The organism is Sphingomonas gilva, from assembly GCF_003515075.1.
Taxonomy (GTDB): domain Bacteria; phylum Pseudomonadota; class Alphaproteobacteria; order Sphingomonadales; family Sphingomonadaceae; genus Sphingomonas; species Sphingomonas gilva.
In genome coordinates this window covers 1-53,666 of record NZ_QWLV01000002.1, presented here as the reverse complement: position 1 = coordinate 53,666, position 53,666 = coordinate 1, and the positions used below count along the sequence as shown (strand labels likewise).

61 protein-coding genes and 1 tRNA gene (1 of these 62 running past the window's edge) are annotated in these 53,666 nt (G+C 67.9%); 37 read left to right on the top strand and 25 right to left on the bottom strand.

The annotated features are described in order from the left end of the window. Nucleotides 1-935 carry the 5' portion of a putative O-glycosylation ligase, exosortase A system-associated gene (locus tag D1610_RS04880; protein WP_118863049.1) on the bottom strand. It extends 430 nt beyond the left edge of the window, so 935 of the gene's 1,365 nt are visible here — the first part of the coding sequence; the start codon lies at nt 933-935; its stop codon lies off the left edge, out of view. Beyond that, nucleotides 928-1,050 (bottom strand): hypothetical protein, encoded by a 123-nt coding sequence (locus tag D1610_RS17510; protein WP_281268946.1) that lies wholly within the window; start codon nt 1,048-1,050, stop codon nt 928-930. The genes D1610_RS04880 and D1610_RS17510 overlap by 8 nt, the downstream gene beginning before the upstream one ends. A 65-nt stretch (nt 1,051-1,115) precedes the next feature. On the opposite strand from D1610_RS17510, the gene D1610_RS04875 reads away from it, so the two are divergent. After that, nucleotides 1,116-2,315 (top strand): TIGR04063 family PEP-CTERM/XrtA system glycosyltransferase, encoded by a 1,200-nt coding sequence (locus tag D1610_RS04875; RefSeq protein ID WP_118863048.1) that lies wholly within the window; start codon nt 1,116-1,118, stop codon nt 2,313-2,315. Nucleotides 2,316-2,325: 10 nt separating this feature from the next. Beyond that, nucleotides 2,326-3,018 carry a hypothetical protein gene (locus D1610_RS04870; RefSeq protein ID WP_118863047.1) on the top strand — a complete coding sequence of 231 codons (693 nt, stop codon included), beginning with the start codon at nt 2,326-2,328 and terminating at the stop codon, nt 3,016-3,018. Nucleotides 3,019-3,182: 164 nt separating this feature from the next. On the opposite strand, the gene D1610_RS04865 is transcribed toward D1610_RS04870, so the two are convergent. Both D1610_RS04865 and D1610_RS04860 read right to left on the bottom strand, forming a co-directional pair. Then, on the bottom strand, nt 3,183-3,494 hold the full coding sequence (locus tag D1610_RS04865; RefSeq protein ID WP_245941988.1) for a hypothetical protein: 312 nt from the start codon (nt 3,492-3,494) through the stop codon (nt 3,183-3,185). Further along, nucleotides 3,491-3,670, bottom strand: a complete 180-nt coding sequence (locus D1610_RS04860; RefSeq protein WP_118863046.1) for a hypothetical protein — start codon at nt 3,668-3,670, stop codon at nt 3,491-3,493. The genes D1610_RS04865 and D1610_RS04860 overlap by 4 nt, the downstream gene beginning before the upstream one ends. Nucleotides 3,671-3,761: 91 nt before the next feature. Between D1610_RS04860 and D1610_RS04855 the strand changes: the two genes are divergently transcribed. Further along, a complete protein-coding gene (locus tag D1610_RS04855) occupies nt 3,762-4,385 on the top strand; it encodes a S24 family peptidase (protein WP_118863695.1) in 624 nt (207 codons plus the stop codon). 39 nt (nt 4,386-4,424) lie between these two features. On the opposite strand, the gene D1610_RS16975 is transcribed toward D1610_RS04855, so the two are convergent. After that, on the bottom strand, nt 4,425-4,601 hold the full coding sequence (locus D1610_RS16975; protein WP_182466703.1) for a hypothetical protein: 177 nt from the start codon (nt 4,599-4,601) through the stop codon (nt 4,425-4,427). A gap of 136 nt (nt 4,602-4,737) precedes the next feature. Here D1610_RS16975 and D1610_RS04850 point away from each other — a divergent pair, with 136 nt between their 5' ends. Genes D1610_RS04850 through D1610_RS04835 form a run of 4 tightly spaced genes read left to right on the top strand, consistent with a single transcriptional unit; the run spans nt 4,738 to nt 11,540 of the window. Next, nucleotides 4,738-4,950, top strand: coding sequence for a hypothetical protein (locus D1610_RS04850; protein WP_118863045.1), 213 nt, complete (start codon nt 4,738-4,740; stop codon nt 4,948-4,950). Nucleotides 4,951-5,005: 55 nt separating this feature from the next. Then, nucleotides 5,006-6,991 (top strand): autotransporter assembly complex protein TamA, encoded by a 1,986-nt coding sequence (locus D1610_RS04845; protein ID WP_118863044.1) that lies wholly within the window; start codon nt 5,006-5,008, stop codon nt 6,989-6,991. Beyond that, nucleotides 6,991-11,166, top strand: coding sequence for a translocation/assembly module TamB domain-containing protein (locus D1610_RS04840; RefSeq protein WP_118863043.1), 4,176 nt, complete (start codon nt 6,991-6,993; stop codon nt 11,164-11,166). Before D1610_RS04845 ends, D1610_RS04840 begins: the two co-directional genes overlap by 1 nt. Nucleotides 11,167-11,225: 59 nt before the next feature. Then, a complete protein-coding gene (locus tag D1610_RS04835; RefSeq protein ID WP_118863042.1) occupies nt 11,226-11,540 on the top strand; it encodes a TFIIB-type zinc ribbon-containing protein in 315 nt (104 codons plus the stop codon). A gap of 97 nt (nt 11,541-11,637) precedes the next feature. Here the strand turns inward: D1610_RS04835 and D1610_RS04830 are convergent, their stop codons facing one another. Continuing rightward, a complete protein-coding gene (locus D1610_RS04830) occupies nt 11,638-13,062 on the bottom strand; it encodes an aldehyde dehydrogenase family protein (protein WP_118863041.1) in 1,425 nt (474 codons plus the stop codon). An 85-nt stretch (nt 13,063-13,147) separates the two neighbouring features. Between D1610_RS04830 and D1610_RS04825 the strand changes: the two genes are divergently transcribed. The 3 genes from D1610_RS04825 to D1610_RS04815 all read left to right on the top strand — a co-directional run bounded on the left by D1610_RS04825 (nt 13,148) and on the right by D1610_RS04815 (nt 15,597). Next, nucleotides 13,148-14,122, top strand: a complete 975-nt coding sequence (locus D1610_RS04825; protein WP_118863040.1) for a quinone oxidoreductase family protein — start codon at nt 13,148-13,150, stop codon at nt 14,120-14,122. A 72-nt stretch (nt 14,123-14,194) separates the two neighbouring features. Next, nucleotides 14,195-15,067 carry an N-acetylmuramidase family protein gene (locus D1610_RS04820; RefSeq protein ID WP_118863039.1) on the top strand — a complete coding sequence of 291 codons (873 nt, stop codon included), beginning with the start codon at nt 14,195-14,197 and terminating at the stop codon, nt 15,065-15,067. A gap of 191 nt (nt 15,068-15,258) precedes the next feature. Beyond that, nucleotides 15,259-15,597, top strand: coding sequence for a hypothetical protein (locus D1610_RS04815; protein WP_118863038.1), 339 nt, complete (start codon nt 15,259-15,261; stop codon nt 15,595-15,597). On the opposite strand, the gene D1610_RS04810 is transcribed toward D1610_RS04815, so the two are convergent. Then, entirely contained in the window at nt 15,598-16,206 is a 609-nt protein-coding gene (locus D1610_RS04810; protein ID WP_118863037.1) for a flavodoxin family protein, read from the bottom strand. 25 nt (nt 16,207-16,231) lie between these two features. Beyond that, entirely contained in the window at nt 16,232-16,804 is a 573-nt protein-coding gene (locus tag D1610_RS04805; protein WP_118863036.1) for a hypothetical protein, read from the bottom strand. A gap of 147 nt (nt 16,805-16,951) precedes the next feature. Between D1610_RS04805 and D1610_RS04800 the strand changes: the two genes are divergently transcribed. After that, nucleotides 16,952-17,164, top strand: coding sequence for a helix-turn-helix transcriptional regulator (locus D1610_RS04800; protein ID WP_118863035.1), 213 nt, complete (start codon nt 16,952-16,954; stop codon nt 17,162-17,164). Then, nucleotides 17,161-17,799 carry a hypothetical protein gene (locus tag D1610_RS04795; protein ID WP_118863034.1) on the top strand — a complete coding sequence of 213 codons (639 nt, stop codon included), beginning with the start codon at nt 17,161-17,163 and terminating at the stop codon, nt 17,797-17,799. Before D1610_RS04800 ends, D1610_RS04795 begins: the two co-directional genes overlap by 4 nt. A gap of 68 nt (nt 17,800-17,867) precedes the next feature. Here the strand turns inward: D1610_RS04795 and D1610_RS04790 are convergent, their stop codons facing one another. From D1610_RS04790 to D1610_RS04770, 4 genes are all read right to left on the bottom strand, one after another. After that, nucleotides 17,868-18,455, bottom strand: coding sequence for a hypothetical protein (locus D1610_RS04790; protein ID WP_182466702.1), 588 nt, complete (start codon nt 18,453-18,455; stop codon nt 17,868-17,870). After that, nucleotides 18,425-18,940 (bottom strand): T6SS effector amidase Tae4 family protein, encoded by a 516-nt coding sequence (locus tag D1610_RS04785; protein WP_118863032.1) that lies wholly within the window; start codon nt 18,938-18,940, stop codon nt 18,425-18,427. Before D1610_RS04785 ends, D1610_RS04790 begins: the two co-directional genes overlap by 31 nt. A 226-nt stretch (nt 18,941-19,166) precedes the next feature. After that, nucleotides 19,167-20,579 carry a type I glutamate--ammonia ligase gene (glnA, locus tag D1610_RS04780; protein ID WP_118863031.1) on the bottom strand — a complete coding sequence of 471 codons (1,413 nt, stop codon included), beginning with the start codon at nt 20,577-20,579 and terminating at the stop codon, nt 19,167-19,169. Nucleotides 20,580-20,685: 106 nt separating this feature from the next. After that, complete coding sequence (locus D1610_RS04770; protein WP_118863029.1) at nt 20,686-21,024, bottom strand: P-II family nitrogen regulator; 339 nt, start codon at nt 21,022-21,024, stop codon at nt 20,686-20,688. A gap of 188 nt (nt 21,025-21,212) precedes the next feature. Between D1610_RS04770 and D1610_RS04765 the strand changes: the two genes are divergently transcribed. Continuing rightward, nucleotides 21,213-21,911 carry an endonuclease V gene (locus D1610_RS04765; RefSeq protein ID WP_118863028.1) on the top strand — a complete coding sequence of 233 codons (699 nt, stop codon included), beginning with the start codon at nt 21,213-21,215 and terminating at the stop codon, nt 21,909-21,911. On the opposite strand, the gene map is transcribed toward D1610_RS04765, so the two are convergent. Then, on the bottom strand, nt 21,905-22,729 hold the full coding sequence (map, locus tag D1610_RS04760) for a type I methionyl aminopeptidase (protein ID WP_118863027.1): 825 nt from the start codon (nt 22,727-22,729) through the stop codon (nt 21,905-21,907). The two genes, D1610_RS04765 and map, sit on opposite strands and share 7 nt — an antisense overlap. A 66-nt stretch (nt 22,730-22,795) precedes the next feature. Between map and D1610_RS04755 the strand changes: the two genes are divergently transcribed. Beyond that, nucleotides 22,796-23,554: a competence/damage-inducible protein A gene (locus tag D1610_RS04755; RefSeq protein ID WP_118863694.1), complete on the top strand. Its 759-nt coding sequence runs from the start codon at nt 22,796-22,798 to the stop codon at nt 23,552-23,554. A gap of 102 nt (nt 23,555-23,656) precedes the next feature. Here the strand turns inward: D1610_RS04755 and D1610_RS04750 are convergent. Continuing rightward, nucleotides 23,657-23,730, bottom strand: a tRNA-Gly gene (locus D1610_RS04750). Between the two features lie 91 nt (nt 23,731-23,821). Between D1610_RS04750 and D1610_RS04745 the strand changes: the two genes are divergently transcribed. From D1610_RS04745 to D1610_RS16800, 6 genes are all read left to right on the top strand, one after another. Further along, a complete protein-coding gene (locus D1610_RS04745) occupies nt 23,822-24,091 on the top strand; it encodes a hypothetical protein (RefSeq protein ID WP_245941987.1) in 270 nt (89 codons plus the stop codon). A gap of 154 nt (nt 24,092-24,245) precedes the next feature. Next, the gene (locus D1610_RS04740) at nt 24,246-25,661 is read left to right on the top strand and encodes a coniferyl aldehyde dehydrogenase (protein ID WP_118863026.1); all 1,416 of its coding nucleotides are present in this window, start codon (nt 24,246-24,248) and stop codon (nt 25,659-25,661) included. Between the two features lie 173 nt (nt 25,662-25,834). Next, nucleotides 25,835-27,037, top strand: coding sequence for an acetyl-CoA C-acetyltransferase (locus D1610_RS04735; RefSeq protein ID WP_118863025.1), 1,203 nt, complete (start codon nt 25,835-25,837; stop codon nt 27,035-27,037). A 110-nt stretch (nt 27,038-27,147) separates the two neighbouring features. Further along, nucleotides 27,148-27,930, top strand: a complete 783-nt coding sequence (locus D1610_RS04730; RefSeq protein ID WP_118863024.1) for an SDR family NAD(P)-dependent oxidoreductase — start codon at nt 27,148-27,150, stop codon at nt 27,928-27,930. 127 nt (nt 27,931-28,057) lie between these two features. After that, nucleotides 28,058-28,582 (top strand): gamma carbonic anhydrase family protein, encoded by a 525-nt coding sequence (locus D1610_RS04725; protein ID WP_118863023.1) that lies wholly within the window; start codon nt 28,058-28,060, stop codon nt 28,580-28,582. 29 nt (nt 28,583-28,611) lie between these two features. After that, nucleotides 28,612-29,097 (top strand): hypothetical protein, encoded by a 486-nt coding sequence (locus D1610_RS16800; RefSeq protein ID WP_147414263.1) that lies wholly within the window; start codon nt 28,612-28,614, stop codon nt 29,095-29,097. A 13-nt stretch (nt 29,098-29,110) separates the two neighbouring features. On the opposite strand, the gene D1610_RS04720 is transcribed toward D1610_RS16800, so the two are convergent. Beyond that, nucleotides 29,111-29,599 (bottom strand): flavin reductase family protein, encoded by a 489-nt coding sequence (locus D1610_RS04720; RefSeq protein ID WP_182466701.1) that lies wholly within the window; start codon nt 29,597-29,599, stop codon nt 29,111-29,113. Nucleotides 29,600-29,681: 82 nt separating this feature from the next. On the opposite strand from D1610_RS04720, the gene D1610_RS04715 reads away from it, so the two are divergent. From D1610_RS04715 to D1610_RS04690, 6 genes are all read left to right on the top strand, one after another. Then, on the top strand, nt 29,682-30,794 hold the full coding sequence (locus tag D1610_RS04715; RefSeq protein ID WP_118863021.1) for an S-(hydroxymethyl)glutathione dehydrogenase/class III alcohol dehydrogenase: 1,113 nt from the start codon (nt 29,682-29,684) through the stop codon (nt 30,792-30,794). A gap of 22 nt (nt 30,795-30,816) precedes the next feature. Next, nucleotides 30,817-31,197, top strand: a complete 381-nt coding sequence (locus D1610_RS04710) for a VOC family protein (protein ID WP_118863020.1) — start codon at nt 30,817-30,819, stop codon at nt 31,195-31,197. Beyond that, the gene (gene purU, locus D1610_RS04705; protein ID WP_118863019.1) at nt 31,197-32,036 is read left to right on the top strand and encodes a formyltetrahydrofolate deformylase; all 840 of its coding nucleotides are present in this window, start codon (nt 31,197-31,199) and stop codon (nt 32,034-32,036) included. Before D1610_RS04710 ends, purU begins: the two co-directional genes overlap by 1 nt. Continuing rightward, nucleotides 32,033-32,875 carry an S-formylglutathione hydrolase gene (fghA, locus tag D1610_RS04700; RefSeq protein ID WP_118863018.1) on the top strand — a complete coding sequence of 281 codons (843 nt, stop codon included), beginning with the start codon at nt 32,033-32,035 and terminating at the stop codon, nt 32,873-32,875. Before purU ends, fghA begins: the two co-directional genes overlap by 4 nt. Before the next feature lie 10 nt (nt 32,876-32,885). Further along, nucleotides 32,886-33,671, top strand: a complete 786-nt coding sequence (locus tag D1610_RS04695; protein WP_222926938.1) for a 3-keto-disaccharide hydrolase — start codon at nt 32,886-32,888, stop codon at nt 33,669-33,671. 186 nt (nt 33,672-33,857) lie between these two features. Continuing rightward, the gene (locus D1610_RS04690) at nt 33,858-35,528 is read left to right on the top strand and encodes a chloride channel protein (protein ID WP_118863691.1); all 1,671 of its coding nucleotides are present in this window, start codon (nt 33,858-33,860) and stop codon (nt 35,526-35,528) included. A 137-nt stretch (nt 35,529-35,665) separates the two neighbouring features. Here the strand turns inward: D1610_RS04690 and D1610_RS04685 are convergent, their stop codons facing one another. Next, nucleotides 35,666-37,768: a malate synthase G gene (locus D1610_RS04685; protein ID WP_118863017.1), complete on the bottom strand. Its 2,103-nt coding sequence runs from the start codon at nt 37,766-37,768 to the stop codon at nt 35,666-35,668. A 57-nt stretch (nt 37,769-37,825) separates the two neighbouring features. Continuing rightward, complete coding sequence (locus D1610_RS04680) at nt 37,826-38,290, bottom strand: MarR family winged helix-turn-helix transcriptional regulator (protein WP_182466700.1); 465 nt, start codon at nt 38,288-38,290, stop codon at nt 37,826-37,828. Nucleotides 38,291-38,367: 77 nt separating this feature from the next. Between D1610_RS04680 and hppD the strand changes: the two genes are divergently transcribed. The 3 genes from hppD (at nt 38,368) to D1610_RS04665 (ending at nt 41,889) form a co-directional block, all read left to right on the top strand. Next, a complete protein-coding gene (gene hppD, locus D1610_RS04675) occupies nt 38,368-39,450 on the top strand; it encodes a 4-hydroxyphenylpyruvate dioxygenase (RefSeq protein ID WP_118863016.1) in 1,083 nt (360 codons plus the stop codon). Between the two features lie 132 nt (nt 39,451-39,582). Continuing rightward, nucleotides 39,583-40,866: a homogentisate 1,2-dioxygenase gene (gene hmgA, locus D1610_RS04670; protein ID WP_118863015.1), complete on the top strand. Its 1,284-nt coding sequence runs from the start codon at nt 39,583-39,585 to the stop codon at nt 40,864-40,866. Nucleotides 40,867-40,887: 21 nt separating this feature from the next. Beyond that, nucleotides 40,888-41,889, top strand: coding sequence for a fumarylacetoacetate hydrolase family protein (locus tag D1610_RS04665; protein WP_118863014.1), 1,002 nt, complete (start codon nt 40,888-40,890; stop codon nt 41,887-41,889). Between the two features lie 97 nt (nt 41,890-41,986). On the opposite strand, the gene D1610_RS04660 is transcribed toward D1610_RS04665, so the two are convergent. Beyond that, nucleotides 41,987-42,319 (bottom strand): tetratricopeptide repeat protein, encoded by a 333-nt coding sequence (locus tag D1610_RS04660; RefSeq protein ID WP_118863013.1) that lies wholly within the window; start codon nt 42,317-42,319, stop codon nt 41,987-41,989. 106 nt (nt 42,320-42,425) lie between these two features. On the opposite strand from D1610_RS04660, the gene D1610_RS04655 reads away from it, so the two are divergent. Beyond that, nucleotides 42,426-43,211, top strand: a complete 786-nt coding sequence (locus tag D1610_RS04655) for a metallophosphoesterase family protein (RefSeq protein ID WP_118863689.1) — start codon at nt 42,426-42,428, stop codon at nt 43,209-43,211. A 299-nt stretch (nt 43,212-43,510) separates the two neighbouring features. Here the strand turns inward: D1610_RS04655 and rpsI are convergent, their stop codons facing one another. From rpsI to D1610_RS04635, 4 genes are all read right to left on the bottom strand, one after another. Beyond that, nucleotides 43,511-44,074, bottom strand: a complete 564-nt coding sequence (gene rpsI / locus D1610_RS04650; protein WP_118863012.1) for a 30S ribosomal protein S9 — start codon at nt 44,072-44,074, stop codon at nt 43,511-43,513. Then, entirely contained in the window at nt 44,074-44,553 is a 480-nt protein-coding gene (rplM, locus tag D1610_RS04645; RefSeq protein WP_118863011.1) for a 50S ribosomal protein L13, read from the bottom strand. Before rplM ends, rpsI begins: the two co-directional genes overlap by 1 nt. Nucleotides 44,554-44,672: 119 nt before the next feature. Continuing rightward, complete coding sequence (gene cutA, locus D1610_RS04640; protein ID WP_118863688.1) at nt 44,673-45,014, bottom strand: divalent-cation tolerance protein CutA; 342 nt, start codon at nt 45,012-45,014, stop codon at nt 44,673-44,675. Further along, nucleotides 45,011-46,030, bottom strand: coding sequence for a COX15/CtaA family protein (locus tag D1610_RS04635; RefSeq protein ID WP_118863010.1), 1,020 nt, complete (start codon nt 46,028-46,030; stop codon nt 45,011-45,013). The genes cutA and D1610_RS04635 overlap by 4 nt, the downstream gene beginning before the upstream one ends. 113 nt (nt 46,031-46,143) lie before the next feature. Between D1610_RS04635 and D1610_RS04630 the strand changes: the two genes are divergently transcribed. The 3 genes from D1610_RS04630 (at nt 46,144) to dxs (ending at nt 49,352) form a co-directional block, all read left to right on the top strand. Then, nucleotides 46,144-46,512, top strand: coding sequence for a MerC domain-containing protein (locus D1610_RS04630; RefSeq protein ID WP_118863009.1), 369 nt, complete (start codon nt 46,144-46,146; stop codon nt 46,510-46,512). Nucleotides 46,513-46,553: 41 nt separating this feature from the next. Then, nucleotides 46,554-47,036, top strand: coding sequence for a Fur family transcriptional regulator (locus tag D1610_RS04625; RefSeq protein WP_118863008.1), 483 nt, complete (start codon nt 46,554-46,556; stop codon nt 47,034-47,036). A gap of 393 nt (nt 47,037-47,429) precedes the next feature. Next, nucleotides 47,430-49,352, top strand: coding sequence for a 1-deoxy-D-xylulose-5-phosphate synthase (gene dxs / locus D1610_RS04620; RefSeq protein ID WP_118863007.1), 1,923 nt, complete (start codon nt 47,430-47,432; stop codon nt 49,350-49,352). Between the two features lie 6 nt (nt 49,353-49,358). Here dxs and D1610_RS04615 read toward each other — a convergent pair whose 3' ends face one another. Genes D1610_RS04615 through D1610_RS04605 form a run of 3 tightly spaced genes read right to left on the bottom strand, consistent with a single transcriptional unit; the run spans nt 49,359 to nt 50,615 of the window. After that, nucleotides 49,359-49,685, bottom strand: a complete 327-nt coding sequence (locus D1610_RS04615; RefSeq protein WP_118863006.1) for a type II toxin-antitoxin system PemK/MazF family toxin — start codon at nt 49,683-49,685, stop codon at nt 49,359-49,361. Next, nucleotides 49,682-49,909 (bottom strand): antitoxin MazE-like protein, encoded by a 228-nt coding sequence (locus tag D1610_RS04610; protein WP_118863005.1) that lies wholly within the window; start codon nt 49,907-49,909, stop codon nt 49,682-49,684. Before D1610_RS04610 ends, D1610_RS04615 begins: the two co-directional genes overlap by 4 nt. A 37-nt stretch (nt 49,910-49,946) precedes the next feature. Beyond that, nucleotides 49,947-50,615 carry an RBBP9/YdeN family alpha/beta hydrolase gene (locus D1610_RS04605; protein ID WP_118863004.1) on the bottom strand — a complete coding sequence of 223 codons (669 nt, stop codon included), beginning with the start codon at nt 50,613-50,615 and terminating at the stop codon, nt 49,947-49,949. Between the two features lie 216 nt (nt 50,616-50,831). On the opposite strand from D1610_RS04605, the gene D1610_RS04600 reads away from it, so the two are divergent. The 4 genes from D1610_RS04600 to D1610_RS04585 are packed head-to-tail and all read left to right on the top strand — an operon-like array spanning nt 50,832 to nt 53,310. After that, the gene (locus tag D1610_RS04600; protein WP_118863003.1) at nt 50,832-51,065 is read left to right on the top strand and encodes an AbrB/MazE/SpoVT family DNA-binding domain-containing protein; all 234 of its coding nucleotides are present in this window, start codon (nt 50,832-50,834) and stop codon (nt 51,063-51,065) included. After that, on the top strand, nt 51,062-51,466 hold the full coding sequence (locus tag D1610_RS04595) for a PIN domain-containing protein (RefSeq protein ID WP_118863002.1): 405 nt from the start codon (nt 51,062-51,064) through the stop codon (nt 51,464-51,466). The genes D1610_RS04600 and D1610_RS04595 overlap by 4 nt, the downstream gene beginning before the upstream one ends. Beyond that, the gene (locus D1610_RS04590; RefSeq protein WP_118863001.1) at nt 51,459-52,202 is read left to right on the top strand and encodes a TlyA family RNA methyltransferase; all 744 of its coding nucleotides are present in this window, start codon (nt 51,459-51,461) and stop codon (nt 52,200-52,202) included. Before D1610_RS04595 ends, D1610_RS04590 begins: the two co-directional genes overlap by 8 nt. 46 nt (nt 52,203-52,248) lie before the next feature. After that, nucleotides 52,249-53,310, top strand: a complete 1,062-nt coding sequence (locus tag D1610_RS04585; RefSeq protein WP_118863000.1) for an efflux RND transporter periplasmic adaptor subunit — start codon at nt 52,249-52,251, stop codon at nt 53,308-53,310. Nucleotides 53,311-53,666: the final 356 nt, after the last annotated feature.

The window sequence follows — 53,666 nt, the reverse complement described above, 5'->3', positions numbered from 1 at the left end:
CGGATATAATTCTGGCGATACGCCTCGAACCCGCCGCCCAGCGGATGCGTCTTGACGTAGTCCCACGTCCATTTCCACACCTCGATCCGTGTCGAGGCTGAGGCGTCCGCCTTGTATTCGCCGATCGTGTCCATCCGCTGGGTGAAGCTCTGCGGCAGGAATGGGATGGCCGCGAGGCCGAGCAGACCTGCGCCGACCAAATAGAGCATCCGCCGCTTGACGTCGCGCAGCATCAGCACGGCGAGCAGGCCGATACAGAGCAGACCGGTGCGCGCCTGCGTCCCGACCGGCAACAGCAGGCAGGCGAAGGTCAGCGCGTAGCCGAACAGCTTCACCCGCCAATCGGGCGGAAAGATCGTGCCGCTATGCGTGAACCACAGGATGATCGGGATCATCGCGATGCCGACGGTCGAGATGATGGAGCCTTCGTACAGGCCCGAATTCTCCGCGACGAGCAATTGCAGCGATCCGTATCCGCCGCCGCCGGCCAGCGTCTTGATCCCCCCGGTGATGGCGATCGCGGCGATCGACAGCGTCATGAACAGGAGCAGCGCCTCGATCCGGAGGCGCGTACGCAGGGTGAGGGGGAGGAAGATGGCGAAGGCCAGCGCCTTCCATACCCATTCCCACTTGGTCAGCGCCTCGATCGGGAAATCGGCGTTCCGCGTCGTGTACCAGCACCAACCCAGCAGCAGCGCGATGAGCCCCTGGCGGACATTCACCCGCATATCGCGCTTGTCGTCCGCGATCATCCAGGCGATCACCGCCATGCCCACTGCGATCGCGGAGATCGGCATCACCGTCATGAAGCCGTAGGTCAGCCGCTGAGGCGCCACGATGTCGATATAGACATAGAGCAGCACGAACAGGAACGGCCGCTTCAGCCCCGCGCCCATGATCGCGAGGATGAAGGCGAGGAAGATGAGGTCACGCATCGGGGTCGCGCCGTTCGACCGGCGGCTCGACATCCAGATCGTCACGGCCGAGCAGCAGCCAGATCGCGAGCGCGATCAGGGCGTGCGCGACCGCAAGCGAGAAATTGTCGACCATGAAAGGCGCCTTACCTCCGCGCGGTTGACGCGCCGTTAAGGGCGACGTGGCAGGAGGTTCCCGCCATGCGCGTGCTTCATGTCCTCGATCATTCGCTGCCGCTCCACAGCGGCTACACCTTCCGCACGCGCGCGATCATGACCGCGCAGGCCGCCCGCGCCTGGCGGGTGGCGGGCGTCACCGGCGTGCGGCAGGGGCGGACCACCAGCGCGGTCGAGACGGTCGACGGGCTGACCTTCTACCGGGCCGGCGACGCCCGCGCCTTGCCTGCGCCGTTTCGCGAGCTGGCCGAGATATCGGCGCTGGCGAAACGCGTCGAGGCGGTCGCACGGATGTTCCAGCCCGACATCCTCCACGCCCATTCGCCGGTGCTGAACGCGATGGCCGCACGGCGCGCGGCGAGGCGGCTGGGCCTTCCGCTGATCTATGAGATCCGCGCCTTCTGGGAGGACGCGGCGGTCGGCAACGGCACTGGGCGCGAGGGTTCCCTCAAGTACCGCGCGACCCGCGCGCTGGAGACCCGGGCGGCATGGCAGGCGGACGGTGTTGCGGTGATCTGCGAGGGATTGCGCGGTGACCTGATCGCGCGCGGCGTCGATCCGGCGAAGATCTTCGTTGTGCCCAACGGGGTCGATATGGGCCTGTTCGGCGATCCGCCTCCGCGCGACGAGGCGTTCGCCGCCGATCTTGGTCTGGCGGATGCCGAGGTGATCGGCTTCATCGGCAGCTTCTACGATTATGAGGGGCTGGACGACCTCATCGCCGCGATGCCGGCGCTGGTCGCGCTCCGGCCGCGGGCGCACCTGCTGCTCGTCGGCGGCGGGCCGATGGCGGACGGCCTCACCGCGCAGGCGGCCGCCTCACCGGTCGCGGAGCGCATCCATTTCGCCGGCCGCGTGCCGCATGGAGAGGTCGAGCGCTATTACGCGCTGACCGATATCCTCGCCTATCCGCGCAAGGCGATGCGGCTGACCGACCTGGTGACGCCGCTGAAGCCGCTCGAGGCGATGGCGCAGGGCCGGCTGGTCGCCGCGTCGGACGTCGGCGGGCACCGTGAGCTGATCGAGGATGGCGTGACCGGCACGCTGTTCCCCGCCGGCGATCCCGCGGGCATCGCCGCTGCGCTTGCCGGACTGCTCGCCGCCCGGTCGAGCTGGGATGCCCGCCGCGCCGCCGCCCGCGCCTATGTCGCCCGCGAACGCGACTGGGCGCGGAATATCAGCCGTTACGAACCCGTTTACCAAGAGTTAGCGCATCGGTCCTAGGATCGCGCCCATGGACATGCTCACGCGCCCGCAAGGCATCTCGCTTCCGCTCGCGCCGGCACTCGCCGGATCGATCGGCTTCGGCATCGCGATCGTCGTCGGCACGCTGCCCGCGCCGCTGTTCGAAGGCCTGGTGATGGGGAGCGGCCTGCCCGCCCTGATCTCCGCCGCCGAGCCGCCCTTGGGGCTGACCGCGCGCGCGCTGGTGACGGTATCGTTGGCGCTGCTGATCGCGGCGGTCGTTCAGGTCCCGCTGTCCTATGCCTATGGCCGGCGGCGCCTGCGCGTGCGGACGCCGCGTCCGCGGATCCACAAGGTCAGGCTCGACGGGCTGGTCCCGCAGCTGGCGGAGAAGCAGGCGAAGCCGCGCCCGATCGCCGCGCACGAGGAACTCGGCGCGCCTTTCCTGTCGGTCTCCGCGGATGCGCCATCCAGGAAGCCCGCGCCAGCCGCCCAGCCCGAGCGGGTGACCGACATGGTCGAGCTGGTCGGCGGGGTCTATATCCCCGATCGCCGCCGCCGCCCGCGCGGCCCCCGTGCGCGCGATCCGATCTTCGATGCAGAGCCGACGGTGCCCAACCTGCTCAAACGGCTGGAGGCGGCGATCGCCAGCGAGCAATTGGGGCCGCTCGGCCGCCGCCCGCTCGATCCCGGCTTCTGCGAAGCGGTCGAGCGGCTGAACGGATTGCGCCGCGCGGGCTGAAGCCCGTCGCCCCTGGGCAGGCAGGGGCCTCCAGGTCTTGCGGCACACCGGTCGCGGCGCTTGCCGACAGAGGCCAGCGTCGGGTCGGATTGCCTCCCAGGCAATTCTTGCGCACGCGGGGCGTGCACAACCCGACACTCCTTCGCCGGGGCGACGGGAATCGGTCAATCGTTCGCCACCGTCAGCGCCTCGATCACCACATCCGCGTTCGCGCTCCGAACCACCGCGATGTCGGCGACGATGTGGTGCGCCATCGCAAAGGGATGTTCGGGCAAGGCCGCCAGCCATCCTTCGATGGTCGCGACGTCGCCCGCAACCCCGACCGACAGGACGTGCCGCGCGCCGTGGAAGGTGGCGCTGGCCCAGGGGCGCTCGCGCGCCTCGGTGATGGTGAGCGTGATCTGCGCCGCCAGCGCGGCCGCGGTCAGCGCGGCGATCAGCGCGCGCGCCGCATCGCGTTCGTCATACCCCTTCATCGTCCGCCCTCCGCCGCGATGAAGGCGCGCACGCGCGCGGACAGCCGCGCGCCGGGTTCGCGGCCCCTTTTCAGGTCGGTCACCAGCCGCGGATCGTTCACCGCGGCGCGGCCGAACACCGTCGGTTTCATGCCCGTCGATCGTATATATCCCTGGATTTCGCGCAGCAGCGCCATGTCCTGTCTCCGTTCGAGTCGCTGTAGGAAATATCCTATCAGACTCGATTTCCTACTTGTCTAGGAAAAATCCTATCGCTATGAGATGCGCATGGACGGGACCGAACAGCGCGCCGCCTTGCAGGCGCTGATCGATGCGGGCGGGCATGATTATGCCGGGCTGTCGCGGCTGCTCGACTGCAATCCCGCCTATATCCAGCAATATATGAAGCGCGGATCGCCGCGCCTCTTGCCCGAGCAATATCGCCGGCGGCTGGCGCGCTTCTTCGGCGTCGCCGATTCGGCGCTGGGCGGCGAGGGCGGTATTGCCGCCGAAACCATCGCCGTGCCGCACCTCGCGGTGGCGGCGTCGGCGGGCCCCGGCGCCTTCGTCGAGGGTGAGGCCGCGCGCGGCATCACCCATCTCGCGCGGCAGGAGGTGCCGGGCATCGCACCCGAGCATCTGAGCTACATCCGCGTCACCGGCGATTCGATGTCCCCGACCCTGTTCGACGGCGACGAGATCCTGGTCGACGCCACCCCGCCGATCCGGGTGCGTGAGGGGCTATGGGTGATGACGGTCGACGACACGCTGATGGTCAAGCGGCTGAAGCGCCAGGGGCGCGGCTGGACGGTGGCGAGCGACAATCCCGACGAGCCCGATCCCGGCGCGTTCGACGCAGCGCGCATGGAGCTGAAGGGCAGGGTGGTGCGGTCGGTGCGGCGGTTCAGGTAGCACCAATACCTCCCCGTTCCGGGGAGGTGTAGGCCCCACCTACCGCCCCCGATCGATCACCCAGAACGCCGCCAGCAGTCCCACGCCGATCGCCGCGCCCACAAGGAAGCCTATCGTCGGCTGGCCCAGGATCGATCCGATCACCACGCCGCCCAATATGGCTATCGCCATCAGGCCGCCGGCGGCGCGCGGTTCGCGGGGGGAGGGGGTGGTCATCTGCCGCCCTTGCCACGGGACGGCGCCGGGCGCCAGCCGGCGGCGCGATGGTCAACCGCTCGTCAACCTTGCCCGTGCGCGCCGTCGTAACCCCCGCGCGCTATCGATCGCCTCCTTCCCCGATACAGGAGCGCCCATGCCGCCGATGCCCTATCTCGACGATCGCAGCGCCGTGGCCGACGCCGTGGCGCTGATCCGCGATCATGGCGAAGCGGCGGCGGCGCAGGCGGCGAAGCGCGCGCATCGCAGCCGGGGCCTGGGCAATCACATCCATTTCTGCCGCTGGCGGCAGGTCGCGCGGCTGATCGATCTGATGGCGGAACGGCGCGCGCCCGGCACAATCCACTGAATGGCCGCCCGAAAGGGCTGTCGCATCACAGGACAAGGGTTTAGACCGGCGCGCTATGTCGGTTCCTGTGCTGCCGCGCGGCGCGTATCTGTTCATGGCCGCCGGAATGATGCTGGCGGCATCCGAAGCCGCGCGTGCGCAGGACGCCGGCGCGCAGCCACCGGCGGCGCAGACGCCGCAAACGCCGCCCCCTGCTCTTGACCCCTCCGATCCGCTCGCGCCGCTGCCCGATCTCGGCGTCGCCTGGCCCGACCTGGAGGACCGGTCGGACGAGCTCATTGATGGCCAGCTGCCCGCCGAGACCGTTTCGGCTGGCCCCGCCGAGCGCCGATATTCGGTGCGGATCGACGGTATCGAGGAAGTCAGGAGCGACCTGCTCCGCAGCCGCTTCGACGAACTGTCGGTGCTCAAGCAGAATGACGGAGAGCCCGCCAACGGCGCGCAGATCGATCGCCGCGCGCGAGAGGACGCCGAATTGCTCGTCGAGCTGCTGCGCGCCGAAGGCTATTATGACGCTCGCGTCCGCCCCGATGTCGAGCCCGAGGGTGAGCGCCTGGTCGTCACGCTACGCGTGCGGCTCGGCGAGATCTACCAGCTGACCGATGTCGATCTCGCCGGCGTGGCGCAGGCCGGCGACCGCACCGACGAGCTGGTCGAGGCGTTCGGCGTCGAGAAGCAGGATCCCGCCAATGCCGACAAGATCGTGGCCGGCGAAGAGGCGCTGCGTGCCGAGGTCGGCCGCCAGGGCTTCCCCTTCGCCAAGGTCGGCGAGCCCGAGCTGGTGGTCGATCACGAGAACCGCACCGCGCGGCTGAACGTCGCGGTCGATCCGGGCACGCAGCGGCGCTACGGCGCGATCCGCATGGCCAATACGCAAGTGTTCGACGGCGATCACGTCATGGACATTGCGCGCTTCGAACGCGGCGAGCTGTACAATTCGGACGACGTGACCGATCTTGGGCGCGCGCTGATCGCGACCGGCCTCGTCTCCTCCGCCGATGTGGAGCCCGTGCCGGGCGCCACGCCCGACACGGTCGACATCGCGGTCGATCTCGATCCCGCACCGCCGCGCACCATCGCCGGCGAGCTCGGCTACGGCACCGGCGAGGGGTTCCGCGCCGAGGTGAGCTGGACGCACCGCAACCTGTTCAAGCCGGAAGGCGCGCTCACCCTGCGCGGCGTTGCCGGTACCGAGGAGCAGCTCGCCTCGGTAAGCTTCCGCCGCAATAACTTCCACGCGCGCGACCGGGTGCTGACCGCCCAGGTTTCCGCCGCCAACATCAACCGCAACGCTTTCGATGCGAAGACGCTGTCGCTTTCGGGCGGGCTGGAGCTCCAGTCCAATCTCATCTTCCAGAAACCCTGGACCTGGTCGATCGGCGCCGAGCTGCTGGCGAGCGACGAGCGCGACACGATCGTCACCACCGGCGAGGAGCGGCGGCGCACCTTCTTCATCGCGGCGCTGCCCGGCAGCCTCTATTATGACGGCACAGACGATCTGCTGAACCCCACGCGCGGCTTCCGCCTGGGCGGGCGGCTGTCGCCCGAATTGTCGCTTCAGGACGATGTCTTCGGCTATGCCCGCACCCAGGTCGACGGCAGCGTCTATATTCCCTTCGGCGAGCGCGTCGTGCTCGCCGGCCGCACGCGGCTGGGCACCATCGCCGGCGCCTCGCGCGATTCGATCGCGCCGTCGCGGCGCTTCTATGCCGGCGGCGGCGGATCGGTGCGCGGCTATTCCTATCAGGCGATCGGCCCGCGCGACGCCGACAACAATCCGATCGGCGGCAAGAGCCTGGCCGAGTTCAGCCTGGAGGCGCGCGTGCGCTTCGGCACTTTCGGCGTGGTGCCGTTCGTCGACGCCGGCAACATCTCCGAAGGATCGCTGCCCGGCTTCGACAATCTGCGCATCGGTGCCGGCATCGGCGCGCGCTACTACAGCAATTTCGGGCCGATCCGCATCGATGTCGGCACCCCGATCAATCCGGCGCCCGGCGATCCCCGCATCGCCGTCTATGTCTCGCTGGGCCAGGCCTTCTGATGGCGGAGGAGGGGGCATCGCCGGCTGAACGCCCGCGCGCCGGCATCTGGGGGCGCATCGCCAAATGGGCGCTCGGCTTCCTGCTCGCGCTCGCCGCGATCATCGTCGCCGCGCTCTATGTGCTCGATACCGGGGTCGGCCACCGTTTCATTGCCAATCGCATCGCGGCGCTCGCGCCGGCTTCGGGCCTCAGGATCAAGATCGGCCGGATCGACGGATCGATCTATTCGGTCGCGCGCATCCGCGACCTGCGCATCAGCGACAACAAGGGGCTGATCTTCTCCTCGCCCGACATCTTGCTGGACTGGACGCCGCTCGCCTGGCTCGACAACCGCCTGTCCATCGACCGGCTGATCGCGCCGCGCGCGACGCTGCACAAGCTGCCCGAACTGGTGCCGTCGGGTGAAGAGGGGCCGATCCTTCCCGGCTTCGACATCCGCATCGGCGAGCTGCGCATCGACCGGCTGACCGTCGCGCCGGCGGTGACGGGCAACGGCGTCGCGCGGCAGGGGCGCATCGCCGGGCGCGCCGATATCCGCTCGGGCCGGGCGATGGTCTCGCTCGATGCGCTCGTCCAGGGCAGCGACAGTGTGATGCTCAGGCTCGACGCCGAGCCTGATGGCGACCGCTTCGACCTCGCCGCCCGCGTGCGCGGCACGGCGGACGGCGTGGTGGCGAAGCTTGCCGGCCTGAACCGCTCCATCTCGCTCGACATCGCGGGCGACGGCCGCTGGTCCGCCTGGGAGGGGACCGCGATCGCCGACATTGCGGGCCAGCGCTTCGCCGATCTGCGGCTGGGGGTGGATCAGGGGCGCTACACGCTTTCGGGCGCGATCCAGCCGGGCGACATCGCCGGCGCGCGCATCCGCCAACTCGCCTCGCCGCGCATCGCGATCAACGGCGCCGCGACGTTCGCCGACCGCCGGCTCGATGGCACGCTGTCGCTGCGCTCGGCGGCGCTGGCGATCGAGGCGGAGGGCATCGTCGATCTCGGCCGCAACGCCTTCGACAACATGCAGGTCACCGCGCGCCTGCTGCGCCCGGGCGATCTCCTCGCCGACATGACCGGGCGGGACATCGAGCTGCGCCTGCTGCTCGACGGCGCCTTCGACACGGCCCAATTCGACTATCGCCTGCTCGCCCCACGCGTTGCCTTCGGCCAAACCGGGCTGATCAACGCGCGCGCCGCCGGACGCGGGCGGCTGTCGGACAGTCCCGTCTCCGTGCCGCTGCGCTTCACCGCGCAGGCGGTCACCGGCGTGGGCGAGGTCGCTGGCGGTATCCTCCGCAACCTCTCGGTCGAGGGTGTCCTCCGCGTCAGCGCGACGACCATCATCGGCGACGATCTGCGGCTGCGCTCGGACAAGCTGACCAGCCGCATCGGCCTGATGGTCAATCTGGAGACCGGCGACTATTCGATCAGCCTCAACGGCCAGCTCGGCCGCTATCTGATCCCCGGCCTCGGCATAGTCGACGTCAGGACCGAGCTGCGCGTCATTCCCGGCCCCGGCGGACGCGGCATCCGCGTCGTCGGGCGCGGCGAGGCGATCGTCCGCCGGCTCGACAACGGCTTCCTGAGGAGCCTTGCGGGCGGGCTGCCGCGCATCACCACCGCGCTCGAACGCGGGCCTGACGGCGTCCTCTATCTCCGCGGCGTCCGCATCACCGCGCCCGCGATCACCGCGACAGGCAATGGCTACCGCCGGCGCGACGGCACCTTCTATTTCGAAGGCGAGGGCCGGCAGGCGCAATACGGCCCGTTCCAGCTCAAGCTCGACGGCCGGATCGACCGGCCCAAGCTCGACATCCTGCTCGCCAGCCCGCTCCCCGCCTTGGGGCTGAAGGACGTGCGTGTCCTGCTCGACCCGACCGAGGCGGGGTTCGATTACCAGGCCCAGGGCACATCCACGCTCGGTCCCTTCACATCGAACGGCGCGATCCTGCTGCCGCGCGGCGGCAATGCCACCATAGCCGTCGCCGACCTGCAGGTTTCGGGCTTCCGCGCCAACGGCGATCTGCGCGTCGTCACCGGCGGCTTCGACGGGCAGATCGCGCTCGCCGGCGGCGGCGTTTCGGGCACGCTCACCTTCGAACCGCGCGGCGAAAACCAGGCGATTATCGCCGCGTTGCGGTTGGAACGCGCGCAACTGGGCGGCGTAGCCAACCTCTTCGTGCGGCGGGGCACGGTCGACGGCACCATCGTGCTCGATCCCGACGGCCAGACGATCGATGCGAAGATCGACGCGCGCGGGCTCAGGCGCGGAGGCTTGCGCTTCTCCCGCCTCGAAGCCACCGCCCAGCTGCGTAACGGCAGCGGCACGGTGCGCGCTTCCGTGGAGGGCAGCCGGCGGCAGTCCTTCGAGTTGCAGGGCGTCGCACAGATCGCGCCGGGCCGCATCGCCATCGAGGCGTCGGGCGAGCTCGATGACCGGCCGATCGCCCTCAGCTCTCCCGCCGTGCTGACGCGCGAGGATGGCGGCTGGCGGCTTGCTCCCGCGACGCTCGAATATGCCGGCGGGCGCCTTGCCCTGAGTGGCCTGTTCGGCGCCGAATCGACCAGCGTCAACGCGCAGCTCCAGCGGATGCCGCTGTCGATCCTCGACATCGCCTATGACGGGCTGGGGCTCGGCGGCGCCGCGTCGGGCCGCCTGACCTACAACCAGATCGCCGGCGCCGCGCCGACCGGAAGCGCCAACATCACCGTCCGCGGCCTCACCCGTTCGGGCCTCGTCCTCACCTCGCAACCGATCGACCTCGGCGTCGCGGCGGTGCTGCGCGCGGACAGCGCCGCGATGCGCGCGGTGGCGGCAAGCGGCGGCAGGACGATCGGCCGCGCCCAGGCGCGCCTGTCGCCGCTCGGCGGCGGCGATCTCGCCACCCGGCTCGCCAACGCGCCGCTGTTCGCGCAGCTGCGCTACAACGGCCCGGCCAACACGCTGTGGCGGCTGACCGGCATCGAGATATTCGATCTCGGCGGCGATCTCGCGGTCGGCGCGGACGCCACCGGCCGCCTCGCCGATCCGCAGATCCGCGGTACGCTCCGCACGCAGAACATGCGGCTCGAAAGCACCCTGACCGGCACCGTGCTGACCGAGATGAAGGCAGAGGGCCGCTTCGGCGGGTCGCGACTGGTGATCGATCAGTTCACCGCGCGCGCCGGGCCGGGCAACGTCTCGGGGCGCGGCGTGTTCGACCTCGCCGCCGCGCGCGGCTTCGGCATGGACCTGCAGATCCAGGCCGACAATGCCGAGCTGATGGACCTCGACACTTTGGGCGCGACCGTCACCGGACCCTTGCGCATCCGCTCGGACGGATCGGGCGGGCTGATCTCGGGCGAGGTGGTGATGAACCGCAGCCGCTTCACCCTCGGCCGCGCCACCGCCGCCTCGGTGCTCCCCAGGATCAACGTGCGCGAGATCAATCGCCGCGGCGAGGAGATCGAGCAGGAGCTGGTCACCCAGCCATGGCGGCTCGATCTCAAGGCGCGCGCGCCCAACCGGCTGCAGGTCTCGGGCCTCGGCCTCGAAAGCGAATGGAGCGCCGATCTCGATATCGGCGGCACCGTCACCGCGCCCCAGATCAGGGGACGGGCGGACCTGGTGCGCGGCGAGTATGAGTTTGCCGGCCGCACCTTCGAGCTCGAACGCGGCTCGATCCGCTTCAGCGGGCAGGTTCCGGCCGATCCGACGCTCGACATCGCGGCCAACGCCAACGCGCAGGGGATCAACGCGACGATCCGCGTCACCGGCACCGGCCAGCGACCGATCATCGGCTTCACCAGCGTGCCCGCGCTGCCCGAGGACGAGCTGCTGTCGCGGCTGCTGTTCGGCACCTCGATCACCAACCTGTCGGCGCCCGAGGCGCTGCAGCTCGCCGCCGCCGTCGCCTCGCTGCAGGGCGGGGGCGGCGGGCTCAATCCGATCAACGCGGTGCGCGACGCCGCCGGGCTCGATCGCCTCCGCATCCTCCCCGCCGACCCGACGCGCGGGCAGGGGACCGCCATCGCCGCGGGCAAGTACATCACCCGCAACACCTTCGTGGAGATCATCACCGACGGGCAGGGCTATTCGGCGACGCAGGTCGAGTTCCAGATCACCCGCTGGCTCTCGGTCCTCGCCAGCATCTCGACGCTCGGCCGCCAGAGCATCAACGCGCGCGTGTCGAAGGATTATTGACGGAGCCATTCGCCCGGGCGGCGCGTTCGCCCATCAACCACTCGAAGGAGACACGATCCATGCGTTCCCCCGAAGCCGTCGCCGCGATGCTCTGCCCGGTCTGCAAGGTCGGCCTCCATATGAGCGACCGCCAGGGCGTCGAGATCGACTATTGCCCGCAATGCCGCGGCGTGTGGCTCGACCGCGGCGAGCTCGACAAGATCATCGAGCGTTCGGGCGCGGAGACCGCGCCGCCGGCGCCGCAGGCCGCGCCCCAGCCCTGGGGCGCGGGCGGCTACGAACAGCGCGGCACGGGCGGCTATGGCGAACGCGGCTACGATCCGCGCTATCACAAGAAGCGCAAGAAGAGCTTCCTGGAGGATCTGTTCGACTGAACCCATCGCCCCTGCGAAGGCGAGGGGCCGCCGGTATGGTGGCACACCCGGTGTCGCTTATGCCGACAGAGGCCCCTGCCTTCGCAGGGGCGACGGGTTAGGCGTATTCGCCGATCACCGACTTCACCTCCATGAACTCCCGAAGGCCGTATTTGCCGTATTCGCGGCCATTGCCCGATTGCTTGTAGCCGCCGAACGGCGCGCCGGGATCGGGCTGGCCGCCGTTCACATAGACCATCCCCGCGCGCAGTCGCGGCGCGACGCGGCGCACGCCCTCGGCATCGCCGAACACGACCGCGGAGAGGCCGTAATTGGTGTCGTTGGCGATTCGCACCGCCTCCTCCTCATCCGCATAGGGGATGATGGTGACGACGGGGCCGAAGATCTCCTCGCGCGCGATGGTCATGTCGTTGGTGACGCCGGAGAACAAGGTCGGCTTGACATAATAGCCGGTCTCGACGCCGTCGGGCCGGCCCGGGCCGCCGGTCTCCAGCCTGGCGCCCTCCTCCATGCCCTTGGCGATCAGGCCCTGAATCTTGTCGAACTGCGCCTTGTTGACCACGGGGCCGATATGGCGGCCCTCGGCCATCGGATCACCGGTCTGGGTCGCCTGCAGCACCTGCTTCGCCACTGCGACGGCTTCGTCCGCCTGGTCCTTGTGGACCAGCACGCGGGTGGGGGCGATGCAGCTCTGGCCGGAATTGACCAGCACGCTCATCAGCGTGCCGGGAATCGCGCGGGAGAGGTCTGCGCCGGGCAGCACCACCGAAGGCGACTTGCCGCCCAGTTCCTGATGCACGCGCTTGACGGTGTCGGCGGCGGCCTTGGCCACCATCACCCCGGCGCGGGTCGAGCCGGTGAAGCTGACCATGTCGATATCGGGATGCGTGCTGAGCGCGGTGCCGACGCCGGGGCCGTCGCCCTGGACCAGGTTGAACACGCCCGCGGGGACGCCCGCCTTGTCCATCACCTCGGCGAAGATCGCCGCCGATCCGGGGCATTCCTCGCTGGGCTTGAGGATCATCGTGTTGCCGGCGGCGAGCGCGGGGGCGACCTTGGCGACGATCTGGTTCATCGGCCAGTTCCACGGGGTGATGAGGGCGACGACGCCGATCGGCTCATGCACCACCAGGCTGTTGCCGGCCTTCTCGGTGAACTCGAATTCCTTCAGCGCCGCGATCGCCGCCATGAAATGGCCGATGCCGCTGCCCACCTGCGCCGTCTTCGCGATCGAGATCGGGCAGCCCATCTCCATCGCGATCGCCTCGGCGATGTCGCCGCTGCGGTTCTTGTACTCGGCCAGGATCGCCTCGAGCAGCGCGACGCGTTCGTCGACGGTCGTGCGGCTGAAGCTGTCGAAGGCTTTGCGCGCGGCGGCGACGGCCTTGTCGACATCGGCGGCGCTGCCCAGCGTGATCTCGGTGCAGGATTCCTCGGTGGCGGGGTTGATCACCTCGTGGCGCTTCCCACCTTCGCTCTCGACCCACCGGCCGCCGATATAGTGGTTGAGGTAGCTCTTCATCCTCGCCTCCGTCGATCGAATATCAGGTATGGTGGCTGACATGGCGCGCCGCAAAGCGCGTTGCAAGGTGAAAGGGAGACCGGCAATGGCGCGAAGTGCGGTGATCGAACGGACGGGCGGGCCCGAGGTGATCGAGTGGCGCGAGGCCGATCTGCCTGAACCCGGCGCAGGCGAGGTGCGCGTGCGCCACACCGCGGTCGGCCTCAACTATATCGACACCTATCACCGTTCCGGCCTCTATCCGGTGCAGTTGCCGAGCGGCCTCGGGTCCGAAGCCGCCGGCACGGTCGAGGCGGTGGGAGCGGGCGTCTCCGCCCTCGCACCGGGGGACCGCGTCGCGACCTTCGGTCCCGGGCTCGGCGCCTACGCCACCGCGCGCAACGTCGCGGCGTCGTCGCTGTTCAAGCTGCCCGACGACATCGACGACCGCACCGCGGCGGCGATCATGCTCAAGGGCTGCACCACCGAGTTCCTCGTCGAACGCTGCGCGCGCGTCGAGGCGGGCCAGACCGCGCTGGTCCACGCCGCGGCGGGCGGGGTCGGGCATCTGCTGGTCGGCTGGCTCAAGGCGGTGGGCGCGACCGTGATCGGCAGCGTCGGCAGCGAGGAGAAGGCGGAACGGGCGAGAGCGGCCGGGGCAGATCATGTGCTGCTGCACAAGCAGGAGGATGTCGCCGCGCGGGCGCGCGAACTGACCGACGGGCGCGGCGTGGACGTGGTGTTCGACGGCGTCGGCATGGCGATGTGGAAGATGTCGCTCAAGGCGGCGGCGCGGCGCGGGATGATCGTCAGCTTCGGCAATGCCGGCGGCGCGGTGGAGGGCGTGGGGCTGGGAGTTCTGGCACGGCACGGATCGCTGTTCGTCACCCGGCCGACGCTGTTCGACTATTACATCACGCCCGAGGAGCGCGAGGCCGGAGTCGCGCGGCTGTGGGAGATGCTGCGTTCGGGGGCGATCGCGCCGGAGATCGGCCAGACCTTCGCGCTGACCGACGCCGCCGAGGCCCACCGCGCGCTGGAGGCGGGCGAGACCAGGGGCGCGTCGCTGCTGATTCCCTAGGCGGGTCTGACTTGTCATTGTAACGCCGCGGGCGCACAAACCCTTTGACCAAGAGGAAAAAAGGGAAGCGCGATGCCCGAGATTTCCGCAGCGGTGGGCCCGGGCGCGACGAATGCGCCCGCCGATGTCCGCATCATCCAGGATCTGCTGATTCGGCACAGCCGCTGGTTGAACGGCGTTCCAGCCCCGCAGGCCAGCGGCCAGTTCGATCAGGCCACCGCCGCCGCAATCGTCGGTTTTCAGGCGGATGGTGCGGCGCTTGCCCGGCCCGACGGCAGGGTCGATCCGCGCGGCTTCACCTTGTCGCGGCTCAATCTTTCCGCGATCATCGGGCCGCAGCACCGCATCTTCCACAATCTGTGCTGGGGCCATTTCGGCGATACGCTGACCGCCGCCGATTATGCCGCCGCCGCCACGCGCCTGTCGTGCGAAGCCGCGGCGATCCGCGCCGTCGCCGAAACCGAGGCGCGGGACGAGGCGTGGGATTCGATGGGACGCCCGATCATCCTGTTCGAACGGCACAAGTTCAGGCGCTGGACCAATGGCCGCTTCGACCGCACGCACAGCGATATCTCGCACCCCGATTGGGGCGGCTATGGCCGGTCTTCGGCGCAATATGGCCGGCTGCGCCGCGCGGCGATGCTGGATGAGGCCGCGGCGCTCAAATCCGCTTCGTGGGGGTTGTTCCAGATTCTCGGCGAGAATCACGTTGCTGCGGGGCACGGCACGGTGGAGGCGTTAGTGACGGCGATGATGAACAGCCAGGCCGATCACCTCGCCGCGTTCGTCGCCTTTGTCTCGGCCGACGCCAACCTCACCCGCGCGATCCGCGACAAGGATTGGACGAGCTTTGCGCGGCGCTATAATGGCCCTCAATATGCGCGCAACGATTATGACGGGAAGATGCGCCGCGCTTATGAGCGGCTGAGCGCGCCGGTGCGATAATGGAAAGGCTCGCGATGTTCGCTTCGTTCGCAGCATTATTCGCACTCTCCGCTTGCGGCCAATCGGCCCCGCGGCCAGCGAACGAACGGTCGGCCACCTCCGCGCCGCTTCCTTCCGGACAAGCGGAGGCGGAAAAGGCCGAAAAGGCTGACGGATCGGCGCGAACGATCAGCCTTGGCGCGGAAGGGACGGTGACCGTCGTACCGTTTCGCACGGTAGAGAAGCGGGGGCTGTCCGACTCGCAGTGCGGCGTCACGATCGACGGCAAGCGCCTGGTCACGATCGGAACGGGCGAGACCGAGGTCTACACCTGCTATCGGCTCACCGGCGCCGGCGCGTTGCCGCCCGATGACGCTGCGCAACGCATCGGCCTGCTCTACGATGTCGGATCGCCCAATGCCGATTTTCATACCGCGGTCGTCCTGCGGCGCGCGGCAGAGGGCTGGCAGGTGGACGAGGGCTTGTCCGGCAGGTTCGACAGCGCGCCCGAAGCGAAATCGATCGAGGCGCTGGCCGAGGCGCTGCCCTGATCATCCCTGACCAGGATAGGTCCTCTCCTTGAGCAGGCCGGCCAGGTGCACGGCGTTCGATGCGAGCATTTCCGCCGTCTGGGTCACCTTGTCGGGCGTCTCCGGCAGGTCCTTGAAGTCGACCGATCCCATCGCCTCGCCGACCCAATAGCAGGCGGCGCCGGCCGGGATGGTCCAACCGGTATCGTTCAGCGACTGGAACAGCTGCGCCGACGACCAGTGCGCGCCGTCCTCGTTGCCGACGATCGCCGCGACCGCGACCTTGCCGTAGCTCGGCATGCGGCCCCTGTCGTCGGTCTCGGAGAGGAAGGCGTCCATCCGTTCGAGCACGCGCTTGGCGATGCTGCCGATCTGCCCCATCCAGATCGGCCCGCCGAAGATCAGGATATCGTGCGCCAGGATCTTCGCGCGGATCGCCGGCCAGGCGTCGCCCTCGCCCTCGTCTGAGGTGACGCCGGGCTTCACGTCATGCTCCGCGATGCGGATCGTCTCGCTGATCCGCACATCATGTTCGGTGAAGGCTTTCCCAAGCACCGCGATCATCGCGTCGGTCGAGGATTCGCCCTCGGCCTTGAGGGTGCAGTTGATGGCGATGGCGGTGACGGTCATGGGGGTTTCTCCTTGAGCTGAACCCCTAACGGGCCGGACGCGCCTCCGATCCATCCGGGCCCGACCGTGCGTCGCAAGAGTCGCGGGTGTTCGGACATTGCGTTGCGCGGGTAGGAAATTTCGTTGCGTCGCCGCTGCCGATCAGCGCCATCGCCTCGGCGAAGATCTCCTCGGGTGCGGCGTGGCCATGGGCCGCGGCGAGCCGGTCCGCGGCGCGATCCTGGGCGAACAGCGCCGAGGTGAGCAGGCGGTTGTCATAATGCTGGCGCACGCCGACCTGCCGTCCGCGATGGAAGACCGGCCGCTCGATCGGGCCGAAGCCGCGCGCAACCACCGTATCCCAGGCGCGGCTCGCGGCGATCGCCTGCGCCTCGTCCCACGCGGCGGCGAAGCTCTCGGCACCGGGCCGGGCGCGCAACCGATAGGCGGAACGCGCCGACCGCCCGACGCTGCGCGCCGCCGCGGCGACCACGCCCAGCCTGACGAGCGCGCGGATGAACTCGCGCTGGACATGCGGATGCCAGTCCGCCGCCGTCGCCCGGCCGAGCGGGACGGGGGTGAAGAGGAGCAGGTCGTCAGGCGAGTCGGAGGGGAACATATAAAGAACAATGACGTAGGATTTCCTACAAATAAAGCGAAATCCGCGAAGCGCCCGCACGGCCTCCAGCGCGATGTGCTGTAAAGAGTTCTTGACAGGTCTGGGTGCGTCGCTGTAAAGAGCTCTTTACAGGCAATCGAGGCGCAGATGCTCAACAAGGTTCGCGAGTTCCGCGAAGGACGGGGATGGAGCCAGGGCGAACTGGCCAACCGCCTCGGCGTGTCGCGGCAGACGATCAACGCGGTCGAGACCGACAAATATGACCCGAGCCTGCCGTTGGCGCTGCGCATGGCGCGGCTGTTCGGCGTCGCGGTGCCCGATCTTTTCATCGACGAATGGCAACCGGAGGATGGACAATGAACAAGCCAGCGCAAAGGACATGGCGCAAGCCGGTGATCAGCGCCGCGATCGGCGCCCTGTTCGGGTTCGGCGCGATGATGGGCTTCCTCAATCTGGGCGGCGAGGTTTCCGCGAGCTGGAGCGGGGGGCGTATCGCCTTGAGCGGCGTAGGATTCGTCTATCTGCTGACGGGGCTGTTCGTCGGCTTCGGCATTCTTGCGCCGTCGCTCGGCGCGCGCGTGCTCAACGTCGGCGATGCGGAGGAACTGCGCGAGCAGCGTGCGATCCTGTCGGGCAGCGCGCTCTCCATGGGCGCGTTCGGCGCGATGCTGCTGTTGCTCGCCGCGGCCGGCGCCGGCGGCTTCGTGGCGGATTGGGTGGCGATCGCGGCGATGCTCGCATCGATCGCGATCAACATCGCGATCTATCTGCGGCAATGGCGGCTTTATGACGAGCTCTGGCGGCAGCTGTCATGGGAAGGTTCGGCCTTCGCGATGCACCTGCTGCTGCCGGCGCTGATCCTGTGGGCGGGGCTCGCCCATCTCGGCCATCTTCCCGCGATCGATCCGCTGGGGGTCGTCGCGCTCGCCGCGGCGGCGGTCCTGCTCGGCGCGTTCATGGCGGCCGGCCGGCGCGGGTTGCTCGCGCAGCGCTAGAGCGGAGGGGGGCGGCCGGACCGACTCGCCGTGCCCCTCACCGCGTCATGTTTGGCGAACGCCCGCTCTCAGGGCGCCTCTCGTTCGAGCATCAGCCATATCTGCGCTTCGGAGGGGACCGTTCGAGGGCTCGCCGGGCAACCGGCTGCGGGAGAGCCCGCGATGAGCACCATCTCAGCCTGAATATTGGCGACGCGCAGACCATGCGCGGCCAGCGCCGCTTCGACCGGCGCGACCGGTCCGGCGGCATTGAGCGCGTCGTTCAGCGGCCCCGCGGCCCCGGCGCTGTCGATACCGTCCTTCCAACGAGGATCGCGGGCGAGCCGCGCCAACAGCGCACAATGATCGAAGATTCCGCCTGCGGCCAAGGCCGTGCGACCGAGCGCCAGCTGGCGCGCGCCCGCTAGCGACTCGGCGCCGCGCAGGGTTCGGGCCAAGCCCTCGGCCGGAGCGTCGCAGGTTCCTCGCAGCATGGCGACGCCATCGGCCCCGGGAGGCTCGATCACATAGTCACAGGCGACATCGGCGGACTGTTCGGGCTGCGTCGCGGCGGACGGCTGTCCGGCCGAACACCCGCCGCCGAGGAGCGCCAGCGCGATCACGCCGGACAATAGCCTGCGCAACATCACAGCTTCCAGAACCAGATGCTCTTGCACTTGTCCATATAGTTGCCGTGGGCGGTGCGGTAGCTGATGGTCCGATCGATGACGTGGCCCCACCAGTCCTTTTCTTCCACCACCGAACCGTCGATCAGATCGATATGGCCGCCCAGCTGGCCGCCGACGTCATAGCCCGCGATCTGCCAGAAGCTGATCACGCCGTCGGTCCCGGCGAGCCTCCTGTTCCCCAGCGCCGCATCGCATTTCAGCGGCTCGCCCCAGATTTCCCGCAGATTTTCGGATAGCCTGTCCTGGCGCGGTTCGATCCATTTGCCCTTGAGCGGCCCGGCGAGCGCACGCATTCCGGCGCTGCTCTTGATGGCGACGCCGCTCAGGCCAAGGGCAATGCTCATCCGCAGCGCGCAGGTGTTCTCCCAACCCGGTTTGCCGTAGAACTCGCCCCAGCCGATATGCGTGAATACCGACTTGGGATCGCCTTTTGGATAGTTCAGCCACATCGCGTTGAACGCAGGCTTGGCCACAACCGTTCTCCCCCCGAGAATGGATATCGTTGCGACCTTGGGAAGATCGTTGCGAATCTGATCGTTGAAGTCAATTCGAAAGACACGGAGCGGCGGTCGATCTTCGGATCATCCAAAGGCGGGGCGCCTGATGTCGCGGCTCGAGAAAGAGGACATGAAAAGGGGCGCCCGAACAGCTTCGGGCGCCCCCTTTGTCTTTTCGTCAACGACGCGGGCGTGGCCGCGTTTACGAGCTGTAGTACATATCGTATTCCACCGGGCTCGGCGTGGTTTCGAAGCGGATCACTTCTTCCCACTTCAGCTCGGCATAGGATTCGATCTGGTCCTTGGTGAACACGTCGCCGCGCAGCAGGAACTCGTTGTCCTCCTGAAGCGCGATCAGCGCCTCGCGGAGAGAGCCGCAGACCGTCGGCACGTTGACCAGCTCGGCGGGCGGCAGGTCGTACAGGTTCTTGTCCATCGCCTCGCCCGGATGGATCTTGTTCTGGATGCCGTCGAGACCAGCCATCAGCAGCGCCGCATAGGCGAGGTAGGGATTGGCGAGCGCGTCGGGGAAGCGGAACTCGACTCGCTTGGCCTTGTCGCCCGTGCCGTAGGGGATGCGGCACGAGGCGGAGCGGTTGCGGCTCGAATAGGCGAGCAGCACCGGCGCCTCGAAGCCCGGCACCAGCCGCTTGTAGCTGTTGGTGGTGGGATTGGTGAAGGCGTTCAGCGCGCGCGCGTGCTTGATCACGCCGCCGATGAAGAACAGGCAGGTTTCCGAAAGGCCGGCATAGCCGTTGCCGGCGAACAGCGGCTTGCCGCCGTCCCAGATCGACATGTGCGTGTGCATGCCCGATCCGTTGTCGTCCTTGATCGGCTTGGGCATGAAGGTCGCGGTCTTGCCGTAGGCGTGCGCGACCTGGTGGACGACGTACTTGTAGATCTGCATGCGGTCCGCAGTCGTCACCAGCGTGCCGAAGGTCAGGCCCAGCTCGTGCTGCGCGGCGGCGACCTCATGATGGTGCTTGTCGCACGGCAGGCCCATTTCGAGCATGGTCGAGACCATCTCGGCGCGGATGTCGACCGCGGAGTCGACCGGCGCGACCGGGAAATAGCCGCCCTTGGCGCGCGGGCGGTGGCCGAGATTGCCGCCTTCATAGTCGCGACCGGAATTCTCCGGCAGCTCGACATCGTCGATCTTGAAATAGCTCGACGAGTAGCTGTTCTCGAACTTGACGTCGTCGAACATGAAGAACTCGGCTTCGGGGCCGACATAGATGGTGTCGCCGATGCCGGTGCTCTTCAGGTAGGATTCGGCGCGCTTGGCGGTCGAGCGCGGATCGCGGTCATAGAGGTCGCCGGTCGAGGGCTCGACGATGTCGCAGACCAGGATCAGCATCGGCGTCGCCGAGAAGGGATCGACCCACACCGCGTCCAGATCGGGCTTCAGGATCATGTCCGATTCGTTGATCGCCTTCCACCCGGCGATCGAGGAGCCGTCGAACATCAGGCCGTCGGTCAGCTGGTCCTCGTCCAGGCCCGATGCGACCATCGACAGGTGCTGCCACTTGCCCTTGGGATCGGTGAAGCGGAGATCGACCCATTCGATCTCCTGGTCCTTGATCATCTGCAGGATGTCGTTGGCGGTGTTGGCCATTTCGTTCGCTTTCCCTCGTGCGTCGCCCCCGCGAAGGCGGGGGCCGGTATGTTGGTGTTTCACTGCCCAGGGGCCCCCGCCTTCGCGGGGGCGACCTTCTAGGTTTCTAGATCGCATCCTCGTTGCGCTCGCCGGTGCGGATGCGGAGCGCCGTTTCCACCGGAATGACGAAGATCTTGCCGTCGCCGATGCGGCCGGTCTGCGCGGCGGCGGCGATCGCCTCGACCACGCGGTCCGCCAGGCCGTCCTCGACCACCACCTCCAGCTTCACCTTGGGCAGGAAGTCGACGACATATTCGGCGCCGCGATAGAGCTCGGTATGGCCCTTCTGGCGACCGAAGCCCTTAGCCTCGGTCACGGTGATGCCGCTGACGCCGACCTCGTGCAGCGCCTCCTTCACCTCATCGAGCTTGAACGGCTTGATGATCGCCTCGATCTTCTTCACGCGCGTAATCCCCCGCCAACCTGTGGCGATCCTTGTGCCTTGCCGGGTGCATTGCAGCAAGCGTGCCAGCCGCGCGACGGGCGGGATGACGTGGATAAATACGACCAGGCGCCCGCCGCGCTGCCCAAAAAACGGGCAACATCCCGTCATGTGCTTGATCGTGCGGCAGCGATCCCGATGTTGGGGCGGTGAACGGCTTCCCCTCCCACTGGCTCAACCCGCCCGGCCTCAAGGCGGCGAGCCAGGTGCAGCGCGAAATCGCGGAAATCACCGAGTGCGACGACCGAATCGGGCCGGTGCGGCGGATCGTGGGCGTCGACACCTCGATGAAGTGGCGCGACAGCCGCGGGCCGATCCACGCCGCCGCCGCGCCGATCTCCTGGCCGGGAGGGGCTGCGGAGATCGCGGCGAGCGTCACGCTCGTGCCCGACATCCCCTATGTCCCCGGCTATCTCGGCTTTCGCGAGACGCCGGCGATCCTGGCGGCGCTGGCGCTGCTCGACGCGCCGCCCGATCTGATGCTGGTCGACGGTCACGGCCGCTCGCACCCGCGCCGCTGCGGCATCGCGACGCATGTCGGCGTGCTCGCCGGCGTGCCGACGATCGGCTGCGCCAAGACGATCCTATGCGGGCGGATCGAGGGCGAACTGGGCGCGGCGCGCGGCAGCCGCGCGCCTCTGGTCGATCGCGGCGAGATCGTCGCGGTGGCGCTCCGGACGCGCGAACGCGCCGCGCCGATCTACGTCTCGACCGGTCACCGCGTCTCGCTCGAGACCGCGGTCGAATGGGTGCTGAAGCTGTGCGACGGCCGCCGCCTGCCGCTGCCCATCCGCCTGGCGCACGACGCCGCCAATGCGGCCCGGCGCGTGGCGGAGGCGGCTCAGTAAGGCGGGCGGTCGAGTCCTGCGGGGCTCCTGGTGAAGATCTCGCAGCCGGTTTCGGTGATCCCCACCGAATGCTCGAACTGCGCGGAGAGCGACCGGTCGCGCGTCACCGCCGTCCAGCCGTCGTCCAGCACCTTCACGTCGGGGCGGCCGATGTTGATCATCGGCTCGATGGTGAAGAACATGCCCGGCTTGAGCTCGGGCCCGGTGCCGGGGCGGCCGACATGGACGACCTCGGGCGCGTCGTGGAACAGCCGGCCGACGCCGTGGCCGCAGAAATCGCGGACGACGCCGTAGCGGTGGCTTTCGGCGTAGCGCTGGATGGCGTTGGCGACGTCGCCAAGATGGTTGCCGGGCCGCGCCTGCTCGATGCCGAGCATCATCGCCTCATAGGTCGCGTCGACCAGCCGGCGCGCCTTGATCGGCACGTCGCCGACCAGGAACATGCGGCTGGTGTCGCCATGCCAGCCGTCGACGATCACGGTCACGTCGATATTGGCGATATCGCCCGATTTGAGCGTCTTGGCCGAGGGGATGCCGTGGCAGACGACATGGTTGATCGAGATGCAGGAGCTGTGCGTGTAGCCGCGATAGCCGAGCGTCGCGGGAATGCCGCCGCCGCGCAGCATATGCTCGCGGACCATGTCGTCTAGCGCCTCGGTCGAAACGCCGGGGACGACATGCGGCGCGAGCATGTCGAGCACCTCCGCCGCCAGCCGGCCCGCGCGGCGCATTCCTTCGAAGCCTTCGGGGCCGTGCAGCTTGATCGCACCGGTGCGCAGTGGTGCATCGGCGGCGCCGATCGTCACATATTCGGTCATGCCCCCCGATATAGCGCGGCAGTCCGCGCTTTGCGAGGGGGCCGGGACGGGTCTATGGCCGCGAGCATGAGCGAGACGCGCATCTGGACCGCGGCCCTGGCGGTGATCGGCGACGAGATCCTGTCCGGCCGCACCCAGGACAAGAATGTCGCACAGGTCGCCAAATGGCTGAACGTCCAGGGCATCCGCCTGGTCGAGGTGCGCGTGGTGCCGGACGACACCGCGGCGATCGTCGCGGCGGTCAATGCCCTGCGCGCGCGCAACGACTATCTGTTCACCACCGGCGGCATCGGGCCGACGCACGACGACATCACCGTCGATGCGATCGCCGAAGCGCTGGGCCTCGCCGTGACCTATCACCCGGACGCGCTGGCGGTGCTGCAGCGCTATTACGAGACTCGCGGCGGGCTGACCGAGGCGCGGATGCGCATGGCGCGCGTGCCGGAAGGGGCGGCGCTGATCCCCAACCGCATGTCCGGCGCGCCCGGCATCCATATCGACAACATCTTCGTGATGGCGGGGGTGCCGCACATCACCGCCGGGATGCTCGATTCGCTCACCGGGACGCTGGAGGGCGGACTGCCCGTGCTGTCCGCGACGATCGGCGTCTGGGTCGCGGAGAGCGAGGTGGCCGATCTGCTCGGCGCGGTGGAGAAGGCCCATCCGGCGGCGGCGATCGGCAGCTACCCATTCTTTCGCGAAGGCCGGGTGGGCGCGAATTTCGTCGTGCGATCGGTGGAAAGGGCGGCGCTGGAGGCCTGCCTGTGTGAGTTGCGCGAGCGGCTGACGGAGGCCGGGCACGTCGTTGTGAGCGATGGGATCTGACAAAGCGCCGCGGGCAAAGCCCGCGTCGTCGGTCGGCGCCGCCGGCCGGTCGCGCCGCAAATAGCGCGATCCAGCTTTGCTGGATCGTCGCGCGGCGCGACCTGGAGCGGGTGAGGGGAATCGAACCCCCGTCGTAAGCTTGGAAGGCTTCTGCTCTACCATTGAGCTACACCCGCCCGCGCGGCCGACGCGTTGCCACATCCGGTTGCGCGCGGTCAATGCGCTGCGTGCCGCGATGCGCTAAGCGACGGCGACAAGGAGACGCCAATGGACGGCAGCGCGATGGAAATCCTCAAATGGACCGCTTCGATCGGCGGCATGATCGCCGCCGCGATGATCGCCTGGAACGGCGGGCGGCGGCTGACCGGCTGGGGATTCGTCGTGTTCCTCGGCGCTTCGGTCGCCTGGATCATCTCGGGCTTCCTGACCGGCGAGAATGCGCTGGCGGTGCAGAACATCGTGCTGTTCGGCATCAACGCGCTCGGCGTGTACCGCTATCTCTGGCGCAAGGACGATCCGTCGGAGAATGCAAGCTGAACCGTCGCCCCTGCGCGGGCAGGGGCCTTTATCGGCATATGCAGCGTCGAATGTGCCACAAACCCATCGGCCCCTGCCTGAGCAGGGGCGACGATAGTTGCTCAAGCGTGCGACTTAGGCTCTATTCGGTTGCGATAAGCAACGGGAGGGGCCGATGACCGATCTGCGCGCGATGCTGGACGTGCAGCGCACGGCGTTCGACGCCGATCTGCCGGTGGCGATTTCCCTCCGCAAGGACCGGCTGCGCCGCGCCATCGCGATGGTGAAGGACAATGCGCCGCGCCTGTGCGACGCGCTGTCGGAGGATTTCGGCCATCGCAGCCGCGAGCAATCGATGATCACCGACATCGCCGCCTCGATCGGCCCCCTGCGCCACGCGATGAAGCATGCCGCCGGCTGGGCGAGGAGCGAGCGGCGATCGGTGCAGTTCCCGCTCGGGCTGCTCGGCGCGCGCGCGTGGGTCGAGTACCAGCCGAAGGGCGTGGTCGGCGTGATCAGCCCATGGAACTTCCCGGTCAATCTGGTGATGGGGCCGCTCGCCGGCATCTTCGCCGCGGGCAACCGGGCGATGGTCAAGACGTCCGAATACACCCCCGCCGTCGCCGCCGCGCTTCAGGTGCTCGCGGCCGAATATTTCGACGCGAGCGAGCTCGCCTTCGTCTCGGGCGGGCCGGAGGTCGGCAAGGCTTTCGCCGAGCTGCCCTTCGACCACCTGATCTTCACCGGCGCGACCGGGATCGGCCGGCACATCCTCCACGCCGCGGCGGACAATCTGACGCCCGTCACGCTGGAGCTGGGCGGCAAGTCCCCCGCCATCGTCGGACGCGGCGCCGATATCGCCCGCGCGACCGACAGGGTGGTGACGGGCAAGATGATGAACGCCGGCCAGATCTGTCTCGCGCCCGATTACATGCTGGCGCCCGAAGCGCAGGAGCAGCAGGTGGTCGACGGGCTGGTCGCCGCGGCGAGCGCGCAATATCCCTGGCTGCTCAACAACCCGGACTATACCGCGATCATCAACGATCGCCACTTCGCGCGGCTTTCCGCCTGGCTCGACGATGCGCGCGCGAAGGGCGCCGAGATCGTCACGGTCAACCCGTCGAACGAGGATTTCGCCACCAGCAACGCGCGCAAGATGCCGCTCCACATCGTGCGCGGCGCCACCGACGACATGACCGTGATGCAGGAGGAAATCTTCGGCCCCATCCTCCCCGTGCGGACCTACAAGCACCTCGACGACGCCATCGCCGAGGTGAACCGCCGCGACCGTCCGCTCGGCCTCTATTACTTCGGCGGAGACAGCACCGAGCGCCGCCGCGTGCTCGACCGGACGATATCGGGCGGGGTCACGCTCGACGACGTGATCTTCCACGTCTCGATGGAGGACCTGCCCTTCGGCGGCGTCGGTCCATCGGGCATGGGCGCCTATCACGGCCGCGACGGCTTCAAGACCTTCAGCCATGCCCGCGCGGTGTTCCGCCAGTCGAAGCTGGACGTCGCCAGGCTCGCCGGCCTGAAGCCGCCCTACGGCAAGGCGACGGCCAAGACGATCCGGCAGCAGATCGGCTGATCGTCGCCCCTGCGAAGGGAGGGGCCTCAGGCGGCATGCGAAACGCCCGATGTGCCACAAACCCAGAAGCCCCTGCCTGCGCAGGGGCGACGATGGTGGTTTACGCTTGCGTAAAGCGGCGCACGCACCATACTCTGTTTTCAAATCACGACCGAGTCTCAAGGAGAGCGAGAATGGCCGAGGCCTATATCGTCGATGCGGTGCGCACCGCGGGCGGCAAGCGCGGGGGGCGGCTCGCCGGCACCCACCCGGTGGACATGGGCGCGGCGGTGCTCGACGCGATCGTCGAGCGCACCGGGATCGACGGCGCCATCGTCGATGACGTCATCATGGGTTGCGTCATGCAGGGCGGGCAGCAGAGCTTCCAGGTCGGCCGCAACTGCGTGCTCGCCTCGCACAAGCTGCCCGACAGCGTCCCCGCGGTCACCATCGACCGCCAGTGCGGATCCTCGCAGCAGGCGATGCAGTTCGCCGCCCAGGCGGTGATGTCGGGCACGCAGGACGTGGTGATCGCCGCGGGCGTCGAGAGCATGACGCGCGTGCCGATGGGCTCGACCGGTGCGTTCCACGCCAAGGAGGGGCTGGGCAACTACAAGTCGCCGCGGCTGGAGGAGAAATTCCCCGGCATCATGTTCAGCCAGTTCATCGGCGCCGAGATGGTGGCCAGGAAGCACGGCTTTTCCAAGGACGAGCTCGACGCCTATGCGCTCGAATCGCACAGGCGCGCGGCCAGGGCGGCGGCGGAGGGCCGGTTCGACAACGAGATCGTCCCGCTCGATATCGAGACGCCCGAAGGCCCGGCGAAGCACAGCGCGGACGAAGGTGTTCGCGCCGATGCGACGCTGGAGGGCATCCAGGGCGTCAAGCTGCTGCAGGAGGGCGGGGCGATCACCGCCGCCAACGCCAGCCAGATCTGCGACGGGGCGAGCGCGGTGCTGATCGTCTCGGGCGATGCGCTCAGGAAATACGGCCTCAAGCCCCGCGCGCGCATCGTCAACGTGACGGTCACCGCGGGCGATCCGGTGATCATGCTGGAAGAGCCGTTGTTCGCCACCGACAAGGCGCTGAAGAAGGCCGGCCTCACCATCGACGATATCGACGTCGCCGAGGTCAACGAGGCGTTCGCGCCGGTGCCGATGGCGTGGATGAAGCACACCGGCGCTGCCCATGAGAAGACCAACGTCAACGGCGGCGCGATCGCGCTGGGCCATCCGCTCGGCGCGTCGGGCACCAAGCTGATGGCGACCCTGCTCAACGCGCTCGAGCAGCGCGGCGGCCGCTACGGGCTCCAGACGATGTGCGAAGGCGGCGGCATCGCCAATGTCACCATCATCGAGCGGGTCGACGCGCCGGTGGAGGAGGCGAAGGCGGCGTAATGTCCGTCGCTCCTGCGCAGGCAGGGGCCTCTGGGTTTGTGGCACATACGACACCTGCGCTTGCCGACTGAGGCCCCTGCCTGCGCAGGGGCGACGGAAAGGGAGAAAGAATGAAACTCGATCAAACCATATCCGCCGTCGTCACCGGCGGCGCCTCGGGCCTCGGCGCCGCTACCGCGCGGGCGCTCGCCGCGAAGGGCGTGAAGGTCGCGATTTTCGATCTCCAGGCCGAGAAAGGCGAGGCGATCGCGGCCGAGATCGGCGGCATATTCTGCGAGGTCAACGTCACCAGCGACGAGAGCGTCGACGCCGGCTTCGCCAAGGCGCGCGCCGCGCACGGCCAGGAACGCATCCTGGTCAATTGCGCCGGCACCGGCAATGCGATGAAGACCGCCAGCCGTTCGAAGGAAGACGGCAGCATCAAGCATTTCAGCCTCGAGGCGTTCAACTGGCTCATCCAGATCAACCTGGTCGGCACCTTCCGCTGCATCGCCAAATCGGCCGCCGGGATGCTGACGCTCGATCCGCAGGAAGACGGCGAGCGCGGCGCGATCGTCAACACCGCCAGCGTCGCGGCGGAGGACGGGCAGATCGGCCAGGCGGCCTATTCGGCGTCGAAGGGGGGCGTGGTCGGCATGACCCTCCCCATCGCGCGCGACCTGATGGGCGAGGGCATCCGCGTGAACACCATCCTGCCCGGCATCTTCGACACCCCGCTGATGCAGGGCGCGCCGCAGCAGGTGCGCGACAACCTCGCGGCCAGCGTGCCCTTCCCCAAGCGGCTCGGCCAACCCGAGGAATACGCCCAGCTCGCGCTCACCATGATCGAATGCGGCTATTTCAACGGTGAGGACGTCCGCCTGGACGGCGCCATCCGCATGGCGCCACGGTAATCACCTCCCCTCCCTGAAAGGGAGGGGCCGGGGGTGGGTTCCTCTCCGCAAACGTATCGTCTGTGGCATCGACCCACCCCCCAGCCCCTCCCTATCCAGGGAGGGGAGTCAATAAGGGAAACTCCCCATGCCCCTCTACGAAATCGCCGGCAAACGCCCCCAGCTCGGCTTCGACGCGTGGGTCGCGCCTTCCGCCGATCTGATCGGCGAGGTGGTGCTGGGGCATGAGGCGAGCGTGTGGTTCGGCGCGTGCATCCGCGCGGACAACACCGTGATCTCGGTCGGCAACCGTTCGAACATCCAGGAAGGCGCGATGCTGCACTCCGATTACGGCGTGCCCTGCACCGTCGGCGCGGACGTGACGGTGGGGCATCACGCCATGCTCCACGGCTGCACCATCGAGGACGAGGCGCTGATCGGCATGAAGGCGACCGTGCTCAACAACGCGGTGATCCCCACCGGCTGCATCGTCGGCGCGGGCGCGCTGGTGACCGAGGGCAAGCGGTTCGAGCCCAACAGCCTGATCGTAGGCGCCCCCGCCAAGGCGATCCGCACGCTAGACGAGGCGCAGCGCGCGATCCTCAAGGCCTCCGCCGCGCACTATGTCGCAAAGGCGAAACAATTCTCGGCCGAACTGCGGCGGCTGGACTAGATTTGGAGGCTGATCACAATGACCGGCGCATGTTGAAACACGCGATCATCATAATCGCCATCGCGATGTCATGCGGTTGCGCTCAGCCTGATGCGCCAGAACAGCGCGTGGTCGAGACAAGGGAACCCCGTCCGACAACGACAGTGGCCGAGAAGGAGACGCCGGTAAGCGACCGGGATGCCGCGAAGCTATCGCGTGAGTTCGGTCTTTCAGGGTGTTCGGGCGTGACGCGTCTACGTGATGTTGAAGGCGATGGGCATTTTGCTGCAAGTTGGCGCGTCCGAGAGGGCGAACGATGCTTTCAAGGATGGTCCGAGCGGCAGCAGCGTTACTCTATCTTGGAGCATCTCGACGTGTCGCAGGACGAGCGCGACCGGCTTCCCTGGCTATGTGGAGAATCGGGGAGTCATGTTGCCGAATGCGCCAGCCAAGGATCCGACAGGACGTTGCTCATCGAACAGCCGCGCGGTGCAGATTTCCTGCTTTTTCGACGAATAACAAAGGCCGCGAAGTGAACGCACCCGCGAACTAACCCCCAAACCCCCCGAACACCCCATCCAGATACACCAGCGGATCGGTGTCCTCGCGCACCGCGACCGATTCGACCTCGCCGATGAAGATGCTGTGCGTGCCGAAGCGGTGCTCCTGCCTCAGCGCGCAGACGATCGAGGCTTGGGCGTGGGCCAGGCGCGGCGGGCCCTCGCCGTCGGTCAGCCAGGTGCCGGTGCGGAAGCGCAGCTCGCGCATGCGATAGTCGGAGAAGTGATGCGCCAGCTCCACATCGTCGCGGTGCAGCGCGTTGACGCAGAAATGCGTGCGCGTGCCGATCACCTGATGGATCGCGGCGCGTTCGTTGATGCACACCAGCAGGCTGGGCGGCTCCATCGCCAGGCTCGACACCGCCGTCGCGGTGATGCCCATCGGCGTGCCGTCGACATGGATGGTGACGATATGCACGGTCGATGCGATCGTGCGCATCGCGCGGCGGAAATTGTCGGCAAGGTCGCTTGCGGCCATGCGGGCGGCGATGGCATGGCGGGGCGAGAGGTGCAACCGGGTGACGCGCCCCGCCGGACGCCCATAGCAGGAGAGTGATCGCATGAAGACCCGCGCCGCCGTCGCATTCGAGGCGAAGCAGCCGCTGGAGATCGTCGAGCTCGATCTCGAAGGGCCGAAAGCCGGCGAGGTGCTGGTCGAGATCATGGCGACGGGCATCTGCCACACCGACGCCTACACGCTCGACGGCTTCGATTCGGAAGGCATTTTCCCGAGCGTGCTGGGGCATGAAGGGGCGGGCGTGGTGCGAGAGGTCGGCGCGGGCGTCGCCAGCGTGAAGCCGGGCGATCATGTCATCCCGCTCTACACCCCCGAATGCCGCCAGTGTAAATCGTGCCTCAGCGGCAAGACCAACCTGTGCACCGCGATCCGCGCGACGCAGGGCAAGGGGCTGATGCCCGACGGCACCACGCGGTTCAGCCACAAAGGCCAGCCGATCTATCACTATATGGGCTGCTCGACCTTCTCCAACTTCACCGTGCTGCCGGAGATCGCGGTGGCGAAGATCCGCGAGGACGCGCCGTTCAAGACCAGCTGCTATGTCGGCTGCGGGGTCACCACCGGCGTCGGCGCGGTGGTCAACACCGCCAAGGTGCAGGTGGGCGAGAAGGTGGTGGTGTTCGGGCTGGGCGGCATCGGCCTCAACGTCATCCAGGGCGCAAGGATGGTCGGCGCGGACGTCATCGTCGGCGTCGACATCAACTCTGATCGCGAGGAATGGGGCCGCCGGTTCGGCATGACCCACTTCATCGACGGCAAGGGCAAAACCCGTGAGGAGGTGATAGCCGAGGTGCTCCGGCTCACCGACGGCGGGGCGGACTACAGCTTCGATGCGACCGGCAATACCGAGGTGATGCGTACCGCGCTCGAATGCTGCCACCGCGGCTGGGGCACCAGCATCATCATCGGCGTGGCGGAGGCGGGCAAGGAGATCGCCACGCGCCCCTTCCAGCTCGTCACCGGGCGCAACTGGCGCGGCACCGCGTTCGGCGGCGCCAAGGGCCGCACCGACGTGCCCAGGATCGTCGACTGGTACATGGCGGGCAAGATCGAGATCGACCCGATGATCACCCATGTCCTGAGCCTCGAGGAGATCAACAAGGGCTTCGATCTGATGCACGCGGGCGAGAGCATCCGCAGCGTCGTGGTCTATTGAATCAACCAGGGGAGAGACTGACATGTTCAGCCATGTGATGCTCGGCGCCAACGACATGGCGGCGTCCAGGGCATTCTACGATGCGACGATCACCGCGCTGGGCGGCCGGCCGGGCCGCGAGGACGACAAGGGCCGCGTCTTCTACATGCACAATGGCGGCGTCTTCATGCTGTCCAAGCCGATCGACGGTGAGCCGGCGTGCCATGCCAATGGCGGCACGATCGGCTTCGCCGCCGACAACCCCGAAGCCGCCGACGCCTGGCACGAGGCGGGGCTGGCCGCCGGCGGCACCGCTATCGAAGACCCGCCCGGCATCCGCGAGGGCGCCTTCGGCAGCCTCTATCTCGCCTATCTGCGCGATCCGTGCGGCAACAAGATCTGCGCGATGCACCGCGTCGCCTGATGGCCGATACCCGCGACGCCCACGTCCTGACGCTCACCTGTGAAGACCGCGTCGGCATCGTCGCGGGCGTCACCGGCGCGCTCGCGGCGATCGGCGGGTTCATCCTCGACAGCCAGCAATATGCCGATCTGGAGACGGGGCGCTTCTTCATGCGCCTCGCCTTCACCGGCGGCGGCGATCCGCGCGCGGCGCTGGCCCCGGTGGCCGATCGCTTCGGCTTCGACTGGTCGCTGACCCGCGCCGAGGACCGCCCGCGCGTGCTGATCGCGGTGTCGAAGGGCTCGCACTGCCTGAACGACTTGCTCCACCGCCGCCAGACCGGCGCCTTGCCGGTCGAGGTCGCGGGCGTCGTCTCCAACCACCAGACGCTCCGCCCGCTGGTCGAATGGCACGGCCTGCCCTTCCACCACCTGCCCGTGAACGAGGACACCCGCGGAAGCCAGGAGGCCGCGCTCGATGCGCTGATGGCGGACGCCGACTATCTCGTCCTCGCCCGCTACATGCAGGTGTTGTCGCCCGCTTTGGTCGAGCGGCTGGCGGGGCGCTGCATCAACATCCATCACAGCTTCCTGCCGGGCTTCAAGGGCGCGCGGCCCTATCACCGCGCGCACGAACGCGGGGTGAAGCTGATCGGCGCGACCGCGCATTTCGTCACCAGCGATCTCGACGAGGGCCCGATCATCGAGCAGGCGGTGGAGCGCGTCGATCACCGCGCCTCGGTCGAGGACATGATCCGCATCGGCCGCGACATAGAGGCGCAGGTGCTCGCCCGCGCGGTCGCCTGGATCGGCGAGCGGCGCGTTCTCTTGAACGGCAACAGGACGGTGGTGTTTCGATGAGCATGGAAACGGTGAGCGAGGCCAGGGCGTTCGGCGGCACGCAGGGCGTGTACCGCCACGCCTCCGCCGTCACCGGCACGCCGATGACCTTCTCGGTCTTCGTCCCCCCGCACGAGGACGGCGCGAAGCTGCCGGTGCTCTGGTATCTCTCGGGCCTCACCTGCACCCACGCCAACGTCACCGACAAGGGCGAATATCGCCGCGCCTGCGTCGATCACGGCGTCATCTTCGTCGCCCCGGACACCAGCCCGCGCGGCGAAGGCGTGCCCGACGACGATGCCTACGACTTCGGCCAGGGCGCGGGCTTCTACGTCGATGCGACCGAAGCGCCCTGGGCCGAGCATTTCCGCATGAAATCGTACATCGAGGAGGAACTGCCCGGCCTGATCGCGCGCGAATTCGCCTGCGCGGACATGCAGCGCCAGTCGATCACCGGCCATTCGATGGGCGGCCACGGCGCGCTCACCATCGCGCTGCGCAATCCCGATCGCTTCAAAAGCGTGTCGGCCTTCGCGCCGATCGCGTCGCCCACCAACTGCCCCTGGGGCGAAAAGGCGCTCTCCGGCTATCTCGGCGCGGACCGCGAGGCGTGGCGCCTCTACGACGCCTGCACGCTCATCCGCGAAGGCGCGCGGGTGAAGGAGCTGCTGGTCGATCAGGGTGACGCCGACGTCTTCCTAAAGGAACAGCTCAAGCCCGAGCTGCTCGAGGCCGCCTGCCGCGAGGCCGGCATCGACCTCACGCTCCGCATCCAGCCGGGCTACGATCACAGCTATTATTTCATCGGCAGCTTCATGCGCAGCCATATCGAATGGCATGCGGAGCGGCTGCGGCGATAGGGGGACGATAATGGACATGTTCGGCAAGCGAGCCGCGAAGGCGCTGGCCTTCCTCCCCCTGCTGGCGCTGCTCGGCGCCGCGCCGGAGCCCCGGTGGCAGCCGATATTCGACGGCAGGACGCTCGATGGCTGGACCCCGAAGATCACCGGCCGCGCGGTCGGCGAGGACCCGCTCGCCATGTTCGTCGTGCACGACGGCGCGATCCGCATATCCCACGCCAACTATCCGCGCTTCGAGGGCGAGTTCGGCCACCTGTTCTGGAAGGAGCCGCTCGGCGCCTATCGCCTGCGGTTCGAATACCGCCTGTTCGGCGACACGCTGCCCGGCGTGAAGGTCTGGCAGCACACCAACAGCGGCGTGATGTTCCACGCCCAGCCGCCCGAGACGATGCGCCGCGACCAGGCCTTCCCCGTCAGCCTCGAAATGCAGCTGCTCGCCGTTCCGCGGCCGACGCGCGAACCGAGCGGGAATCTCTGCACGCCGGGCACCACCGTCCATATCGACGGCAAGCTTGATCCGCGGCACTGCATCCTGTCGTCCTCGCCGCTGATGCCCGTCGGCCGCTGGACCCGGGCGGAGATAGAGGTGCTGCCGGACGGGAAGATCACCCACCGCATCGATGGCGAGGCCGTCCTCCGCTACGACCATGCCGAGCTCGACCCGGCGGATGCCGATGCCAAGCCGCGCATCGCCGCGATGGGCGGCATGCTGAAGCTGACCCGCGGCTATATCGCGCTGCAGAGCGAGGGCCACCCGGTCGAATTCCGCAAGATCGAGCTGCAACGGCTCGATTGACCGGGCGCCCGCGCGCCGCCGCCGGCATTGTTATCTGCGGCCGTCGGGCATACTAGCCTCGCATCCCTCGCTTCTTTCGGAGTAACTGTGCAAGGCATCCACTTGCGTGGCGGCAGCGATGCGGCCCAGCCCAGCGCCCGCCGCGGCGATTTCACCACCGATCGCCGCGTGCTGCTGCTCGCGGCGATGGCGGTCGTGGTCGGCACCGGCGGCGCCTTCGCGGCTTGGCTGCTGCTCAAGCTGATCGCGCTGGTGACCAACCTCGCCTGGTTCGGCCGGCTGTCGGTCGCCGAAACCGATATCGCCGATACCACCGTCGGCCTCGCCGGCGTCGCCATCCCGGTGATCGGCAGCCTGATCGTCGGTCTGATCGCCCGCTACGGTTCGGAGAAGATCCGCGGCCACGGCATCCCGGAGGCGATCGAGACCATCCTCTACGGCGAAAGCAGGCTGTCGGCGAAGGTCGCGGTGCTCAAGCCCGTCTCTTCGGCGATCTCGATCGGCAGCGGCGGCCCGTTCGGCGCCGAAGGGCCGATCATCATGACCGGCGGCGCGATCGGATCGCTGTTCGCGCAATGCTTCCACCTGACCGCGGCGGAGCGCAAGACGCTGCTGGTCGCGGGCGCCGCGGCGGGGATGACCGCGATCTTCGGCACGCCCGTCGCCGCGGTGCTGCTCGCGGTCGAGGTGCTGCTGTTCGAATGGAAGCCGCGCAGCTTCGTGCCTGTGGTGGTCGGCGCGCTGGTCGCGATCGCCTGGCGGCCCCTGCTGATCGATCAGGGCGCGCTGTTCCCCTTCGCCTCGGCGATGCCGGTCACGGCGGCGGTGATCGCGCTGGCGATCGGCGTCGGCGCGCTCGCGGGCGCGCAGGCGGCGGGGCTGTCCGCGATGCTCTACCGGATAGAGGATCTGTTCCACCGCCTGCGGGTCCACTGGATGTGGTGGCCGGCGCTGGGCGCGGTCGCGGTCGGGCTGGGCGGGGTTCTGGACCCGCGCGTGCTCGGCGCGGGCTATGGCACCATCCAGGCGCTGCTCGACGGCGACATGATCGTGCGCGCGTTGCTGCTGCTGCTCGTGGTCAAGGCGGTGGTCTGGCTGATCGCGCTGGGATCGGGCACCTCGGGCGGCGTGGTCGCGCCGCTCCTGATCCTCGGCGGCGCGCTCGGCTGTCTGGAGGGGCAGTTCCTCCCCGGAAGCCCCGGCTTCTGGGCGCTGCTCGGCATGGCCGGAATCCTCGCCGGCGCGATGCGCGCGCCGCTCACCGGCGCGCTGTTCGCCGTCGAGCTGACCGGCCGGTTCGAGGCGCTGCCCGCGACATTGGCGGCGGCCGCAGCCGCCTATGCCGTGACGATCCTGATCAGCAAGCGATCGATCCTGACCGAGAAGATCGCCCGGCGCGGGCGTCACGTCCTCCAGGAATACGGCGTCAACCCGATCGAGCTGACCCCGGTTTCGGAGATCATGGTCGCGCCGGTCGAGACCCTGCCCCAGGACATGCCGGTCCGCGATGCGGTGGCCTTCTTCGAAAGCGCGGCGCTGCACCGTTCATACCCGGTGGTCGATGGCGAAGGCCGCCCCGTCGGCATGGTCTCGCGCAGCGACGCGCTGCGCTGGCGCGGAGAGCCCGAGCTCGCCGATGCGACGCTCGCCGAAAGCATGTCCGACGCCTCGCTCGCGGTGGCGTGCCCCGATGACCTGATCGGCGAGGTCGCGGACCGCATGATCGCGGCCGATTACGGCCGAATGCCGGTCGTCGACCGCGCCACGCGCAAGCTGGTCGGCCTCGTCGCCCGCCACGACATGCTCCGCGTGCGGGCGGGACAGCAGCACAGCGAAAAGGTCCGCTCGCGGTTCTAGGTCTTGTTCCGAAGAATAGCCGTCGCCCCTGCGAAGGCAGGGGCCTCAGTCGGCATACGCGGTACTGGATGTGCCACAAACCCAGCGGCCCCTGCCTTCGCAGGGGCGACGGACGCTGAGATAATGAGCGGACGAACTCACCCCCGCGCCTTCGCCTTGGCCCGCCACGCATGCAGCAGCGGTTCGGTATAGCCGTTGGGCTGGTCCACGCCTTCGAACACCAGCGCGCGCGCGGCCTGATAGGCCATGCTCGTCGCCGCGTTGCCCGCCATCGGCCGGTACAGCGGATCGCCCGCATTCTGCGCATCGACCTTCGCCGCCATGCGCTCGAACGCCGCGTCCACCTCCTCGGCGGTGCACACGCCGTGCAGCAGCCAGTTGGCGATCGCCTGCGATGAGATGCGCAGCGTCGCGCGGTCCTCCATCAGCCCGATATCGTTGATGTCGGGCACCTTGGAGCAGCCGACGCCCTGATCGATCCAGCGCACGACATAGCCGAGTATCCCTTGCGCATTGTTGTCGAGCTCGCGGCGCACCTCGTCAGGCGTCCAGTTGCGCCCCGCGGCGACCGGAATGGTCAGCAGCCGGTCGAGACCGGGGACCGCTTCGCCCTTTATCGCGCGCTGGCGGGCGAACACGTCGATCTGGTGATAATGCAGCGCGTGCAGCGTCGCGGCGGTGGGGCTGGGCACCCAGGCGGTGTTGGCGCCGCTGCGTGGATGGCCGATCTTCTGCTCGATCATGTCGCCCATCCGGTCGGGCGCGGCCCACATCCCCTTGCCGATCTGCGCGCGGCCCGAAAGCCCGCAGGCCAGACCGATGCGGACGTTGCGATCCTCATAGGCGGCGATCCAGTCGCTCGCCTTGATCTCCCCCTTGGGGATCATCGCACCCGCGCGCATCGATGTGTGGATCTCGTCGCCGGTGCGGTCGAGGAAGCCGGTGTTGATGAAGACGATGCGGTCCTTCACCGCATGGATGCACGCGGCGAGGTTGGCGGAGGTGCGCCGCTCCTCGTCCATCACGCCGACCTTGATGGTATGGCGTTCCAGCCCCAGCAGGTCCTCCACCGCGTCGAACAGGCGGTTGGTGAAACCGGCTTCCTCGGGCCCGTGCATCTTGGGCTTGACGATATAGATCGATCCCGCGCGGCTGTTCCTGAGCTTTCCGAGGTGCTTCAGGTCGTGCAGCCCGATCAGGCTGGTGACGATCGCGTCGAGCATGCCCTCGGGCGCCTCCGATCCGTCCGCCAGGCGGACCGCTGGGGTAGTCATCAGATGGCCGACATTGCGCACGAACAGCAGGCTGCGGCCGGGCAAGGTCGCATGGCTGCCGTCGCGCGCGACATAGTCGCGATCGGCGTTCAGCGTCCGCGTCACCTGCCGCCCGCCCTTGTCGAAGGTGTCGGCCAGGTCGCCGCGCATCAGCCCCAGCCAGTTGGCATAGGCGGCGACCTTGTCCTCGGCGTCGACCGCGGCGACCGAATCCTCCATGTCGATGATCGTCGTCAGCGCCGCTTCCAGGACGGCGTCGGCGATCCCCGCCGGATCGTCGCGGCCGATCGGATGGTCGCGGTCGATCACCAGCTCGATATGCAGCCCGTGATGCCTCAGCAGCGGATTGGCCCCGCGCATCCCCGCCTGCAGCGATTCGTCGGCCAGCTCGGGATCGCCGCCGGTCCAGTCGGCCCAGCTGCCTTGCGCAAGCGGCGCGATCTCGTCGAGCAGCGCCTTTGCGCGCGCGATCACCTCGGCGCCGCGTTCCGCGTCATAGCCGCCCGGCCTGGCTGCGCCGGGCAGCGCATCGGTGCCGTACAGCGCGTCGTACAGGCTGCCCCAGCGCGCGTTGGCGGCATTGAGGGCGAAGCGGGCGTTCAAGGAGGGGACGACGAGCTGCGGCCCCGCCATCCGCGCGATCTCTGGGTCGACATTCTCGGTGCCGATGGTGAACGGCGCCGGCTCGGGCGCGAGATAGCCGATCTCGCGCAGATAGCCCTGATACGCCGCCTGGTCGGTGATCGGACCCGGATTGGCGGCATGCCACGCGTCTAGCCTCGCCTGGATCTCGTCGCGCCTGGCCAGCAGCGCGCGGTTCTCCGGCGCGAACCGCGCGAAGATCTCCGCCGCGCCCGTCCAGAAGCCGTCCGGCGCGATGCCGGTGCCGGTGAGCGCCTTCGTCTCGATGAAATCGGCAAGAACCGGGGCGACCGAAAGGCCGGCGCGGCTGACATGATCTGGCATGTGTTCCCTCACTATGGGCGATCGTCGATGCGGGCCTGGGGAGGGCAGGGACCTCGCTTAGCCGCGCTCCGCCTCGGCCTCAAGGCCCTCGACCACCTCTTCGATGCGGGCGAGCATGATCTTCAGCCGCTCGATCTCGGCGGGCTTGAAGCTGGCGAAGATGCGCTTCTCATACTCCAGCGCCTTGGGCATCACCTCGGCATAGAGCTGCTCGCCCGCGCTCGTCAGCGACAGGAGGTGCGATCTGGCGTCGCCGGGGTTGGGCGTGCGCTTGATCAGCCCGCGATCGGCGAGCGCGATCGCCGCGCGGCTGACCGTCACCTTGTCCATCCGCGTGCGCCGGCCGATCGCCTGCTGGCTGATCGCCTCGGCCTCGGCGATCACCGCCACCAGCCGCCATTCGGGCACGCGCAGGCCGAACAGCGCCTCATAGGCGCCGGCGATCAGCTCGCTCACCATGTTGGAGGTGATCGACAGCCGATAAGGCAGGAAGGCGTCCAGCTTGAGGCGAGGCGTGGGCATCGCGCGATGCTAGCCTTTGACTCGGGTCAGGCAAGTCCCGTATATAGTAACAACTGAAACTATTGCCGAGATGTCACATGCGCGAAGATCGAGAAGTTCGAGAAAACCCGATGGGCCTGGACGGCTTCGAATTCGTCGAATTCACCGGCCCCGATCCCGAAGCGCTGGCCGATCTGTTCGTGAAGATGGGCTTCACCCACGTCGCCACGCACAAGTCGAAGAACGTCCGCCGCTACGCGCAGGGGGACATCAACTTCCTCCTGAACATGGACAGCGGCGGCCAGGTCGCCGGCTTCCGCGAGGCGCACGGCCCTTCGGCCAACGCGATGGCGTTCCGCGTCGCGGACGCGCGCAAGGCGCTCGAACTCGCGGCAGAGCGCGGCGCGGTGCCGGTGCGCGGCGAACGCGGCCCCGGCGAGCTCGACATCCCGGCGATCGAGGGGATCGGCGGCGCCAATCTCTACCTCGTCGACCGCCACGGCGGAGAGACCATCTACGACGTCGATTTCGAGCCCGTCGCGGGCGCGTCGGCGGACGACAACAGCGTCGGCCTCCACACGCTCGACCACCTGACCCACAACCTGAAACGCGGGCGGATGGACTATTGGGCGGACTATTACGAACGCATCTTCAACTTCCGCCAGATCCGCTATTTCGACATCGAAGGGCAGGCGACCGGCCTCTTCTCCAAGGCGATGACCGCGCCCGACGACAAGATCCGCATCCCCCTCAATGAAAGCCAGGACGAGCATTCGCAGATCGAGGAGTTCATCAAGGACTATAAGGGCGAGGGCATCCAGCACCTCGCGCTCGCGACCGATGACATCTTCAAGACGGTCGATGCGCTGCGCGCCAACGGCATCCGTTTCCAGGACACGCCCGATACCTATTTCGACCTGATCGACAAGCGCCTGCCCGGCCACGGCCACGACGTCGCCGAGATGCGCAAGCGCAAGGTCCTGATCGACGGTGCCCCCGAGACCGGCGGCGGCCTGCTGCTGCAGATCTTCACCGAGAACATGGTCGGCCCGATCTTCTTCGAGATCATCCAGAGGAAGGGCAATGAAGGCTTCGGCGAGGGCAACTTCAAGGCGCTGTTCGAATCGATCGAATTGGATCAGATCAGGCGCGGCGTGGTGCCGGCGAAGGCGGAAGCCTGACCCACAGGAGATCGTCACCCCGGACTTGTTCCGGGGTCCATCTCTCCACAGGCACGGCATCCGTTTGAGGCATGATGGATGCCGGAACGAGTCCGGCATGACGGTGGAGGACCACGTGGAGTTCAGGCGCAAGTGACCGACTTCATCCCCGGCTTCGGCAATCATATCGCCACGGAGGCGATCGCCGGCGCGCTTCCCGTCGGCCGCAATTCGCCGCAGAAGCCCGCCTTCGGCCTCTATGCCGAACAGCTCTCCGGCACCGCCTTCACCGCGCTGCGGCATGAGAACCGCCGGAGTTGGCTCTACCGCCTGCGCCCCTCCGCCGAGCATCCGCCTTACGCGCGCTACGAGGGCGCCAAGCTGTTCGCCCCCGGCACGGTCGACGATCCCCTGCCGCCCAACCGCTTGCGCTGGGATCCTCTCGCAATGCCGGAGGAACCGACCGACCTGATCGACGGCATGGTGACGATGCTCGCCAATCGAGACCCCGCATCGCTGGAGGGCGTCGCAGTCCACATCTACCGCGCCGACAGCGATATGGAGCGCCGCTGCTTCGTCGACGCCGACGGCGAATTGCTGTTCATCCCCCAACAGGGCCGGATGACGCTGCTGACCGAGCTGGGCCGCATCGATATCGCCCCCGGCCAGGTCGCGCTGATCCCGCGCGGCGTGCGTTTCCGCGCGTTGCTGCCCGATGGCGGCGCCCGCGGCTATGTCGCGGAAAACCATGGCAGTTTGTTCCGCCTGCCCGATCTCGGCCCGATCGGCTCGAACGGCCTCGCCAACCCGCGCGACTTCGAAACGCCGGTCGCCTGGTTCGAGGATGTCGAGGGCGATTACGAGCTGGTCCAGAAATATCTCGGCTCGCTCTGGACGACCACGCTCGACCATTCGCCGCTCGACGTCGTCGCCTGGCACGGCAACCTCGCGCCGTGGCGCTATGACCTGACGCGCTTCAACGTGATCGGGACGGTCAGCTTCGACCATCCCGATCCGTCGATCTTCACCGTCCTCACCAGTCCCAGCGACGTGCCGGGCCGCGCCAATGCCGATTTCGTCATCTTCCCGCCGCGCTGGATGGTGGCGGAGGACACGTTCCGCCCGCCCTGGTTCCATCGCAACGTCATGTCGGAGGCGATGGGGCTGATCCACGGCGCCTATGACGCCAAGGCCGATGGTTTCGCCCCCGGCGCGCTGTCGCTCCACAACATGATGGCCGGCCACGGCCCCGATGTCGCCAGCTGGAAGGGCGCGAGCGAGGCCGCGCTCAAGCCGCACAAGATCGAAGGGACGATGGCCTTCATGGTCGAGAGCTGCTGGGCCTACCGGCCGACGCGGTTCGCGCTCGATCACGCCCAGCCCGATTACGACGCGGTATGGGGTGGCTTTCCCAAGGCCCAGCTGCCATCACGCTGATCCACTGACCAGGGAGAGCCCATGAAACTGGCGAGCCTCAAGCATGGCCGCGACGGCAAGCTCGTCGTCGTTTCGAACGATCTCGCCTGGTATGCCGATGCGGGGCACATCGCGCCGACGCTGCAGGGGGCGCTGGACGATTGGGATCGGCTGGAAGTCGACCTCCGCAACCTTGCGACCGATCTCGATCACGGCGTGATCCCTCGCGAGAGGTTCCACGAGCACGACGCGGCGGCGCCCTTGCCGCGCGCCTATCAATGGGCCGACGGCTCCGCCTATGTGAATCATGTCGCGCTGGTGCGGCAGGCGCGCGGGGCGGAGATGCCCGACAGCTTCTGGCACGATCCGCTGATGTACCAGGGCGGATCGGACGGCTTTCTCGGCCCGCGCGACCCGATCCCGCTCGCCGACGAAAGCTGGGGCTGCGATCTGGAGGCCGAGGTGGTTGTCGTCACCGGCGACGTGCCGCTTGGCGCCAGCCGCGAGGAGGCGCTGGACGCGGTTCGCCTGGTCGGCCTCACCAACGATGTTTCCTTGCGCAACCTCATCCCCGGCGAACTCGCCAAGTGCTTCGGCTTCTTCCAGTCCAAGCCGGCCAGCGCCTTCTCGCCGGTGTTCGTCACCCCCGATTCGCTCGGCGACTGGTGGCAGGGCGGCAAGCTGCACAGGAAGCTGATGGTCGATTTGAACGGCGAGCCGTTCGGCCGGGCCGAGGCTGGGGAGGATATGACCTTCGATTTCGGTGTGTTGCTATCGCACGCGGCGAAGACGCGCGCGCTGGGGGCGGGGACGATCATCGGATCGGGAACGGTCAGCAACCGCGACGAGAGCGGTGGGCCGGGCAAGCCGATCGCCGAAGGCGGGGTCGGCTATTCGTGCCTGGCGGAACTCCGCACGGTCGAGACGATCACCGGCGGCAAGCCGGTGACGCCGTTCCTCAAGGCCGGCGACACCGTGCGCATCTGGGCGGAGGACGACCGCCACCACCCGATCTTCGGCGTGATCGAGCAAGTGGTGGAATAGCGCCGTCGCCCCTGCGAAGGCAGGGGCCGCCGTGTTCGTGGCACAGCGGACATCGCGCATGCCGCCTGCGGCCCCCGCCTTCGCGGGGGCGACGGGCTTACCGCGCCGCCATCTCGCTCTTGCGCAGACCCAGACGGGCGAGGTCGTGCGACCAGGCCGGACGGTGATCGCCGAGCTCGAGCAGCACGTTGTCGGTCGCCAGCACCTCCCGGTACATCGCCTTGGCCTGGTCGGTACGGCCGGTGCGCGCGTAGATCGCGGCGAGGTTGATCATCACCGAAGGCTCGCCGGGCTCGGCGACGCGCGCGGCGTCAAGCTCGCTCTCGGCGAGCAGCAGCTTGCCGTCGGCGATCTGCTGATAGCCATATTCCTGCGCGAACGCGGGGGCCGAAACCATCGCCAGCGCCGCCACCGCAAATCCGATCCGCATCGCATCCTCCGTTCATGACAGTTTTGTTACACTCTCATGTCATATTTGCGTCACAAAGTCGAGGATTTGCGTGATCCATTCGGCGCATTCGTGCGTTGGCGCGGGCATGATCCGGCTATTCCATGTCAGCGACATCCATTTCGGCGCGGAGGATGCGGGCGCGCTCGCCTGGTTCGAGGCCTGCGTCGCCAAGGAGCGGCCCGACGCCGTCGTCATGACCGGCGACCTGACGATGCGGGCGCGCTCACACGAATTCGAGGAGGCGGGCGAGTGGCTCGCCTCGCTCGGCGTGCCGGTGACGGTCGAGGTCGGCAACCACGACCTCCCTTATTTCAACCCCTTCGCCCGCATCGCGCAGCCCTATCGCCGCTACCGCAAGGTCGAACGGCTGGTCGAGCGGCCGCTCGACATCAAGGGCGTGGCGATCGTGCCGCTTCGCACCACGGCGCGGTTCCAGTGGCGGCTCAACTGGTCCAAGGGCCATGTCAGCGGCAAGCAGCTGGCGAAGACGCTGGCCATCATCGACGGCATCGACAAGGAGACCGCGATCCTGGTCGCCTGCCACCATCCGCTGATCGACCAGGGCACGCATTCGAGCGGCGACACGACGGGCGGCGCCGAAGCATTGGCGGCGCTGGCCAGGGCGGGCGCGGACGCGGTGCTGACCGGCCATGTCCACGATCCCTTCGACGTCGAGCATGAGGTCGACGGCGCGCCGATCCGCCTGATCGGCGCCGGCACCCTCTCCGAACGCACCCGCGCCAGCCCGCCCGCCTTCAACGAGCTGCGCATCGCCCAGGGCGAGATCGAGACGATCCTCAGGACGATGTCGCCGCTGCCCGAGATCGAGCTGCCGGTCGAGGAGGGGGTGGAGATCGAGACGGCGGGCTAGGCGCTCTTTTTTGCCCACTACCGCACATCATTACCGTCATGCCGGACCTGTTCCGGCATCCATCTCTCCAGATGGTCCGACCTGCGTTGTTGGGCGCGATGAAACTCGTGTCCGTCTTTTCAGCCCAAGCTTTGTCACCCCTGCGAAGGCAGGGGTCCATCAGCACTCGCCATCCAGGGATGAGCGACTTGGAGAGGTTGGATAGGCCCCTGCCTTCGCAGGGGCGACAGCATCGTGGCAGGCAACAAAAAGGGCGGCCCCGACATGTCGGACCGCCCTTCGCAATCGAATGAATTCGCTCAGCGCTTCGAGAACTGGAAGCTGCGGCGCGCCTTGGCGCGGCCGTACTTCTTGCGCTCGACCGCGCGGCTGTCGCGGGTCAGGAAGCCCGCCGCCTTCACGGGGCCGCGCAGCGCCGGCTCGTAGCGGGTCAGCGCCTGGCTGATGCCGTGCTTCACCGCGCCGGCCTGGCCCGAAAGCCCGCCGCCCTTGACCGTGCAGACCACGTCATACTGCTCGCGGCGATCGGTGATGTCGAACACCTGGTTGATGACCAGGCGCAGCGTCGGGCGCGCGAAATAGGTTTCCTGATCGCGGCCGTTGACCGTGATCTTGCCCGATCCCGGCTTCAGCCAGACGCGGGCGACCGCGTCCTTGCGGCGGCCGGTGGCGTAGGCGCGGCCCTGCTTGTCGATCTGCTGCTCGCGCAGCGGGGTGGTGGGCTGGGGCGCGACGACGGCCTCGGTGGCGGCATCGGCGGATGCCGGGGCCGCGCTTTCGGGCTGGGCGGTCTGCGCCGGGGCTTCGGCCGCCTGCTTGGTCAGGTTGCCGAGATCGGCGAGGGACTGGCGATTGTCGGACATCAGTTGCCCACCTTGTTCTTGCGATTCATGCTGCCGATGTCGAGGACCTCGGGGTTCTGGGCTTCGTGCGGATGCTCGCTGCCCTTGTAGATGCGCAGGTTGCGCATCTGCTGGCGGCCCAGCGGCCCGCGCGGGATCATCCGCTCGATCGCCTTTTCCAGCACGCGCTCGGGGAAGCGGCCCTCGAGCACCTTGCCCGCGGTGATCCCCTTGATGCCGCCGGCATAGCCGGTGTGCTTGTAATAGACCTTGTCGGCCAGCTTCTTGCCGGTGAAGCGCACCTTGTCCGCGTTGATGATGATGACATTGTCACCGCAATCGACATGCGGGGTGAAGCTCGGCTTGTGCTTGCCGCGCAGGACGTTGGCGATGATCGTCGCCGCGCGGCCGACCACCAGGCCGTCGGCGTCGACGATATGCCACTTCTTCTCCACCTCGTGCGGCTTGGCCGCCTTGGTGGTCTTCAACAGCGCCTTCATGGGCTATGGACCTTTTCGAAACGAATGACGCCGCCCGGATGAACAGGCGGCGTTGACGAGCGGCCTATTCGCGGTGAGCGGGCGAAAAGTCAAGCAGCGCGCGGGCTTCTTGACGGGTATTATGATACCCGGTCGTGATCCGGCATGTCGAGAAGGCCGTCCGCGACCCATCCCGCATAGGCGGCGCTCGCCGATGCGGGCCAATCGACGATGGCGGGCAGGTCGTAGCTGTGCAGCCCGGCGATCCGATCGCGCAGCGCGGCGACATGGGCGGCGTCGGTCTTGAACAGCACGGCGATCTCGTCGGCGCGCTCGATCTCGCCCCGCCAGCGATAGATCGATCGGATCGGCCCGAGGATGTTGGCGCAGGCGGCGAGCCGTTCCTCGACCGTCAGCGCGGCGATGCGTTCGGCCTCGGCCGCGTCGGCGAACACCGCATAGACCAGGGCCAGATCGGTCATCGCGCGCGTCCGGCGGCGTGCGCGGCCCATGCGGCGCCGGCGACGACCAGCGCGCCGACCGCCTGGTGCAGCACCGCGAGGGTGATGGCGACGCCCGTCCACACCGTCGCGATGCCCAGGATGATCTGGATGCCGAACGCGCTGTGCAGGGCGATCGAGGCCCGGCGGTCTCCGGCGCGTTTCGCCGCGCGCGCCAGCACGACCAGCGCGGCGACCGCCACCCAGGCCCACCAGCGGTGGATCCAGTGGATCAGGAAGGGATCGTTGGCGATCGCGTCGAGCAGCGGCCGCGCGGCGATCACCTCGGAGGGGAAGAAGCGGCCGTTCATCAGCGGCCACTCGTCGGTGACGAGGCCGGCGTTGAGCCCCGCGGTCCAGGCGCCGAACAGCAGCTGCACGAACAGGATCAGCCCGGCGACCGCCGACAGCCGCGTCAGGCGGGCGGGTCGCGCCGCCGGATCGTGCGCCAGCGCGCGCAGGTCGAGCGCGGTCCACACCAGCCCCGCCAGGATGAACAGCGCGGTCAGGAGGTGCGCCGCCAGGCGGAAATGGCTGACGTCGGTCCGCTCGCTCAGGCCCGATGCGACCATCCACCAGCCGACCGCGCCCTGCAGCCCGCCCAGCGCGAGCAGCGCCGCCAGCCGCCAGCCATAGCCGGCGGGAATCGCCCGCTTCCATGCGAACCAGGCGAGCGGCAGCGCGAAGGCGAGGCCGATCAGCCGGCCGAGCAGCCGGTGGATATATTCCCAGAAGAAGATGAACTGGAACTCGCCCAGCGTCATGCCGCGGTTGAGCTGCCGATATTCCGGGATCTGCTTGTAGGCGTCGAACGCCGCCTGCCACTCGGCGTGGCTGAGCGGCGGGATGGCGCCGGTCACCGGCTTCCACTCGGTGATCGACAGCCCCGATTCGGTCAGCCGCGTGATCCCGCCGACCACCACCATCGCGAACACCAGCACCGCGACCGCGAGCAGCCAGTTGGCGATGGCGATGGGGCGAACGGCAGGCGTTTCCATGACGCCGCGCTATGCCGCCGCGGGCACGCCGCGACAAGACCGCCCGCTCAGCGCGAAAATTTGTTCATGTGATATTGTAACCTCACATCATTGGTGGCATATCCGTGCCAGCCATGGCGCACAGCGAATCCCTCTTCCGCAGCCTTGACCGGTGGGCGATCGGCCTTTCGGGCATTTGCCTGGCGCATTGCCTGGCGACGGCGGTGCTGCTCGGCGTCGCCTCGGCATTGGGGGGCATATTGTCGAGCCCGCTGATCCATGAGGGCGGGCTGGCGCTGGCGCTCGTCTTCGGCATCGTCGCGATGGGGCGGGGCATCTTCACCCACGGCTATATGATGCCGCCGGCGATCGGTTCGCTCGGGCTCGGCGTGATGGCCGGCGCGCTGACGCTGCCGCACGGCGAGGGCGAGATCCTGGCCACCTTGATCGGCGTCGGCCTGCTCGCGCTGGGGCACGATCTCAACCGCCGCGCGGTCATCTGACGCCGCTTGCCGCGCGCGTTCCGCGCGCCTAGATTTCCTCCATGGCCGCCTCCGCACATACCCATCACGAGCATCACGGCGCCGATCTGTCGCGCGCCGCGCAGGCGACGCTCGAGCAGGCGGGCGAGCAATGGACCGATCTGCGCGCGCAGATCTTCGACGTGCTGGCGAAGTTCGACAAGCCGGCGAGCGCCTATGACATCGCCGATGGCGTATCCAAGGCGGCGGGGCGGCGGATCGCGCCCAACACCGTCTATCGCATCCTCGATCTGTTCGTCGGCGCCAACCTCGCGCGGCGGGTCGAAAGCTCGAACGCCTACATCGCCAACGCGCATCCCGATTGCCTGCACGACTGCATCTTCCTGGTGTGCGATTCGTGCGGGCAGACGACGCATCTCGACGATGATAGCATCACCAAGACGGTTCGCTCGGCCGCCAAGGCGACCGGCTTCGCGCCCGTCCGCCCGGTGATCGAGGTGCGCGGCAAATGCGCCGATTGCGAGGACGATCAGGCGGCCGGCTGATCGCGATCTGAAAGGACGAACTCCAAGGCTTTTTTCGCTTTCCTACACCTAACCATATAGGTTATCATGTAGGCATGCGGAAAACTCGGGTGATTCGTTCCAGAACCTTCCTGGCAATGCGCCTGTCCTTGGGGCGGCGGCGGAATGGCGGGCGCATCGGTTTGAGCCTCAAATTTCTCAAATGGGTCAACTCGCGCCGCTCCGTGGCGGGGAAGAACATGCGCTTGAGGGGCAAAACCCTCGAATGTGTCAACTTGCGAGCCGCGTGTCGGCGCTGCCCGCCGCCGCCGGCGCGGCCCTCTCAAAATCGTCAACTTGCGCCATTCCCGGCCGGGAGGCGGGCGGCCGCCGGTGCCAATCGACACCGGTTCTCGGCTGGGCTAAATATCGGCAATGTCAGATAGTCCATCGACGCCGCTGCTCGACACGGTCGCCACCCCCGTCGACCTGCGCCGCCTGAAGCCCGAACAGCTCCGCCAGCTCGCCGACGAATTGCGCGCGGAGGTGATCGCCGCGGTCGGCGTCACCGGCGGGCATCTCGGCTCCGGGCTCGGCGTGGTCGAGCTGACCACGGCGATCCATTACGTCTTTGACACCCCGCGCGACCGGCTGGTGTGGGACGTCGGCCACCAATGCTATCCGCACAAGATCCTGACCGGCCGCCGCGACCGCATCCGAACGCTGCGCATGGGCGGCGGCCTGTCGGGCTTCACCAAGCGCAGCGAGAGCGAGTACGATCCCTTCGGCGCGGCGCACAGCTCGACCTCGATCTCCGCCGCTTTGGGCTTCGCCGTCGCCAACAAGCTGGCTGGCACGCCCGGCAAGGCGATCGCGGTGATCGGCGACGGCGCGATGTCCGCCGGCATGGCCTATGAGGCGATGAACAACGCGGAAGCCGCGGGCAACCGGCTGATCGTCATCCTCAACGACAACGACATGTCGATCGCGCCGCCGGTCGGCGGGCTGTCGGCCTATCTCGCGCGGATGGTGTCCAGCTCGGAATATCTGGGGCTCAGGAGCTTCGCCAAGAAGATCACCCGGCGGCTGTCGCGCCGCGTCCACAACGCCGCGGAGAAGGCCGAGGAGTTCACCCGCGGCTGGGTGACCGGCGGCACGCTGTTCGAGGAGCTCGGCTTCTACTATGTCGGCCCGATCGACGGCCACAATCTCGATCACCTGATCCCGGTGCTGGAGAATGTCCGCGACAGCGAGCAGGGACCGATCCTGGTCCATGTCGTGACCAAGAAGGGCAAGGGCTATGCCCCCGCCGAGGCGTCGGCCGACAAATATCACGGCGTGCAGAAGTTCGACGTGATCACCGGCGCGCAGGCCAAGGCGCCGCCGGGGCCGCCCGCCTATCAGAACGTCTTCGGCGAGACGCTGGCGAAGCTCGCCGAGACCGACGATCGCATCTGCGCGATCACCGCGGCGATGCCCTCGGGCACCGGCGTCGACAAGTTCGCGAAGGCGCATCCGGATCGCGCCTTCGATGTCGGCATCGCCGAGCAGCACGCCGTCACCTTCGCCGCGGGCCTCGCCGCGCAGGGGATGCGGCCCTTCTGCGCGATCTACTCGACCTTCCTCCAGCGCGCCTATGATCAGGTGGTGCACGACGTCGCGATCCAGAACCTGCCGGTGCGCTTCGCCATCGACCGCGCCGGGCTGGTCGGCGCCGACGGCGCCACCCATGCCGGATCGTTCGACGTCACCTATCTCGCGACCCTGCCCAACTTCGTCGTGATGGCGGCCGCCGACGAGGCGGAACTGGTGCACATGGTCAAGACCTGCGCCGAACATGACGCCGGCCCGATCGCGGTGCGCTATCCGCGCGGCAACGGCGTCGGCGTGCCGCTGCCGGAGGTTCCGCAGGTGCTGGAGATCGGCAAGGGCCGCGTCGTCCGCGAAGGCCACAAGGTCGCGATCCTCTCGCTCGGCACCCGGCTCGGCGAAGCGCTCAAGGCCGCCGACGCGCTCGACGCCCGGGGCCTCTCCACCACCGTCGCCGATCTCCGCTTCGCCAAGCCGCTGGACGAGGCGCTGATCCGCAGGCTGCTCGCGACGCACGAGGTGTGCGTGACGATCGAGGAGGGCGCGATCGGCGGCCTCGGCGCGCATGTCCTGACCTACGCCAGCGACGAGGGCCTGATCGACGCGGGCCTCAAGCTGCGCACCATGCGCCTGCCCGACACCTTCCAGGACCAGGACAAGCCCGAGCTGCAATATGACGAGGCCGGACTGAACGCCCAGCACATCGTCGATACGGTGTTGAAGGCGCTCCGCCACAATTCTGGCGGCGTGGTGGAGGCGCGGGCTTAGGCGGGATCAGTCGAGCAGACCCGTGATCGCCGCAAGTGCTCCGTTCAGCTTTTCGAAGATCGCTGGATCGAGTGCGCCTATATGTTCATCGACCTTGTCGCGCGGCACTGCCGAGAGCTTATCGACCATAATCTGAGACGGCTTGCGGAGGCCGTTGTTCTGGTCCGGCAAAAGATCGATGCGATAGACGGCGGGCGGTTGGATATCGCTGGTCAACGGGCAGACAAGGACACTTTCCAGGTGATCCAGGAAATTTGATTGCACGATGACGGCCGGGCGCGGCTTGCCATAGGTTCCATGCATCGCGACGGTGACCAAATCGCCGCGCTTCAATCAATATCCTTCCAACTATCCGCAGCGACCGCCTCGATCCAGCGGAGGGCTTCCTTCTCGCCGGCTGAGTTTCTGATCGCCTCCGCTTCGCGCTCGATGCGCGCCCGTACCTCCGGATTTCGGAAATCGGGAACCCACAGCCGAATTTCGCGTAACCCCTGGGCCCGCTTGCGCGCGCGATATGCACGAAACTTGTCGGTGCGCTTGGGACTCAGATCATTCATCGGCGGAAAGGTAGCGCGCTACCGGTCTGGCCGCAAGCTATCCCAGATAATGCTCCGTCGCCGCGTCGGTCCCGCTGATCGCCAGGATGGTGCGCGCCTCGCTCACCGGGCGGGGGCGGCCCTTGGCGGCGGTCGAGGCCAGGATCACGCGGTCGAGCAGCTTCTGGCCTTCCTCCCACCAGCCGATGCCGCTCGCGGCGTTCAGATGTCCCTGCGGGCCGGCGTCGACGAAATGGCTGCCCCAGGCGCTGGCGAGGTTGCGGGCGTGGCCGATCTCGATCCACGGATCGTCGCTGCTCGCCACCAGGATCGAGGGGAAGGGGAGGATGGTCGTCGGCGAGGGCGCGAACGCCTTCAGCGAATCCGGGGCGGTTTCGCGATCGACATCGGCCGGCGCGACCAGCAGCGCGCCCGCCACCGGCCAGCCATAGGGCTGCCCCGAAAGCTCGGCCCACCAGGCGACCGCGAGGCAGCCCAGGCTGTGCGCCGCCAGCACCACCGGCCAGCGCGCCTGGCGGATCGCCTGGTCGAGCTTGGTCACCCAGGCGTTGCGATGCGGCGTCGCCCACATGCCGAGCTCGACCCGGCTCGTGTCCGGGCGCGACTGTTCCCATAATGTCTGCCAGTGCGAAGGACCGGAGCCGTTGAGGCCGGGCACGGTCAGGATCACCGGTTCGATGCCGTCGGGATGGTCGGTGCGAGCCATGTCGATCTCCGTTGGATGGGAGCCGAAGACCGGCCGCGCGGCAATGGGGAGCTGACCCGCGCGACCGATCCCCGCCTGTCGCCTACATAATTCCTACTAAGTTAGTAGGCAATAGGCTCGCGACGATTTGAGGCAGTCGAGCGCCAAGCGGAAGACCGTTGCTTCCCACTTGCGCAGGATATACATTTGCGAATGTATATCCATGGAGGACAAAACATGATCGTCGCACGCTGGGGCAATAGTTTGGCCGTCCGCATTCCCGCCGATGTCGTGCGGGAACTGGGATTGAAGGAAGGGGACGATGTCGACTTGCAAGCGCTGGATTCGGGCGCTGTGGCGATCATTACCGAACAGCAGCGCCGCAAGGCGCTGATCCAGCGCATGCGCAAGCTCGCCGTACCCTTCCCCAAGGACTACAAGTTCGATCGCGATGAAGCGAACGCGCGTTGAGGCGGGCCTTCTTCGACAGCAATGTGCTGCTTTATGGCTATGCCTTCGCCGATCCGCGTTCACTGCGCGCTCAAGCCATTCTCGAGGAAGGTGGCGCTATAAGCGTACAATGCCTCAACGAGTTTGCATCGGTGGCGCGCCGCAAGCTCGGTATGGGGTTTGACCGGATCGGCGAAGCGCTCTCCATTGTCACCGGACTGTGCCATCCCATTTTGCCGCTCGACACCGACCTGCATCGGTTGGGTCTGATGATCGCCGACGAGAAGCGGCTGTCCGTTTATGATGGCATGATCGTCGCCGCGGCTTTCATGGCGGATTGCGACATCCTCTATTCGGAAGACATGCAGCACGGCCTCGTCATCGACGGCCGTTTGCGCATCGTGAATCCCTTCCATGCCTAAACACCGCGCCGACCAACTCCTCGTCGATCGCGGGCTCGTCGAAAGCCGTGCGCGCGCGCAGGCGCTGATCCTGGCGGGGCTGGTGTTCTCGGGCGACCGGCGGATCGACAAGGCGGGGCAGCAGCTTTCGCCGGATGCGCCGCTCGATGTGCGCGGGCGCGATCACCCCTGGGTGTCGCGCGGCGGGATCAAGCTCGCCCATGCGCTCGACCATTTCGGCTGGGACGTCGCGGACGCGGTGGCGATCGACGTCGGCTCGTCGACCGGCGGCTTCACCGACGTATTGCTGACCAAAGGCGCGGCCCGCGTCTATGCGGTCGACAGCGGCACCAACCAGCTCGCCTGGAAGCTGCGGCAGGATTCTCGCGTCGTCGTCCATGAAAAAACCAGCGCGCGCATCTTGACCGCCGCGCACATCCCGGAACCGATCGACCTGGTCGTCTGCGACGCCAGCTTCATCGGGCTTGCGAAAGTACTTGAAAAGCCGCTCGATTTCGTCAAACCCGGCGGCCAGCTGATCGCGCTGATAAAACCGCAGTTCGAGGCGGGGCGCGATGAGGTCGGCAAAGGCGGGGTGGTGCGTGACGCCGCCGTTCATGAACGCGTCATTCAGCAAGTGGTTGAATGGATACAGTCTCGGGGCTGGCGTGTTGGGGGCGTCGTTCCCAGCCCGATTACCGGACCGGAGGGTAATGTTGAATTCCTGCTCGCGGCGACGCGGATCGCCGCATTCTAGCCCCGCTTGCCAAGAAGGCGCACGCGCCGTAGCGGCAACCTTATCCATGCGAACCCTAGCTCTGGGCGCTCTCGCCCTCGCCACTGCCGCTTGCGGCAACTCGGACGCCCAGACCAAGGCCGGTCGCGAGCCGCCGCTGGTGACCGCCGCCGCGGTCCAGCCGACCCGCTTCGTCGAGCGGATCGAGGCGGTCGGAACGGCGCGCGCCAACGAACAGGTGACGCTCACCGCGCCGGTGACCGAGCGCATCGTCCGCTTGAACTTCAGCGACGGTGAATATGTCTCGCGCGGGCAGACCATCGCCACGCTGGCGACGGGGCAGGAGACCGCCCAGCTCGCCCAGGCGAGCGCCGTGGCGCGCGAGGCGAACAAGCAGCTCGATCGGCTGGAGGCGTTGCGCGCCCGCGGTTTCGCCACCGCGAGCGCGGTCGATCAGCAGACCGCGCTCGCCGGCCAGGCGCGTGCGCAGGCGTCGGAAGCGCGCGCCTCGATCAGCGATCGGGTCATTCGCGCGCCCTTCAGCGGCTATGCGTCGCTTCGCAACATCTCGGCGGGCGCGGTGGTGAGCGCGGGGACGGAGATCGCGACGATCAGCGACATCTCGCGGATCAAGCTCGATTTCACCGTGCCCGAGACCCTGCTCTCGGCGATCGCGCCCGGACAGCCGATCGAGGCGCGCTCGGCCGCCTATCCCGAACAGCCCTTCCGGGGGTCGATCGACACGATCGATCCCGTGCTCAATCCCGAAACCCGCGCGGTCACCGTGCGCGCGATCCTGCCCAACATTGATCGCAAGCTGAAGCCCGGCATGCTGCTGACCGTCGGCATCGAATCCGCCGCGCGCACCTCGCCGGCGGTGCCGGAGCTCGCCATCGTCGGTGAAGGCCAGGACAGTTTCGTCTTTACGCTCGACAAGGGCGTCGCCCGGCGGACCAAGGTCGCAACCGGGCTGCGCCAGAACGGCATGGTGGAGGTGACCGACGGCCTGCGCCCCGGCACGCGCGTGGTCACCGAAGGCGTGGTCAAGCTGACCGACGGCCAGCGGGTGCGCCTGGCGGGCGCGCAGAACGCGCAGCCGGCGCGGCCGCAAGTGCAGGCAGGGAACTAGGCTCCAAACTCGGTTAGAACAGGGATCGTGATCGCCCATGGAAGGCCACCGACAAGAAGCGCAGCGCAGTCGCGTAGCTGACGCTACGCGCAAGCAAGCGACGGATGTGCAGGCCGCCGTGTCCCCCGGACACGGCTGGAACGATGCGGGGCATCGTTCCACCTGCACATCCGGTGGCCTTCCATGGGCGACCGCCTCCGGCGGCGGGCGGCTTTTGGCGCCATGCGGCGTCGGGGCTCCCCGCAAAGTATTACTTTGCGGGGGCCCGGCCGCGCGTCGGTCACGATGCTTCGGCATCGCTCCCTCCTTGCTCCTAGCCTGGCGCCAAAATCCGCTCCGTCACGACCCTGTTCTAA

Excerpts from the sequence above, each read along its gene's own strand:
- D1610_RS17510 (WP_281268946.1), bottom strand. The coding sequence starts at position 1,050 with ATGGTCGACAATTTCTCGCTTGCGGTCGCGCACGCCCTGATCGCGCTC.
- D1610_RS04875 (WP_118863048.1), top strand. The coding sequence starts at position 1,116 with ATGCGCGTGCTTCATGTCCTCGATCATTCGCTGCCGCTCCACAGCGGC.
- D1610_RS04870 (WP_118863047.1), top strand. The coding sequence starts at position 2,326 with ATGGACATGCTCACGCGCCCGCAAGGCATCTCGCTTCCGCTCGCGCCG.
- D1610_RS04865 (WP_245941988.1), bottom strand. The coding sequence starts at position 3,494 with ATGAAGGGGTATGACGAACGCGATGCGGCGCGCGCGCTGATCGCCGCG.
- D1610_RS04860 (WP_118863046.1), bottom strand. The coding sequence starts at position 3,670 with ATGGCGCTGCTGCGCGAAATCCAGGGATATATACGATCGACGGGCATG.
- D1610_RS04855 (WP_118863695.1), top strand. The coding sequence starts at position 3,762 with ATGGACGGGACCGAACAGCGCGCCGCCTTGCAGGCGCTGATCGATGCG.
- D1610_RS16975 (WP_182466703.1), bottom strand. The coding sequence starts at position 4,601 with ATGACCACCCCCTCCCCCCGCGAACCGCGCGCCGCCGGCGGCCTGATG.
- D1610_RS04850 (WP_118863045.1), top strand. The coding sequence starts at position 4,738 with ATGCCGCCGATGCCCTATCTCGACGATCGCAGCGCCGTGGCCGACGCC.
- D1610_RS04845 (WP_118863044.1), top strand. The coding sequence starts at position 5,006 with ATGTCGGTTCCTGTGCTGCCGCGCGGCGCGTATCTGTTCATGGCCGCC.
- D1610_RS04840 (WP_118863043.1), top strand. The coding sequence starts at position 6,991 with ATGGCGGAGGAGGGGGCATCGCCGGCTGAACGCCCGCGCGCCGGCATC.
- D1610_RS04835 (WP_118863042.1), top strand. The coding sequence starts at position 11,226 with ATGCGTTCCCCCGAAGCCGTCGCCGCGATGCTCTGCCCGGTCTGCAAG.
- D1610_RS04830 (WP_118863041.1), bottom strand. The coding sequence starts at position 13,062 with ATGAAGAGCTACCTCAACCACTATATCGGCGGCCGGTGGGTCGAGAGC.
- D1610_RS04825 (WP_118863040.1), top strand. The coding sequence starts at position 13,148 with ATGGCGCGAAGTGCGGTGATCGAACGGACGGGCGGGCCCGAGGTGATC.
- D1610_RS04820 (WP_118863039.1), top strand. The coding sequence starts at position 14,195 with ATGCCCGAGATTTCCGCAGCGGTGGGCCCGGGCGCGACGAATGCGCCC.
- D1610_RS04810 (WP_118863037.1), bottom strand. The coding sequence starts at position 16,206 with ATGACCGTCACCGCCATCGCCATCAACTGCACCCTCAAGGCCGAGGGC.
- D1610_RS04805 (WP_118863036.1), bottom strand. The coding sequence starts at position 16,804 with ATGTTCCCCTCCGACTCGCCTGACGACCTGCTCCTCTTCACCCCCGTC.
- D1610_RS04800 (WP_118863035.1), top strand. The coding sequence starts at position 16,952 with ATGCTCAACAAGGTTCGCGAGTTCCGCGAAGGACGGGGATGGAGCCAG.
- D1610_RS04795 (WP_118863034.1), top strand. The coding sequence starts at position 17,161 with ATGAACAAGCCAGCGCAAAGGACATGGCGCAAGCCGGTGATCAGCGCC.
- glnA (WP_118863031.1), bottom strand. The coding sequence starts at position 20,579 with ATGGCCAACACCGCCAACGACATCCTGCAGATGATCAAGGACCAGGAG.
- map (WP_118863027.1), bottom strand. The coding sequence starts at position 22,729 with ATGACCGAATATGTGACGATCGGCGCCGCCGATGCACCACTGCGCACC.
- D1610_RS04755 (WP_118863694.1), top strand. The coding sequence starts at position 22,796 with ATGAGCGAGACGCGCATCTGGACCGCGGCCCTGGCGGTGATCGGCGAC.
- D1610_RS04745 (WP_245941987.1), top strand. The coding sequence starts at position 23,822 with ATGGACGGCAGCGCGATGGAAATCCTCAAATGGACCGCTTCGATCGGC.
- D1610_RS04740 (WP_118863026.1), top strand. The coding sequence starts at position 24,246 with ATGACCGATCTGCGCGCGATGCTGGACGTGCAGCGCACGGCGTTCGAC.
- D1610_RS04735 (WP_118863025.1), top strand. The coding sequence starts at position 25,835 with ATGGCCGAGGCCTATATCGTCGATGCGGTGCGCACCGCGGGCGGCAAG.
- D1610_RS04730 (WP_118863024.1), top strand. The coding sequence starts at position 27,148 with ATGAAACTCGATCAAACCATATCCGCCGTCGTCACCGGCGGCGCCTCG.
- D1610_RS04725 (WP_118863023.1), top strand. The coding sequence starts at position 28,058 with ATGCCCCTCTACGAAATCGCCGGCAAACGCCCCCAGCTCGGCTTCGAC.
- D1610_RS16800 (WP_147414263.1), top strand. The coding sequence starts at position 28,612 with ATGTTGAAACACGCGATCATCATAATCGCCATCGCGATGTCATGCGGT.
- D1610_RS04720 (WP_182466701.1), bottom strand. The coding sequence starts at position 29,599 with ATGGCCGCAAGCGACCTTGCCGACAATTTCCGCCGCGCGATGCGCACG.
- D1610_RS04715 (WP_118863021.1), top strand. The coding sequence starts at position 29,682 with ATGAAGACCCGCGCCGCCGTCGCATTCGAGGCGAAGCAGCCGCTGGAG.
- D1610_RS04710 (WP_118863020.1), top strand. The coding sequence starts at position 30,817 with ATGTTCAGCCATGTGATGCTCGGCGCCAACGACATGGCGGCGTCCAGG.
- purU (WP_118863019.1), top strand. The coding sequence starts at position 31,197 with ATGGCCGATACCCGCGACGCCCACGTCCTGACGCTCACCTGTGAAGAC.
- fghA (WP_118863018.1), top strand. The coding sequence starts at position 32,033 with ATGAGCATGGAAACGGTGAGCGAGGCCAGGGCGTTCGGCGGCACGCAG.
- D1610_RS04695 (WP_222926938.1), top strand. The coding sequence starts at position 32,886 with ATGGACATGTTCGGCAAGCGAGCCGCGAAGGCGCTGGCCTTCCTCCCC.
- D1610_RS04690 (WP_118863691.1), top strand. The coding sequence starts at position 33,858 with ATGGCGGTCGTGGTCGGCACCGGCGGCGCCTTCGCGGCTTGGCTGCTG.
- D1610_RS04685 (WP_118863017.1), bottom strand. The coding sequence starts at position 37,768 with ATGCCAGATCATGTCAGCCGCGCCGGCCTTTCGGTCGCCCCGGTTCTT.
- D1610_RS04680 (WP_182466700.1), bottom strand. The coding sequence starts at position 38,290 with ATGCCCACGCCTCGCCTCAAGCTGGACGCCTTCCTGCCTTATCGGCTG.
- hppD (WP_118863016.1), top strand. The coding sequence starts at position 38,368 with ATGCGCGAAGATCGAGAAGTTCGAGAAAACCCGATGGGCCTGGACGGC.
- D1610_RS04665 (WP_118863014.1), top strand. The coding sequence starts at position 40,888 with ATGAAACTGGCGAGCCTCAAGCATGGCCGCGACGGCAAGCTCGTCGTC.
- D1610_RS04660 (WP_118863013.1), bottom strand. The coding sequence starts at position 42,319 with ATGCGGATCGGATTTGCGGTGGCGGCGCTGGCGATGGTTTCGGCCCCC.
- D1610_RS04655 (WP_118863689.1), top strand. The coding sequence starts at position 42,426 with ATGATCCGGCTATTCCATGTCAGCGACATCCATTTCGGCGCGGAGGAT.
- rpsI (WP_118863012.1), bottom strand. The coding sequence starts at position 44,074 with ATGTCCGACAATCGCCAGTCCCTCGCCGATCTCGGCAACCTGACCAAG.
- rplM (WP_118863011.1), bottom strand. The coding sequence starts at position 44,553 with ATGAAGGCGCTGTTGAAGACCACCAAGGCGGCCAAGCCGCACGAGGTG.
- cutA (WP_118863688.1), bottom strand. The coding sequence starts at position 45,014 with ATGACCGATCTGGCCCTGGTCTATGCGGTGTTCGCCGACGCGGCCGAG.
- D1610_RS04635 (WP_118863010.1), bottom strand. The coding sequence starts at position 46,030 with ATGGAAACGCCTGCCGTTCGCCCCATCGCCATCGCCAACTGGCTGCTC.
- D1610_RS04630 (WP_118863009.1), top strand. The coding sequence starts at position 46,144 with ATGGCGCACAGCGAATCCCTCTTCCGCAGCCTTGACCGGTGGGCGATC.
- D1610_RS04625 (WP_118863008.1), top strand. The coding sequence starts at position 46,554 with ATGGCCGCCTCCGCACATACCCATCACGAGCATCACGGCGCCGATCTG.
- dxs (WP_118863007.1), top strand. The coding sequence starts at position 47,430 with ATGTCAGATAGTCCATCGACGCCGCTGCTCGACACGGTCGCCACCCCC.
- D1610_RS04610 (WP_118863005.1), bottom strand. The coding sequence starts at position 49,909 with ATGAATGATCTGAGTCCCAAGCGCACCGACAAGTTTCGTGCATATCGC.
- D1610_RS04605 (WP_118863004.1), bottom strand. The coding sequence starts at position 50,615 with ATGGCTCGCACCGACCATCCCGACGGCATCGAACCGGTGATCCTGACC.
- D1610_RS04600 (WP_118863003.1), top strand. The coding sequence starts at position 50,832 with ATGATCGTCGCACGCTGGGGCAATAGTTTGGCCGTCCGCATTCCCGCC.
- D1610_RS04590 (WP_118863001.1), top strand. The coding sequence starts at position 51,459 with ATGCCTAAACACCGCGCCGACCAACTCCTCGTCGATCGCGGGCTCGTC.
- D1610_RS04585 (WP_118863000.1), top strand. The coding sequence starts at position 52,249 with ATGCGAACCCTAGCTCTGGGCGCTCTCGCCCTCGCCACTGCCGCTTGC.